Here is a 56,676-nt window from a genome sequence, read left to right as displayed (position 1 = left end):
ATTAAAGGCTGTTGCTGAAAAATATCCACAGCTTTGTTTGGAGGAAGAAAATATGTATAAGCGGTTGTTTTCTGATGAAGATGTGAAAGTGTTATCAAATATGTGCGATGGTGACTGTCACTGTTCGTATCACATACAAGAGAAAAAATGAACGTTATGGGACGCTTTTAGACGAAGCGTTTTTTTCTTTGGCAAAAGCGGTTAATATAAGAAGGTATGAACGCTAGGACAAAAAGGAGAGAGACATAGATGTATAAAGGCTATTTAATCGACTTAGACGGTACAATGTATCGCGGTGAAGAACAAATTGAAGAAGCGAGTGACTTTGTAAAGGCCTTGCAGGAGCGCGGTCTCCCATATTTGTTTGTAACAAATAACTCAACTCGTAAACCAGAACAAGTAGCAGAAAAGCTTGTTCGTTTCGATATCCCAGCTAAACCAGATCAAGTTTTTACAACGAGCATGGCGACAGCAAACTTTATTTATGACCGTAAACAAGATGCGTCTGTTTATATGATTGGTGAAGAAGGATTGCATGACGCACTTGTGGAAAAAGGATTCAAGCTTGTGGATGAAAATCCTGATTTTGTTGTTGTTGGATTAGATCGTGAAATTACATATGAAAAGCTAGCGAAGGCATGTCTTGCAGTACGTAATGGCGCGACATTTATTTCAACAAATGGAGATATTGCCATTCCAACTGAGCGTGGTTTACTACCAGGGAACGGTTCATTAACATCTGTTGTTACAGTATCCACAGGTGTAGATCCAATCTTTATCGGTAAACCAGAATCCATTATTATGGAGCAAGCATTAAAAGTACTTGGCATGGCGAAAGAAGAGGCGCTAATGGTTGGGGATAACTATGATACTGACATTTTAGCGGGGGTAAATGCTGGTATGCATACGCTTCTTGTCCACACTGGAGTCACAACTGTGGAGAAGTTAACGGAATATGATGTGCAACCAACTCATGTTGTGCATAACTTAACGGAGTGGATTGAGAAGATGTAATAGTGAGCAGGCAATCTTATAGGTTGCCTGTTTTTTTTATGCATAATTGCATATTTGATATGTGGATATAAAAGTTAAAATTAATTTATTAGTATATAAAGTGTTTGTGTTATTAATGGATATATGCAATAGAGATAGGAGGAATAGAATTGTATATAATGTCTATTATTATCCTTGTTTTAACGTTGTGTATTTTAGGTTTTGCTATATGGAAAATATATAAAATAAAAAGTGTGCAAGATGATATTGGAGAGCTCATCGCTACTTATCCACGTAAAAAAAGCCGTTGGTTCACATTGCTTGGTCCAGCTTATTTCTTTGTACAACTTATACTCACATACGTTCGGTATATAGATGGAGAAATTGATAGCTTCGAACTATTGTCACTCAAAATAGGAGCTTACATGGTAGCGATTTGTTTTATGATCCTTTTCGTGATTCATCTAATTAAAGACGTCAAGGTGTATGAAAAAGGTGTTATTGATGGGATGAATTACTATTCTTATGCAGAATTAAAGGGTTATAAAACATCCATATGGGAAAATCCGAAAGAAAATATCTTCTTATATCGTGGGCAAGAAAAGTGGCATGATAATGTGAACTTACTCATTAGGCAAGAAGATATGAGTGAGCTAGAAAACATTCTACAAAGATATATTCCTAAGCTTATCATGAAATGAAAAATCCACCTTATGAAGGTGGATTTTTCATTAAAATACGCGATTCACTACTTCTTTCACTTCTTCAAGATATTGTTTTCTCACATCGTTATCCACAGCAGGAACACTTGTATAGAATGTGTGCTCTAACGTTTCAATTCCTGTAAATTCAAAAATACCAGCATCCGTTGTTTTCTTCATTGCGTCAAACATACCGCTTGCTGTATACGCTTCTTTCGTATTCCCCATTGTGGATAATAACAATCCTTTTTTACCACTTAGTAACTTTTCAATTCCATTTTCACCGTAAGCATACGCAAAGCCATGGCTAAACACACGGTCAACATATCCTTTTAAGATTGCTGGAAGACCCGCCCACCAAACTGGATAAATAAATGTGATGTTATCAGCCCAAGTAATATGTTCTTGTTCTTCTTTAATATCAGCTGGCGTACTCCCTTGAGAAAAGGAAACAAAATCAGAAGCGTTTAATACTGGATTGAAGTTTAATTCATATAAGTCGCGAACACGTACTTCATGACCTTTTTCTTCTAGTTCACCTTTTACAGTTTCTAAAATCGCATGATTGAAGCTCTGTGGATTTGGGTGTGCATAAACGATTAAATGTTTCATGTTTGTTCCTCCTATTTGTGGATATGTAGATAGTTTGTTCAAATAATAAAGGGTTATTGTAAATATTTTAGTTATAATTTTGGAGTTACGTCAAATGATGTGACTCTATCAACAGGGATAGGGAAGCATCTCCTAATATTATCCCCAAGTAACATTCCGCCATGACCAACAAAGACCCGCTTTGGTTGATAACTCATTACGTTGTGGATACTGTTGTGGACTTGTTCCATATCGTCAGCAAAGTAATGAATGTTTGGGGAGTGAGGAGATAGAATGCCCCCAAAATGCCCGCCCATCAGTAAGTCGCCAATAATAGCGTCCTGGTTCTCTAAAATAATAGAGAGTGAGCCTGCTGTGTGACCAGGAGTATGTATAACTTTACCAGGAACGCCGTAATCTTTAAGAGTAAATTCATCACGAATAATAATATCAGGCTCAAAACCTTCTATTTTAGAATAAAATTCGTTTCTCCTTTGCCTCTTTTATCCACGTCGGAAGTTCATTCAACAAGTTGTTATACAATGTTTCATCTGTTGTCTTTTCGATATCTCGAATATAGAAAAAGTTTGCGTTATCAATGAAACGACCTTCCATTTCATCTAGCTTTCTAAGAACGTCAAATTTGCCATTTCCAATCCCAACAAACTGCCAAAAAATCGGTTGGTTAGAAGAGAATACAACTGGTTTTTGAATGCCTTTTTTACAACCACCATCGTTAATAAAAATAACAAAGGCAGGCTCTTCACTTTTCTCCTCAATCGTGTATTTTCTAATGATATCTTCCATCACTTGTGGCTCGTCATTTCGGCCAAATTTATGAATGGAGTTATTATTTAAAATGTGATTTTCTACGTAATTAGCAAAGTCTTTCTCGGTAACAGATGGTAATCTTGAAAATTCATTATCGTATACCCAAATATCTAGCGAACCATCATCATCGAATTGACTTGCAACTGCAAGAACACGTTCAACTACTTCTTGGACAGTGCCGTTTTTATATAGTGTTCGCATTGACCCCGAAATATCTAATACGAGCGCAACTTTTGCGACAACTCCTGTTAATTTCTTTTTTTCTAATACAACGCGTACCGCTTCTTTTCTTAATGTAATAGTTCCCATTTTAATCGCTCCTTTTATCAATTTAGGCAGTAGGAAGAGAGGTGTGAATAAGTTTAAGGGCTGTACTGACAATTTCCTCCGCTGCATATATACCAATTTCATTTGTTCTTACAATGTGAGGTAATAAACTTCTTTGTTTTGTTTCAAGTTCACCGTGAAGAGGGGCAATTGCATGATTAGCCCTTTCTAACATGCATAGATCAAGTAAGGAATCTCCAGCAGTAATTACGGTTTTTGCCTGGAGTTTTTCTTGTACATACTGGACAGCATCCCATTTGTTCACAGGCTTTGGCACAAAATATAATTTTCTGCCTTGCAGTGAGTGATTCCATCCTTGTTTATCGAGCCAAGTGGTGAATGAATGTAATTCGTCGTATGGAATATTGTCACGCTTAATGATGCAGTAGTGAAATAAATCATCCGCAGTTTTTTGTGAAGTGACCCATTCTTCATGAGAGATATTTTGAAATTCTGTTAGAATGTCTTCTTTCTCCATGCATGCTGCTAAGCGCTTTGTTTGTATATTCTTCCAAGTGCTATCTTGTTTGCCATTGTGAAGAATATTGCCGCCATTGCTCGTAATTGCATATTCCGGAATGACTTCTGTTTGAAATAGTGTGATGCGTTGAAACTGTTCTATTGTTCGTGTTGTAACTGGGATGAATTGTGCTTGTAATTGTAGTTCTTTTAATAAAGAGATGGTTTTGTGTGTAATAAAAGAGATCTCTTTACCGTCTAACGTCTCGATAAGTTGAATGTGTTCATCTTCTATAGAAGTACGAAATGCTTTACGTGAATATATAAGCGTTTGATCAAGGTCACTTGCAAAAATCATGAAGGTTTCCTCCCAAGAGGTTTGATTAGGCCACAGCACGAGTATGTCATATCTTTATAGAGTTCTACTGGTACGTTTTTTTCTTTTGCAAGAAGTAAAATGTGTTTTAGGTCTGGATTGTTTTCGTCACGGATTAAAATTTTCCATGGTACTCGTCTTAGTAAAACCCGCGTTGTTTCTCCAACTCCTGGTTTAATTAAATTTATATTTTCTATTCCAAAATGCTTTTGAATAGACGTGATGTCTTGCAGCCCTTGCCAAGATGGTTCTGTATAGGTAGCGATAACGTGCTCTAGTTGCTTTGTTACGTCAGTGCTAATGGAAGGGAATAGTGCTGTGATTTCTTCGATAAAGAGGTTAGATAAATCTTCTGTTTCTAGTTCTCTATAATATTTGGCGCCGTGAAAATCATTTGGACCAATATAAGTTTCATTTAAAACTGTGCGACTGATTAATCCTGATACGGTCGCGTTTAAACATGCGCTTGGAATGAGGTAATCCTCTCGTGTTCCATATATAGAAGTACAATAGCCAGGATCAGCAAGTACGGCCATGCAGTCTGAGATATATTCATGATTCTTTTCGTTAAATGTATGCACAGATTGGCGTAGTTCTTTTTTTATCGCACCTTTTCCAGTCCAGCCATCAATGAACTGAATGGTTTGATTTGGATGGTGCTGCAAAATATAATGAAGTGCATTTTCATCAATGCCACGCCCCCGAATAATAGAAACACAATAATGTGGCAAGTCAAGATTATATTGATAACGAATATATCGTTTTATTAAAACGCCAATTGGTGTACCGGCTCTTGCTAGCGAAACGAGAACAAGATTCTTTCCTTTCGTCTTTATAATTTGCTCGGCTACTACACCGGCTGCAATGGCTAGCTTACGTTTGTATTGCTCGAGTGAAGCAAAAAATAAATCCATATAAGGTTTAGATGGCTTATATTCAATTGGAAGCATTTCAGAGTAATGTGTGCCCGATTGAATTGCTTGTTCTCTTTCTTCTGTTGCCCTTTCTTCTATGACATCACTAATATCTTTTAATAGAAAAATAACATCCTCTTTCGCATAACTACCGATAAGCTGTAATGTTTTGGCCCTGGTCATATTTCTTCACCCTCGCTTTCTACTAAGCTTTTAACTTATTTCTGAAAGAAGTCTCCTTCCTCAAAAAACGAGAAGGGGCATAAGCCCCAGTTTTTAGATGGGAGATGAATTTCAGTCGGCGTAAGCCGAAAGTTCTTGGTATTGCCAATTATTGTTTCGACAAATTCGTTCAAGTTTTGAAAGACTTACCTGTTTGTATGTTTTTCTGGGGATGGTTACATAGTTTCCGTTAATATCCTTGACATAAGCACTTTTTCCGCTGAATCCGCTTATCCAACCCACTTTTCCAAATAGACGTACTTGGTCATTCAAACACCAATCCCCTACTTGTTTCGTGTTTTTCTCATTTCTTTTAGAAGTGATATTCTTTTGCTTTCTGCCTTTTCTTGCGGTTGCTTCGTGTAAGCTTCGTTTTTTCTTCCGAAACTGAACAATCTTAAACATGGTAGACGGGTTGGAACGAACGGCAGAAATTCCACTAATGGCGATGGCATCATTATAATGCGACTTTTCCAATCCAAGTTCTTTTCTGTGGGGTGTTGTTACGCTACCATACGTAACATGATAATCAGGATATTGGTTATATACTTTTCTTCTTATCACGTTCATGAATACTGTTTCCTTATACTGTGGAAGTTTCTTTCCCTCTTGCATCCATTTCCAAAGAACGTTACCCTCTTGGTGATTTTCATGCGTATGACAATCCGCACAAACAGTTATTAGGTTATCTGCTCGGTCAGAACCTCCATGACTTCTGTATATGATGTGATGAGTGTTTAGTATTTTATTCTTTTTCTTACACACTTGACATGTATAATTGTCTCTCGCAAAAACGAAATATCGTACATCGTGATAAGAAAAGGTTTGCCCTTGTTGATAGTCCTTTCCTTCGATTGAAGGATTCATCATCTTCTGCACATCAAACTTCCCAACTTCTATGTGCAAAGCGGGATTAGGCAAAACAGTTCTAAACACATCTACCCAACGAAATGTATTATTTATTCGGTTTTGAATACTTGGAGGAAGCCAACCCTCTTTTTTACTTGAAGTACGATTTTGAAAACGAGCCTTACGGTATCTAGTTTTCCGATTCCGTCTACTTCTACGATAGATTTTCTTTGATTCCAAGTTGCCTTTCACATCGTCACGCAAAGCGATTTCGCCTTTAGCTAACACCTTGTCCTCACTAACAATGGCAACCCCAATATGTTTAGAGCCAAGATCGATTCCTAGTTTGATAGGTTGTTTGTAGCCATAGCTACCATATAATAACTGAATCACGAAAGGCTTGTAGTTAATGATTTTTGCCTTTTTGCTTTTGAGTAATATCCTAGCTTTTCTTTGTGAACATGGCATCAATGCTTCACCATGCTTATTGATAACGAACACAATCATAATGTGTTCCCTCCTTGTGGAGTTTATTTCCCTTCGCCAATGTTATAATCGCTTGTAAGTCCGACTTACACGTTAGGTTGACCGTTCCTTCCCAATCAGAACTATTACAGAGCCTACATAGAGCCAAGAACTAGGGAATCATTCTTGGGTATGATAACGATAATAACGTAGTCCATGAAGACTTAGGCTAGACAATAAGGGCTTTTACAAGCCTCCACTTCAATGAACCTCGCAAGAGGTCATAAGTGGTGGGTTATTGACATGAAACGATATGGATGAGCGGAATAACGGTTTGTAATTGTGTAAGAAGGGGATGGAAAGTATCTTCTTGTAAATCACGTTCTATAAAAAGAAAGACTTCATCGTAGTCCCCAGGCTGGATATTATAAAAATAATTTGTAACGGCTTTATCTTCAGGGCTTTCATAGGAAAAACGACTATGAATAGCGTATTGTACATCACCCGTGTAAGGATGAATCGGACTGCGTGTTGTTGATTGATAGGAAATGTTTTCTCCCATTTCAGCTGCGATTCGCATTGGAAGATACATAAACTCGCCAGTTCCTAAGCAGAGTGTCTGTTGACCTTTTCGCTTTTTCTTTAAATCATGACCAATCTTTCTAGCAAAAGAGTGGATATACTTTTGATCATCGGATGAAATGCCAAAGCGCCCTGTGTAGTTTATGTAGCTGACATTATGCCAGGGAGATGTATACGGTAAAGTAGGGCATGGAATGATATGTTTTTCTATCTTGGATCCTATTAATTTATAAACCGTTTCATCATGTGAATAGGAAGTAGCAACTGGACTACCAATTACATCAATTGAACCGCTTAATAGAGAAATCACATGAATCGTAATATCAAGTTCTTGCTCAAGCTCTGTAAATTGCTTTTGATGCGCATCTGAGCGCCAATCTAATAAAGAAGCAACAATATATTCTTTTCTTGGAAACTTTTCTTGAATGGACCTGATGATATTAAGTACGGTTTTTCCTGTTGTCATTTCGTCATCCACAAGGACGATAGGCTGTTCATTTTGGAAATAGCTTTTGTCCACATAGCAACGATGAGACGTCGCATGAGAATGTTCTTCTTCAAATGTAATGACGGAATCGATTTGTGAGATTGTCTCCCTTGTTGTATGAACATATTGTGCATTTTGAAAACATTGAAACATAGCGTGTCCTAATGCGGTAGCTGTTTCAGCAAATCCAATAAATAAAACTTCTTTTTCTAGAGGGAATTGATACTGGAGAATTGCCTCTAGTTCATTATTGGTACTGTCTTTAGAAGAAATCAGGTTAAGAATTTCTTTTTGATATGGATGATTTGTATGCTGCAATACCTCCATATATCTTGCAGCAAGAGCGCATCCTCCAGCTAAAGAGGTTGCAGGTAGAACGGGAAGGTGTTTCCCTAAAATGGTACTCACAAATAAAAAAACGCGTTTCTTATTCATTCTTGCGGCCATTTGAAATAGCTGATCTGGCGATAATAAATATGGATTATCTCGTACATCTATATGAACTGTTATTTTATTTAAAATGTGGTACGTGTACGTTTTGTTTTGATTTTTCGGTAAGGAGATCGATGAAAGTTTGTTGTTCATGTAGCACCCCGTAAATATTAGATTTCAGAAGTGTTTTACGCGCCCAATTATAATGCGGCTTCACTTCATTCATTTTGTTAGAAAAGCTGCTTTTCATCACGCCGTTATATGTCTGAGCAGCTTCAAAAATTGCTTTTGCATCTAAATAATCCTCTAACGTTACAACATGCAAGGCTTGTACAAGTTTAATGTGGGAAGGGTGAATAACCGTTTTTCCAATCAATCCATTTGATTGATCGAGCAAGACTTCATGAATTAATCCATCCTCATAGCGATGAAGCATATCCTCACGCATTGTAAGCCCAGCGCTTCCGAATGATTCACGAAACGGTGTTTGCCGGAGCTGTGGTTTTAGTACGCGCTGCGTGTTTCCGAAGTACTCCCACACCGGTCCAGATATAACATATTCATCTGCCTTTCTAGAAAAAATATTGATAATATCAGAAATACAATCGCGAATAATAGAAATGTCATAGATCGTCGTATCCTTGTTACGGCGAATGCCGAATAGACCTGAAAAATCCGTCGCACCAATTCGGACATTTAAAATAAAATCACGGTAAGAATCTAAGATTTCTTTAATTGCTAGTAACGCATCAATACGAGTTTCTTTATAAATAATTTCAGGAGACTCTAAAATAGGCATCCCATAAAGTGAAAGAGAATATGTTTCGTTTATATCCGATAGTTCATGAATGTAAGACATTCCGTTAGCTGGAGTGAACTTAGGAAAAACAAAACCGCTTATACAATGAATGGCGTTGCCTAGTTCGTGAACGAGTGAGCGCATTTGTTTTGGTTCACGAATCCGAATAAAGAGAAGTGGTATATCTGATGGAAGAAATTTATTTACATCAATCATATGAGCCAGTAGTTGCATTTGTATGACGACGTTTTGCTCGGCAAGTTTCACTTCTCCATCACTAATGGAATCTTCTAAACAAAGTACAATCGATGTTGTACCTTCGTGCTTTTTTCTAACGATGTCATCTGCAATAGTTCTCTTTGTTCCAGGTGTATATAGAGTAGCTCCTAATGCATAAGCTAATTGTTCTTTTGGCATGTCTTTTGAAAACTCAATAGGCTCCTGATAGAAAAGTTTTTGCTTTTCTTCAACAGGGAGGTAGGAAAAATACTTCAAGTTGTCACCACCTCATTTAAAATAGTTAATCCAATCGTAACACGCTAACAAAAGTTTTCCAATTTAGTATTTTAAAAATTTACAAAGTTTTCAAAAATAGAAGGTTAATTTCAGGATTCATGTAGAACTTTGTTAGTAATTCGTTTTTAGAAAGGGAGAAGAAAGATGAATATACATAAACTAACAAGGACAGAAGCAAAAGAAATCAATACATGGCAGTATGAGGAACCGTATTCGTTATACAGCTTTTCAGGAAGTGATGAAACAATAGAAGAACTGCTAGATGGTACATATTATGGTTGCAGTAATGAACATGGAGAATTCATTGGATATTTTTGTTTTGGAGAAAACGCACAAGTTCCAGGAGGAAGGGATGCGAAGTTATATACAGGCGGAGATACCGTAGATATTGGGCTTGGTATGAAGCCAGATCTAACGGGACAGGGAATGGGGAAATCTTTCTTTCAAGTTGGCCTCCAATTTGCTTTAAAAGAGTTTCGGCCTCAAAGAATCCGTTTAAGCGTTGCTGTTTTTAATAAAAGGGCAATTACATTGTATGAGAATATTGGGTTTCAAAAGAATGTTTTGTTTATGAGCAGGGGGAGAAAGTTCCTGCTCATGGAGTATGATTTAGGTGAATGTCGTTGTTAACAAATGTGTTATGGACCGGTCCAAATTAAGCGTATAACATAACCGAAAAAAATAATGTAAGAGAGTATGGCGATAGAGCATGTTCCACTTATTGCACGAACCAACCCTTTTTCTCCAATGAGTGCTAAAATGATAGATAAAATACTACTTGTAATAATAGTGGCTTCTAGTGAAGCTGTAAGGCGCCATGTCCATGAGAGACATAGAAAGAATGTGACGAAGGCAACCAGTGCGAAAAGGAGAGAAAGCCAAGAAAAGATTTGCTTTTTAGACATCAGAACACACTCCTTTTTTAAATATCCAAAAATATTTTACATAAATTGTATATCGGTTTCCGATTTATGTAAACAAAAGAACCCGCCTCTTTGTGTAAAGAGGTGGGTTCTTATTTTTAGGGTTCTACCTTATTCCGCATGTTCAGCCCGATGCGCCAAGCGACTAGACGCAGCGGCAGCAATTGCTCCGACAATATCATCAAGGAATGTATGAACCTTTCCAGATGATTTATCATTTAAATATTCTAAAATACCCGGTTTTAATTTATCGATATATCCAAAGTTTGTGAAACCGATAGAGCCGTACACGTTTACGATTGAAAGTGCGATTACTTCATCGACTCCATATAAGCCTTCATCACGTTTTACGATATCTTGTAATGGTTCGCTTAACATTCCTTTTTCGGTAAGGACGTCTAATTCGATTCCTGTAATGAGTGCATTTTGTACTTCGCGTTTGGATAATACACGTTCTACGTTGTAACGACATTCTGACATCTCTAATTTTGGATGGTATTTCTTTTGAAGAAAATGAACAAGCTCCGCAATATCATCGATTGTTACACCACGTTCTTGTAGTAGTTGTAATGCTCTTTCTTGTAGTTGATTGGATTCTTTCATGTTATCACCTTTTTTTCTTTTTATTATTTGTATACGTTTCGCTGCTGTATCATGTGCATAGATAGGAATGAAAGTCGAGCACAAGCTCATATATATAAAGAAAAACCATAGGTGGCGACTATGATGATTCAGCATATTTATGAGCATTATCAAATGCATGTCAAAGAATTAATCCCCCTTGGCCCCTATAAAAGCTTTTGGATTCGCAATAAAATTTATGTACTCCTTCCGATTGGGAATATGGAGGAAGATGTACTTGTTGAAATGAAAAAGTTAAGCGATTATATGAACCAGCAAGGGGATATTACTGTTGCGACTTTCGTTCCGACGGTGCACGGTTACTATGTAAGTGAGATAGAAGAAAAAAACTACTGCTTATTAAAAGGTATGCGTTTGCTTGATCGACATGCTACTTCGTTAGGAAGCGAGCTTTCCTTATTCCATAAACGAGGCGCCTTTTTTCCTGAAGAAATAGAACAATTAAGTCGCATCGGTGAATGGAAGTCATTATGGGAAAAAAGGCTTGATCAATTAGAGAAATTTTGGCAATCACAACTTATGAATCAGCCGTCAGATGTATTCGATCAACTATTTATTGAGTCTTTCCCATACTATTTAGGCATTGCTGAAAATGCAATTCAATATGTTGTTGATACAGAAATAGATGATACACCTCAGCTCGCTGATGCAGCAACGATCTGTCAAGAACGCTTTACACCTTTATTATGGCAGCAAACGAATAAATTAAAAATCCCTATCGACTGGGTATATGATCATCCAAGCAGGGATTTAGCGGAATGGATTCGCTATATATCGATGGAAAAGAAGCAAGATTGGGAACAAACAATTTTTCAGTTTGTAACTGATTATGAGAAAAATTATACACTTTCTTCTTTCGGCTGGCGTTTACTATTTGCGCGTCTTCTCTTTCCACTTCGCTACTTTGAAACGGTAGAACAGTACTATCTGACGGGAAATGAAGAACAAAAGAGTATGTACCGAGATCACTTAGAAGACATTTTACACGATGTGAACCGTTCAGAGCAATTTATGAAACACTTCTATGAATTTCTTCGTTTGCCTGTTGATAAGTTCGGGATTCGAAAGTTGGATTGGTTATCTTAATAGGAATTTATAAAAAAGAGACCAATTATGGTCTCTTTTTTATAAATTATCCAGTTTCAGCGATTCTAAACAAGCCGCTTCCGCTTTTAAATTAAAATACTTGTTCTACTTCGATAACGCCTGGTACTTCTTCAAGTAGTGCGCGTTCGATACCAGCTTTTAATGTGATTGTAGAACTTGGGCAGCTACCGCATGCACCCATAAGACGCAGTTTTACAATACCCTCTTCAATATCTACTAACTCAACGTCACCGCCATCACGAAGTAAGAACGGGCGTAATTTATCTAATACTTCTAGTACTTGTTCTTGCATATTTGGGTTTTCCATTTTTATCGACTCCTTTCATCCATTTTATTATAATCAAGATACAGGGGAAAATCTATTTTTTCTGTTCTTGTTTTATTGTCGAAATATTGTATCATGTTTACAACGTGTTTTTTCAGTATAGGGACAAGAAATGAACTTGTAAAGGGATGTGCTTATAAGATAAGGCGTCTAGATGTACTGTTAGAACAGGGAAATGGGGGAAAAGTAATGGTAAATGTTCAAGTATATGGGGCGAAAGTAATTTGTGCGAGCTGCGTTGGAATGCCGTCTTCGACTGAAACATTTGAATGGCTACAAGCGGCGATTGGCCGCAAATATGAAGGACAAGATGATAAATTCAAGTTTGAATACATTGATATTCAGGAAGAGCAAGAAGATGCTGAGAAGCAAGCTTTTGCAGAGCGTGTAATTGAGGAGGATTTATTTTATCCAGTTGTTCTTGTAAACGGAGAGATTGTTGGAGAAGGAAATCCTCGTTTGAAGGACGTATACGAAGAAATCGAGAAATATTTATAATATAAAAGCCTTTGTGATGAGTGAAACATTCCAAAGGCTTTTCTTATATGTGGATTGTTTCATTTAGGAGGGAATATGTAGTGAAACATGAGTTGCCAGAAGAAATACAGAGTTTGATGGAGCAATATGTGAATGGATTGCAAGCCGTTTTTTCGAATGAAAAGTTAATTGGTGTATATGTATACGGTTCAATTGCTTTAGGTGCGTTTCATTTAGATACAAGCGATGTTGATTTTGTAACGGTAACGAGAGAAGAGATTAGTGCAGCTGAGAAAATACAAATAATGAATCTACATAAGAGACTTAACAATCATACTTTAGGAAGACGAATGGATGGTATGTATATTCCGCTTGCTAATTTAGGAAAACAAAATCAGGAGATGCCGCAATATGTATATTGTGCTGATGGGAAGATTAACGTAGGTCACTGGGATGTGAATGCTGTGACATGGTGGACACTGAAGAACCGTGGAATTACTGTGATCGGAGAAGAAGTAAGTGAGCTTCCCTTTGAGGCTCCATGGAGTAAAGTTGTAGAGACAATGAAATATAACGTGGAACAATACTGGAGTAAAAAAGCAGCGAGGCCATACTTATTTCTTATTGAAGAGTGGGTGGAATCGGCTGTTGTAACGATGGGACGTATTTTGTATACGTTAGAGCATGAAACGGTTGTCTCGAAGGATGAAGGATTACAATATATGATGGAATCGTCCTCTGGAAAATGGGAGCCTTTGTTACAAGAGGTAGAGCGGATACGCCATAATAAGGGAGCAAAACGAACGATGTCCATTTGGAATCGGGCAGGTATGACGAAGAGGTATTTGCTTAGTGGGATTGAGGAGTGCCGGAAGAAGTGGGAAGGATAAAAAAGCAGAAGAGTATCAAATTTATATTGAGGAAAATGCGTGGTATTAATCGTAAAAACTCTAAATGAAACTCCATGAAGTGAAAAGTTAATCAGTGGGGGCTTCATCCTTCACTGATTATTAGCCTTCACCAATCGGGGGCTTACTGCCCTCGAATAGCGGGATAAAATATTATGACCTCTGTAGTAGCACTATAGAGGTCGGTTTGTAGATAAAGGGATTTGTTAGTTCTTAACGTACACGCTACTTAGCTACTCATTATTATGCTGTGGAACTATTCTCATCTTTACGTACTTCAAAAAATTCATTTTTGCACAAGTATTTAAAAATCCTTTGTGTGACTTGTTCTTCTTGATCTAATAAGAAGCGATGATCAAAAGCATAGAAGGATTGTCCCTGAATTAATTTAACATAATACATCACATACACCTCCGTTATAGAACGATACAAATCTAAAGATTCATTACTATGTTATCCATAAATTGGATTGAGATACCAAAAAGGAGATATTTAATATAAAAAGAGTTCACAATAGGATGTGAACTCTTTTTATATTAAATATTTTTCCAGCGCTCTAGTTTATGTATACTTCTTGTAAAGAATTTAGATAAAAATCTAGGGAAACCAAATGAAACAATTTTATTTTCAACAAGCTGTTTCATCTCATCTACTGTGATATGTGGGAGAGTGAATTCTCCATTTTTATAACAATGACTGCAATAAGTCGTACTTTTTTCTCCATTTTTTTCTGTTCCGCCACCTTTTTCATCTTTTGAAAATGGCATGCCACAGCTTTGGCAGTTTTTATGTTTTTTCATGAAATTCGCCTCTATGTTATATGTATAGTCTTAATGATTATAGTATGGTTCCTTAAGTAGCACAATTAGCATTTAAGACTCCATCTGTTTCAACTGACATCGCTTATTAAAAAATGTCTTATACCCAAGCTGTAAAAAGATGATGACAGAAAACGCTGTACTTCCGGAAATACCAAGTATAATAGCAATTTGATATTGAATAGCGGTAAACGGTGAAATCCCTGATAAAATTTGTCCTGTCATCATACCTGGGAGGCTAATAATTCCCATGCCTACCATGGAATTAATGGTTGGCAGAATAGCTGAATCAAAAGCGTCTCTAACAAGCGGAGCGGCTGCTTGCTTTGGATTTGCCCCAAGCATAAGTGCGCCTTCAATTTGCTCACGCCTTGATTTCATGTTGTTTAAGAAGGTATTTGCACCGAGAGATATACCAGTCATAGCGTTTCCGATAAGCATTCCGGCGATTGGAACGATATACTGCGGAGCATACCAAGGGTCGTGTCCAATAATGACAAAGATAAATAATAAGAGCGGCCCGATTGATCCCGCAATCATCGAGAGTGCAGCCACACGTTTTAACTCTTTTGACATAGGTATATTTACTCGTTTATAAATGTTAAAAATAGCGAATGTGGTAATAGAAGTAATAATAGCGATTGTATAAAATGGATTACTATTTTCAAATATGTATGTAAGTACGTATGCAACAAGTACAAGCTGGATTGTCATACGGAATGTAGCAATCGCAATTTGTTTTTCGCGCGGTATTCCTTTTAATTTTACAAGTCCGATTAAAACGATAATGAAAATATATGCTGCAGCAAGTTGCCAAATTTGTAGTTCAATAACGCCCTTCAAGTGCGTGCACTTCCCTTCTAATAGCACCTTTGGTTTTACTAATTTCAATAATGTCGTCTGCGATTTCTTCTGGGAGCCTTTGTGAATGGGTAATAAAGATAACTGTTTTCTTTTTTTGTTTCGCAATGGCAGTAAACTGTTTCATGACGCGCCTTTCTGTATCAGCATCTAATGCAGAAGTTGGCTCATCTAATAAATAAACGGGCGGGTCCATTAATAATACGCGTGCTAAGGAAAGTCTTTGTTTTTCGCCGCCAGATAATGAAGAGGCGACACTTGTTAAATCTTTTTCTAAGTTTACAATTGCTAGGGCTTCTTGTAATGATTCATCAGTTGGAAAAGGTTTCTCTGAAAAGCGAAGTCCCATTAGCAGATTATCTTTTACCGTTCCCTCAAATATGGGAGGCGTTTGTCCTAGCATAACAATTTCACGGCGTAATGGAATAGGTGGATAAGACGAAATAGGCGCCCCATTATATTCAATTTCGCCAGCTGTTGGTGATTGTAGATCATTGAGCATGCGAAGTAATGTACTTTTTCCGCTGCCGCTTTCACCGATAATGCAGGTGATATTTTCTTTGTGAATCTCTAAGTAAGGAATGTGTAAGATGTCTTTATATGTTACGTCTTTTAATAGAAACATAATTTTCTCCTTTCTGGTTCTATATAAATCCATTTTGATTTTCCAGCATATAAATCGCGGCTATGGAAACAAAAGCGGATTTCCACTCGTTTGCTCACTTTGTTTTAACATGGTATGGAGCAGGGAAAGGCCATGACCGCTTCTATGCAGGGCCGGATGAAAAGGAAAGGCTTTATGTCGGTTTTTCAATTTGTCTTTATATATTCATATCGTATCAAAAAAGGAGAGAAATAGAAAAAAACAAGAGCAATCCGCTCTTGTTCTTCTGCTTAGCCATTATGATATTTATACATCCAAAGAATACCGGACTTTAAAAGTCTAGGTACACGTCCCATTAATGGTTGATTTGCTAATAATCCAAATCCGTGTTTCTTACCAAGAGAACCGAGAACACCTTTTAATTTAATAACAGGTAGTTCATCAGGAAGTGTTTCATTATTCCAGCGTTTCAATAATATTTGGACAATTTGCTCGCCTTGTCCTTCGGCAAGTTGGGCAGATGGTGCATGTGGTAAGGATGCGCAATCACCTACGACATAAACATGCTCATTATTCGGAATATTATGATATTTTGTTAATATAACCCGTCCGCTACTATCTTGCTCGACTGGAAGGTTTCGTACAACTTCGTTTGCTTGAATACCAGCTGTCCATACGATTGCATCACATTCAAGCGGTTCGTCATGGTTGTACACAATATTTGGTTCTACCTTCGTAATGTTAGAGTTTCGTATAATTGTAACATTATGTTTTACGAACCACTCTTCTACATATCTACTTAATTTTTCTGGAAACGGGAATAGAATCCGATCTTTTCGATCAAATAAGTAGATCTTTAAATCAGAACGGCTTTCCCGAAGTTCACTTGCTACTTCAACGCCGCTTAAACCAGCACCGACAACTGCAACCGTTGCGTTTGGTTCTAAACTGTTTAATTGTTCATATGTTTTACGAGTTTGTTCAATGGATTGTAGGCTATGTGTATTTTCCTTTGCACCTGGAACGTTATGATACTTGTCTTCACAGCCAAGTCCAATAATTAAATCATCATACTGGATTTCTTCACCACTATCGAGATGAACGGCTTTGTTTTCGAGGTCAACATTCGTCACAGTGCCATATTGAATGTTGAGGCGCGGATGTTCTGGAAACGGAATGCGAATATGCGTTTCTGAAATTGTACCCGCTACTAATGCATAATATTCTGTTTTAAAACAGTGGTATGGTACTTTGTCGATTAATGTCACTTGGACATCATCTGGAAGTTGATTGTTTGGAAGAAGCCGCTGTAGAATTCTCATCCCGCCGTAGCCTCCACCTAGTAGTACGAGGTGTTTCATGATGGATTACCCCTTTTCTGTTGAAATATCCCCTAATCATATAATTATATATTGAAAAAATATTTTGACTTTACTCACTCAAATTATATCGAATTTGTGAACAAATAACAATGCATGAATGTGTACTCTGTTGTACAATAAGAAGAAAAGTGAAGCAAACTGTTTCATTTTGTCAATTTGTTTGAAAAAAACATATTTATATAGAAATGGATTTTTGAATAAAAAAGGTCTTTTGCTTTGAAATGAAATAGTGAAGCAACTAAATATTTTAGCAAGTGTAATGAAAACAACAAGAAACAGCTTAGTTTTCTTATTATAGATTTATTTTTTAGAGATACAGGGGGGATAGTTTTGATTAAGCCATTAATTGAATTTTGTGTAGGTAACCTTGCAAGTGGTTCACAAGCAGCGCTAGAAAAATTAGAAAAAGATCCGAATTTAGATGTTATGGAGTATGGTTGTCTAGGATATTGTGGTATTTGTTTTGAAGGGCCTTTTGCACTTGTAAACGGAGAAGTCGTACAAGGTGCAACGGTAGAAGAGCTTGTGAAAAACGTATATGATTACTTAGATGAAAATCCAATGTTTTAAGGTGTCTGCAAATAAGCAGCACCTTTTTCATTTGTCATCTGTTCCAACAGAGTAAAAATTCTTTCGGAGGAAATCCTAACAAAGAATTGGAATCTTTGAGGTGACAGAATGGATATTATTTGGGGACTAGCTGGAATTATCGTTATTATTCTTATTGGATATTTACTTTCAAATAATAGAAGAGTGATTTCACCGCTTGCTTTTGTTATTGGTGTACCGTGGACAGAAGCTATTACAGCTGGAAGTTTTATTGGAGAAAAGTTAATTTTAAATGAGTTTGTAGCATTTACTGAATTTGCTCCTCATATGAGAAAACTTTCAGAGAAAACAACAGCGATGATTATATTTGCACTTTGCGGATTTTCCAATTTATCTTCAGTTGCCATTTTACTTGGAGGATTAGGTGGAATGGCGCCGACGCGTCGCAGTGATATTGCAAAGTTTGGAGTGAAATCGATTATTGCCGAGACACTTGCTAACTTGTTAAGTGCCGCAATTGCTGGGATGTTTGTATGAAATAAAAAAAAGGCCCTTTGTTAGAAGGGCTTTTTTCTTACACAACTTGTGTAAGAACGACTTCTATAGGGAAGCCGCCAAAATGTTGTCAAATATGAGAAACGGGGGACGTTCTTATTGTGTTCCAAAAGCATGCATTTTATACTTAAAACAACAAATTTTTTTTGGAGTGAATGAGGATGAACCAATTTTCTTTTACAAAAATGCATGGTCTTGGAAATAGTTATATATATGTAAATATGTTTGAAGAACAAATTCCAGAGGAAGAACTAGCTCTTGTGGCGGAAAAAGTTTCGAATATTAACACTGGAATTGGGGCAGATGGGATGATTTTAATTTGTCCATCTGAAGTAGCACCGGTTAAAATGCGCATGTTTAATAATGATGGTTCAGAAGGAAAGAGTTGCGGGAATGGACTGCGCTGCGTAGCGAAATATGCGTATGAGCATAAACTAGTAGAAGAAACTGTTTTTACTATTGAAACATTAGCTGGAATTGTAACAGCTGAGGTAACGGTAGAAGACGATATCGTTACATTGGTGAAAGTTGATATGGGAGCACCTCGTTTAACGCGTGCAGAGTTACCAATGCTTGGTGAAGGAGAAACACCATTTATTCGTGAAGACTTCCTATATAATAATCATCGTTATATATTTACAGGTGTGTCAATGGGAAATCCGCATGCGGTCATTTTTGTTGATGATGTGGAAGAAGCACCGCTTACAACACTAGGACCGGTACTTGAGACTCATGAAATGTTCCCAGAACGAGTGAATGTGGAATTCATTGAAATTGTGAATGACAATGAAATGAATTTCCGCGTTTGGGAACGTGGATCAGGTGTAACGCAGGCTTGTGGAACAGGAGCATGTGCAGCAGTTGTGGCAGCAGTATTAAATGAAAAAATGAAGCGCGGTGAAGAAATTACGGTTCATTTAGCAGGCGGCGATTTAATGATTGCTTGGACAGAAGAAGGGAACGTTATGATGAAAGGTCCAGCGGAAGTAATTTGCCGCGGAGTGTATGAGTACAAGATAGAAGCGTAAAGATGTATAATAGAACGAGAGAAGAAAGGAAGGTGGATTTCATGATTGATGTAACAGAACAAGCAGCATATCAAATTAAAGATATGTTAAAAGATGCTGAAGATGGAGAGAAATACGTTCGCCTTGCTGTACATGGCGGTGGATGTAGCGGTCTTTCTTACGGCTTAGGATTTGAAAGAGAACCAAATGAAGACGACACAGTTCTTGAGTTTTTCGGTGTTGAATTTGTTATTGATAAAGAAAGTGCTCCCATTGTAAAAGGAGTAAAAATTGATTACAAGCAATCTATGCTTGGCGGCGGGTTCACAATCGATAACCCGAATGCAATCGCATCGTGCGGATGTGGATCATCTTTCCGTACAGCGACGAATGCTGGTAAGCCGGAAGAGTGCTAAAAATAACCTTCTCACGAATAAGTGAGAAGGTTATTTTTTATTATCTTACAAAAGTGTAATGTTCATGTCACGTTTTTGAATTTCTCCTCAAATGAAAAAGGACTATGATAATAACATAATAAAAAACATATGAGGTGAATGATGTGAAACGATATATTGCACTTTTTAGTATTTTAGTTGTATTTGCTACGATGTTAGTTGGTTGTAACTTGAACCGTCTCGGAACAGATAAATATTATGTCCAAATTAAAGCTGATGGAAAAGAAACAATTTCAAAATCAGATTCTGGCGAGAAATTTAAAATATTTGAGTATAAATTACCAGGATTCGATGAAGACGGTGAAGAAAAAACAATGGAATTTACAGCGAACAAAAATCTTCGTAAAGACGCATTCTTACGCGTATATTATTCTGAGGAAAAAGGCGTGAAATCCTGGGAAGAAGTGAAGAAAGACGAGCTTCCTGCAAAAGTGAAAGAAAAATTAGGTATGAAATAAAGGAGTTGACCTTGTAGGTCAACTCCTTTATTTGTTTTCAAAATCCTCTTCTGAAATTACCGTAAAACCGTGTCTTCGAAATAAAGCTGTTGTTACGCCATAACCATCTTGTTTGTTTCCGTTAAATTCTCCCGTATAAATCGTAGAACTTCCGCAAGACGGACTTCGTTCTTTCAAAATGATGTATTCCGGATTCAAATTTTTTATTTCTTCCAAGGCTTTATAAGCTCCTTGTACAAAAGCTTCTGTTACATCGTTTCCGTCTTTATCCATTACCTTTGCTTTGCCATCTAGTACATCGTCTCCATTACCGCCGATGATTTCCGCTGATGGGCGCGGGGTTGGTAATCCACCTAATACTTCTGGGCAGATTAACACAGCTTCTTCGTTTTGTAATAACGCTTCTATCTTTGAGATTAGATTGTCATTTCCATCGTAACGACAGGCAATACCGCCTAAACAAGCACTAATTACAATCATATTTTTCTACCTCAGTTCATTAAAAATTGATGAAATCAACGCCAATTTTGCTTTTAAGTTTCTATTTATATACGAGGTGATAAAAATGGGAACTTTCTATAATTTAATGAAAACATACAGCGAATTTCAAAGTAAAGAAGAATTTAATACGTATCAACAGCAAATTTTTGTACGTTATCAAGCTGATATAAATAAAACGGATTTTTTAGTGATTCGTTTGTTAGGAAGATATGCGATTAATGAAAAGCAAAAAACAGTTGGAGTTGCTTGTCCGTTAATGGCAACGATCGCAGCTAAGATAGGAAAAAGCATTCGTACGGTGCGGCGCTCTGTTGCGAAACTGGAGGAACTTGGGATTATTGAGCGGATTCCTACGAAAGAAAGACATAAGCGCGGAGGATATAGTGCAAACTTGTATGTGTTTCGTAAAACTGCTATTGACCGCATGGATGACCGTATGGAAATGACCGCATGTGAAAAGAGAGCAAGTGTAGATGGATGTAAGAAGGAAGATATGCGGGAAGAAAGGGAAACAGTTCTTTTTAAAAACTATTCTCAAATACAAAAGAATAGAATAACGTATGAGCTTGATGAAACATATTGTCGTCATGATATTCCAGCTGAATTCATACATGCGATTGTACCGATGTCACGAAATCCACAAATGATTAATGTGCTTTGGAGTAAGGTGGAACTTGCTTATAAAAAGAGTGGATTATTAGAACAAGGTGTATTTTTGGAACAGTTAATGAATGATGAAGACATGCAGGCAAAGCTCATTTGGCGTGTGAAAAGTGTCGTCAGGGCGTATAAGTTAGGAGAAATTCGTAAAGATGTTAAGGCTCTTTTATATAGTACGATGCGAGATCTATTTCTAGATATTGAGTTAGAGTGGGGAGCAGCAATAAGAAGAAGCACCAAGGTGAATTTATTTGATCCATTTAAAAAAGAGTCATGCGTATAATACATGACTCTTCCTGATCAATCGAATTTTCGAACAACAGGAACGCGAATCGCAATAAATAATACAAAGACAATAACTGCGATGGCTCCGCTTTTCATAATTGTCACAATCGGAATGCCAGCAGCAAGTGCGAGTGATGTGAATGCATAGGAAAGCGGGATGAAGCCCATGGATGACAGCATCAGTAAGCTCATGACGCGTCCCATCATTTCTTCTTTGACAGTAGATTGAATCATTGCCATTAATGGAACGATAGCCATGGCAATGGTAATGCCGTAAAATGCGCCTGCTAATAATGCTTGCCAAAGTGCTGTACTGAAGTTAATCGATAAGAAGAAAATACCAGATAATAGCATCATAATGATGCAGAATAAACCGCGTCGTCGACTGATGTTTTTCAGGCCAACGATGACAGCTCCGATTCCCATACCGGCTCCAACAGCTGCTTCTAAATAACTAAATTGAAGCGAGTCACCATGAAGAACGTTTTTGATAAATAATGGGAAACCAACTTGCATCGGACCGATTAAAAATAAATTTAAAAAGGCGCTGCAAATAAGGAATGTTGAAAGAAAAGGTGATTCTTTTACGTACAAAATACCTTCTTTAATAGAGGTAAACATCCCTTTGTTTTTATCGTGTTCGATTTGCAATGTAGACTGGATTTTTTGGACGAGTATGGCGGCGACAATTAGTAAAAGAATTGTAATCGTAAAGATTGTCTCATAGTTACTAAATTTAATAAGGATTCCCCCAAGTACAGGTCCTAAAATTACGGATGCTTGGTTTGTCATTTGTGTAAGTGAATTTGCTTGTGTTAAACGGTCTTTTTCTACGAGCTCAGGTAAAATGGAACCATCTGCTGACCAGAAGAAGGCGTCCGCTAATCCGAAAAATAAAGCAAACAAAGCAAATGTATATAATGTTACATGACCGACGATAAACCAAACAAGAATCGTTGCGACAAGAAGTGCACGAATGATATTTGAGTAAAACATAATATTTTTTTTCGGAAATTTATCTGCGACGGCCCCGCCGACAATCATAAAGATAAGCCTTGGGACGCTAAGTGCAACAAAAACAACGCCTAGTGAAGCTTCGAGATTTAATGTTTTCGCTATGTACCATGTTTGGGAAAAAGTAAAAAAAGCTAAAGCAAAGCTTGAAAACAGTGTAGCTGCCCAGAGAAATAGGAAGTTTGTGTTTTTTAACAAAGGTGTTCTGCTTTCTGCTGGAGCAGATTTGTTTTGTTGTAGTTCCTCCATATTGCTTCCTTTCTATATAACAATTTTGAATGGATATAAAATCCTGTTAACACTCGTTCTATACAGTTTCTAATATTTCTATACTGCACTTTTTCATTGTAGACAATAATATTACATTTGCCCAGTGTATTTTTTAAGGAAAAAAAGAGGGGAGTCATCTTACAGTAGAAAACATAAAAAAAACCATCAGACGTTCTCTTCGCTTGGAGTGTTTGATGGTTGTTCATGTTAGGATTTCATGACTTGAATTCCTTTTACGATATTCCAAATAAAGAAGTATAGGCTAATAATACCACAAATGCATAAAGTAATAATCGCACCGATGCCAAGTGTCACATCAGGTTGATTGGAACCAAGTCCCATAATTCCTACTACAATCATTCCTACAAAGGCTGCGATACTTGGAATAATATGTGTCCATAGCGCTCGCTTTGCATGGGATTTCGTTTCATCTTCACCTATAATCCAAACAATAATTGGGAATAAAATAGGAGCAAAGAAAACACTCCAGTATGAAAAAGCAGATAATAATTTATTTCCGTTCATATATATCACCTCATGAAATAGTGTTTGTTGTTATACCTTTAGTATGGGGTAGAATGCAGTAAAGTACTATCGATTCATCTTACAAAAACCTCACAGTTTTGTAAGGTTTGGAGAAATTGAATGTAATGAAATGATAAATATGGATTGCATTATAAAATGTAGTATAGTAAAAAAACAGCGAAGATTCGCTGTTTCTTTTGAGGTAAAGAGTGTAATACATGAAATGGATTAAGCGAGTGCGATATAAATATCAACCTGCGCATCATTTGGATCAATAGCTCGTTCATCGTATAGTTCAAAGTCTATTGTGAAAGCGCGTTTGTTTTCTCTTGACCAGTTCCAAATGTCTTGCCATGCTTCTACGACAACTTCTGATACGGGGCCTTTGCGAGTTGTAAAGACCGCATATGTTTGAGCAGGTATGGTGAGAGATGTCATATTTTCAGGGATTGTGTCTAGTGAAGAGACTGACATACCAATTGTATATGTATAAGCTCCAGTTTCATCGGACTCATAATTTGAATACAATGCTAGTGTTGTTTGTGTATGTTTGTTAGGAATTTGGTTCATGATTTGATTTTGATAGTAGTGGTTCCATAGCCCTGGAATCTTTCCCTCATTGGACATTTCAATTTCATTTTTCGTTGTAGCGGAGATGCCAATTGCTTGGAAAGCTTCTTTTTTAATAATCTTTGGTTGAATCATGTTTTATACTCCCCTTCCTGAATAAGAACAAATGTTCTTATTAAATTGTACCATAATTATACAAATAAAGGGAAGAGGGAGTTTTGCTGGTGATACCCATTAGAAGTTTGTTTGCTCTATACTGGTTACCCAAACTTTATAAACGAATGAATCTTTTATTAAACATGTTTTTGTGTGAACTATAAAACGACTTAATCATCCTTACGATCTCTAGAGATTTAGATAATCTTGGGGAGGAGTTATTGTATTAAAAAAGACCCCTTCATATGAAAGGAGCCTGCTTCATTTATGATTTAAAACATACTAGAACTATGCATTGGTTGCAGTTTTGCATTTGGATCGAAGTAAGCTTTTGCATTGTTTACTGCTGTTGGTGCTTCACCGAAGCCGCATGCAATCAGTTTTACTTTTCCTTCATATGTACAAATGTCACCAGCTGCGTAAATACCAGGGATGTTTGTTTCCATTTTAGAGTTTACAACGATGCTGTTCTTTTGAATGTCTAAGCCCCAGTTTTTAATTGGACCAAGAGAAGAAACAAAGCCGTAGTTTACGATGACATCATCAACGTCGATGACAACTTTTTCTTCTGTTTTTACATGTTGCAATACAACTTGTTCAATTTTATCTTCGCCAATTAATTCAACCGGAACGTAAGGTGTTTTTACGTCTGCACGGGAGTTCATTAAGTTTTCTACGCTGTGCTCATGAGCGCGGAATTTATCACGGCGATGAATGATTGTTACTTGTTCAGCAATTGGTTCCAACATCATTGTCCAGTCCACTGCAGAGTCGCCGCCGCCAAATACAACGACGCGTTTTCCAGCGAATTTGTTCATATCATCAACGAAATAGTGTAAATTTTTCTTCTCGAATTTTTCTACACCCTCTAATTCCAAACGGCGTGGTTGGAAAGCGCCATTACCAGCTGTAATAATGACAGACTTAGAATAGTGCGTTTCTTTATTTGTTACAAGCTTAAATACGCCATCAGCTTGCTTTTCAAGTGTATCAACTGCTTCTTCTAAGCAAACAGTCGGTTCAAACTTTTTCATTTGTTCTTTTAAATTATCAACAAGTTCTTGCGCGCGTACTTTCGGGAATCCGGCTACGTCGTAAATATATTTTTCAGGGTATAGTGCGGATAATTGTCCTCCAAGCTGCGGTAAGCTTTCAATAATTTTTACACTGGCCTGTCTCATTCCGCCATAAAACGCTGTGAATAACCCTGTTGGACCTCCACCGATAATCGTTATGTCGTAAACTTTTTGATTTTCTGTCACTATTTATTCCCCCTATAGATGGAATTTTGATATTGATTCCATATATTGTTCATATGTATACGGAAATCCTGCAAACAAGATTGCACTTTACAATAAAAATGATAACATATTTCAGTTTATAATACTGCAAGAAATGACTGAATTATATGCAAGCTTTTGCATAGATAGGATGAAAATGTATAAAATATACCAAATAGGAAAATCGATGAAAAAAAGGCTAAAAAACCCTTGAAAACGCTATGTTATTTTAAAATATTGATAATTCCCTAGGCGCTTGAATTATGACATAAAACCGACTAATATAGGAAAGTATTATGTTAATTTTTTATGACAAATTTCGTAAGATTTTTTGAATACGTTTTGTTATGCTTGAGAATGTGAGGAATTCCACATTCTTGACAAAGTAAGTGTTTAGTACTTTGGTCTTGTTTTTTATTACTATTATATAAAGAAAAGGGTTGTGATTGAGTGAAAACTCCAAAAATCGTAGTTTTAGGTGCAGGTTATGGCGGGATGATTACGACTGTTCGTCTGCAAAAAACATTATCTGTAAGTGAAGCTGAAATTACGTTAGTAAACAACAACAGCTATCACTACCAAGCAACTTGGTTACATGAAAGTGCAGCTGGTACATTACATCATGATAAAATCCGTCTGGACATTCAAGACGTTATTGATACAAATAAAGTAAACTTTGTACAAGATACAGTTGTAGAAATTAAAGCAGCTGAAAAACGCGTTATCTTAAAAAATGCTGAGTTAGAGTATGATTACTTAGTAATCGGTCTTGGTTTTGAGTCAGAAACATTTGGTATTAAAGGATTGAAAGAGCATGCATTCTCTATTACTAACATTAATGCAACTCGCCAAATTCGTGAGCATATGGAATACAAGTTCTCTCAATATGCGACTGAAAAACGTGATGAGTTAGTAACAATTGTTGTTGGTGGCGCAGGATTTACAGGTATCGAGTATGTAGGTGAGCTTGCAAATCGTATTCCTGAACTTTGCAAAGAGTATGATGTTCCACGTGAAAAAGCACGTATCATCTGTGTAGAAGCTGCTCCATCGGCACTTCCTGGTTTCGATCCAGAATTAGTTGAGTACGCTGTAAAACAGTTAGAGAAAAAAGGTGTAGAATTCCGCATCGGTACAGCAATCAAAGAAGCAACTGAAGAAGGTATTCTAGTTGCGAACGGTGACGATGTAGAATTACTTAAGTCTGAAACTGTTGTTTGGGCTGCTGGTGTTCGCGGTAACGGTATTGTGGAAGAGTCTGGCTTTGAAGCAATGCGCGGACGTGTAAAAGTTGATGAGTATATGCATGCTCCAGGTCATGAAGATGTATTCATGGTTGGTGACGCAGCGTTAATCATCAATGAAGAGATTAATCGTCCATACCCACCAACAGCACAAATTGCAATTCAACAAGGTTACAACATTGCACACAACTTATCTGTATTAGTTCGTGGTAAAGGCGAAATGAAAAAGTTCGTATTTGATAATAAAGGATCTGTATGTTCATTAGGACATGACGATGCAATGGGCGTTGTTATGGGTAAAAAGTTAACAGGTTGGAAAGCTTCCTTCATGAAGAAAGTAATCGATAACCGTTACCTATTCCTACTTGGTGGACCTTTATTAGTTCTTAAAAAAGGTAAATTAAAGTTCTTTTAATATATAGTAGAAAAAAGCAGAAACGGCTATGAGTCGTTTCTGCTTTTTGTGTAATACAAGCTTTTCTTACACTTCTATTTCATCGTACATTCAGTGTATAAGTAGAAGTTCTTTTTGGGCGAAAAGCAACAAAAAACCAAATTACATTTGTGATGGATACTGCTGCGCAAAGAATGATGACTCCTAAGAAAGAGGAGGCGTTATAGTCACCTGTACGTATTATAATAGATACGACTACAAGTATCACAAGATGTACGAATATCCCCATACTGCAAAGAAAAGCCATGATGAATCGTATTGCCTTCACCCCTACGATATAAAGAAGTAGAGGTATGATATAAAATAGTAAAATCATGCCGATTGATTTCCACATGCCTAAAGAGTTAAAATTATTTGAATTAGGTCCTAAATCAGCAAGTGGTGAAAGTGAAATGGCAACTAAGACAGAGCAGAAGAGTAATGCGGAAACTAATGTTGCGAATACAATACTGGACTTTTGTGATTGATTTCTCATTTTACTTTTTACTCCTTTCGCAATAAATAGGTGTGATGTAGTATTCAAGGAAGAAATTTGCAGGAATTCGAGACCTTTCTACAGGAAAATAATACTCTATATTAACATTAAATCAAATATATGGAAATTTCAAATGAGATAAAAGAGTAGAAAGAAACGTAGTAACTGAGGAACAAGGAAGACTATATTATTCTCAATGAAAAATATAGTATAATACAAAGAAAAGAATGAATATTCTGTTCGTTTAGTTGGAAGGGGTTTTACATCATGGGGAAGCGTGGGAATGTTTGGTTAGCTGTAAGTGGACTTGTGGTTACAAAAGATGGCAGGTGGCTCTTTGTGAAGAAGAAATACAGCGGATTAAAAGGGAAATGGTCATTGCCAGCTGGTTTCGTAAATGAGGGAGAAACGATTGATCAAGCTGTTAAGCGTGAAATTTTAGAAGAGACAGGCATTGTTGCACATGTAAAAGGAGTGATTGGCATTCGTTCTGGTGTTATTCGTGATGAGATTAGCGATAATATGGTTATTTTTCTATTGGAACCAGAAGGGGAAGAGGTTATCGTTCAAGAGGATGAACTGTTTGAAGTAGCGTTTTTACATCCTAACGATATTGCGTACGATCAAAATACTTCTATATTAGTTCGATATTTACTAGAAGGTAATGTGGCACCGCTTCTTGAGATGGATACAACATTAAATCCAGGAGATCAATTTGGATATACATCGTATCATGTGTTTACGGCAAGGGATAAGAAATAGAAGGGGTGAGGAAAAGTGAGTATTCCAGTACTACTTATTTCAATGATGCTGTTTTTTATACTGTTCTTTGGAATTGGATTTTTACTTAACATGATTTTGCGTGCTACTTGGGTGATGGTTATCATTTATCCGATTGTTTGTATGCTTATCATTAATAAGGCAAGTGTTTGGGAATATTTTTCAAAACCGAAAGAAACGTTTTCCTCATTTGGAACAAGTGTCTCACATCTTGGACAAGCAGATCTCTTTATTTTATCAACTGGATTAATCGGGGCAATTTTATCCGGTGTTGTGATAAAGAAACTACGTCAAAGCGGGTATCAAATGTTTTAATCTCCAGCTTCCTGGGGATTATTTTTTTTGCATATTTCTACATCGTATGGGGAATGACTAACGATGAAGGAGTGTGGAATATTAAAATGTTAAAACGATATGGTATTCGCATTATGATGACTTGTTTACTTGTAGCAGCTTTATGTGTGACGTGGCAAGCATTCACGGGAGTCTCTTTAGTAGAGATTATAAAAACATATCAGGGAAGCGATGTAAAAGAAGTACATGCGGCAGAAGTAGAGCAACGAGTTGTTCCGAGTAAAGAAGTGATAAATGCTTTAGAACAGGGAAGAGACTGGTCTAAATACCGTGTAATGGAAATGACAGCAACTGGTTATACGTCAGGGATAGAATCAACTGGTAAAAGACCCGGACACCCAGAGTATGGCATTACATATTCAGGTGTAAAGGCAAAAAGGGATATATATTCTACAATCGCAGCGGATTTACGTGTGTTTCCGATTGGAACCATTCTTTTTGTACCAGGCTATGGGTATGGTGTGGTAGCGGATAAAGGTGGAGCCATAAAAGGAAATAGACTCGATTTATATTATGAAACTGTTGAAGATGTATATAGTGAGTGGGGCAAGAAAAAGGTAAATGTATATGTAGTGAAACTGGGTAACGGTAAGTTAACAGAAGAGCAGTTAACGCTGCTGAACCAAGATGAAACGCTGCAGGTATTTCGCAGCCAATATTTGAAACAGAGATAGTCTAGTGGGGTTAACGCTAGACTTTTTAATTTGTCCTGGTTCACAATATAAGAAAAATGGGGTGGGGAAGTGGAAGACTATCCGTTGGCATACTATGAGTTTTTTGTGAAATATAATGAAGAAGATTATTATACGTGTCACGACTTATTAGAAGAAATGTGGCTGGAAGAGCGGAGCAACTTATTTTTAAAAGGTTTATTACAAATGGTAGTTGCTCAGTATCATTATAGTTATGGAAATATAAAAGGGGCGCGAATGATGATGGAAGTGGCGGAGCAATATTTGACACCGTATTGCCCCTTGTATTGGAGCTTAGATGTAAACGAGGTCGTGGCATTTATTCAAAAGTGCCGGAAAGTAATACCTGAACAGATAGAGAAAGTCCCATATGAACAAGTGCATAATTTGCCGTCATTACCGGAGCTTATTCTATATATGAAGTGACATAAAAAAGTGAAGTGCAAGAGAAGTTGGAATTATCGCATTTTCAAGAAAATACAGTTATAATAAAAATAGCGAAATTTAGGGGGTTTGAACATGTTTCAAGTACAAAAAGAATTAGCAAGCCATGAAGCAGTCATCGTTGCTTTATTTGAAGAAGAAAAAGCGAGTAGTTTTGTACAGGAATTAGACAAAGCATTTGAAGGACAATTACAAGTTTTATTAGAAGAAAAAGAGCTTTCTACAAAGAAAAAAGCCATTTCCAAAGTACATAGCTTAGGAAAAACAAATGTAAAACGTTATTATTTTGTCGGTCTTGGCAAAAAAGAATCATACTCAACAGAAACGTTACGTGCTTCACTTAGTAAAGCATTTAAAACATTAAAAGCTAATAAAGTGAAAGAAGCTGCAATTTTACTTGATTCTTTCGTAACAGATAAGTTAGACGCAATTGATGTTGCACATATTGCCAATGAAGTATCTTGCCTAGGTACATATGATTTACAAACATATAAAACGGACAAAAAAGAAAGTGTAGAGCTAGAAAACTTTGTGGTTATTACAGCAGAGGATGCAAAAGAAATCGAAGCTGCATTAACAGTAGGATATGTGCATGGACGTGCTACAAACTCAGCTCGTACACTTGTAAATATGCCGCCGAACGTATTAACAGCAACAAAACTTGCAGAGCATGCTGTTGAATTAGCTGAGAAATATGACATGGATTATAAGGTGCTTGAGAAAGAAGAAATGGAAGAGCTTGGTATGGGGGCATTACTTGCTGTAAACCAAGGTTCGACAGAGCCACCAAAAATGATTGCTCTTATTTATAAAGGAAAAGAAGAATGGACGGATGTTATCGGATTCGTTGGAAAAGGAATCACATATGATACAGGCGGTTATTCTTTAAAACCACGCGAAGGCATGGTAGGAATGAAAGGTGATATGGGCGGTGCTGCAGCAGTTCTTGGCGCAATGGAAATTATCGGTGAACTTCGCCCAGAGCAAAACGTAGTCGCTGTTATCCCATCAACAGATAATGTTGTGAGCGGTACAGCCTTTAAACCAGATGATGTAATTACATCTATGAGCGGTAAAACAATTGAAGTATTAAATACAGATGCAGAAGGTCGCCTTGCATTAGCTGATGGTATTACGTATGCGAAGAAACTCGGTGCAAACTATCTTGTTGATATTGCAACATTAACAGGTGGTGTTATCGTTGCGCTTGGAAATCATACAACAGGTGCAATGACAAATAATGAAGTACTATATGAACAAGTGTTAGAAGCATCAATGGAAACAGATGAGCCAATTTGGCAATTACCGATTTTTGAGCGTGATAAAGAACGCGTTCGCAACAGTAAATTTGCTGATTTAAATAACTCACCAGGCCGTGAAGGTCATGCGGTAATGGCCGGAACATTCCTTGGCGAGTTTGCAGAAGAAACACCATGGGTACATTTAGATATTGCAGGGACATCTGATACAACGAGTGCGCATGATTTAGGTCCAGCTGGAGCAACGGGTGCAATGGTTCGTACGCTTGCGACACTTGTTGAACGCTTTGGAGAAGAATAAAATAGGTGTAGAAAAGGCAGCGAATTACGCTGCCTTTTTTATAAAGAAATGGTATATAAGGTTCCGTTTAAAGCAAAGGATGTGCGACCCGTTTCTTCAGAGACAACTAATATGAGTGCATCACTTTTTTCTGATAAACCAATTGCAGCTCGGTGACGTGTTCCAAACCTTGAATCAATTTCTGTATTCTTTGTTAGTGGGAGGATGTTTGCTGCTGAAACAATATGATTATTTTTAATGAGAATAGCTCCATCATGAAGCGGATTTCCTGGATAAAAGATGGATTCCAGTAGTGGAACGGTTAAATACGCTTCAAGTCTTGTTCCGGTTTGAATAAGGGAATCAAGTGGATTATTTCTCTCTACAACAATTAACGCACCATGTTTCCTATCGCCTAAATGTTGAATTGCTGTTGTAATGGAAGCATAGCCTGATGTGAAGGGTGATAAATAGGCCTTTAAATAATAAGAAGCTGCTAGTGTTTGAACATTGCTTAGTAGATGATGAATTTCTTCCATTTTACATAAAATGCACTCACCGTCTTGTTCAACGGTTTGCTTCATGTCCCGTAATTCGGTCTCTACAACTTCAATCATTTGTTTCGTTTTTATTTTTAACTCTTCTGATAATCCCCATTCTTCCATTTTTCTCACCTTTTTGTTAAAAGTATATAGCGTTAGTGTATACAAATTCTAACAGTAAAATCCTGCTAGATTGCAAAATGTATTGAGATACTTACCGTTTTTTTCATATAATGAGGTTATGACACGCGAGAGGAGATAAGATAATGGATTGGAAAAAAGAATATAGTCGCTGGCTTTCATATGCAAACTTAGATGCAGAACTAAAAGAACAGCTAGAAAATATGCAGCAAGATGAAAAGAAAATAGAAGATAGCTTCTATAAAAACTTAGAATTCGGTACAGGTGGTATGCGCGGAGAGCTTGGTGCTGGTACGAACCGTTTGAACGTATATACAGTTCGAAAGGCAACAAAAGGATTGGCACACTTTATTGAAAAATTAGGTGAAGAAGCGAAGAAGCGCGGTGTTGTTGTAGCGTATGATTCTCGTCATAAATCACCTGAATTTGCAATGGAAGTAGCGGCAACACTTGGTGCACATGGTATTACAACATATGTATTTGAAAGCTTACGCCCAACACCGGTACTCTCTTTCGCAGTTCGTTATTTACATACAGTAAGTGGAATCGTTCTTACGGCAAGTCATAACCCACCTGAATATAACGGGTATAAAGTGTATGGAGAAGATGGTGGACAATTGCCTCCAAAAGAAGCCGACGAGTTAATTAGCTACGTAAACGAAGTAGAAGATGAATTAACAGTAGAAGTTGCCGATGTGGAACAACTGAAAGCGGACGGCTTATTACATATGATTGGACAAGAAGTAGATGATGCATACTTAGCAGAGTTAAAAACAGTTATCATCAATAAAGAAATGGTACAAGAAGTTGGAAAAGATTTAAAAATTGTTTTTACACCATTACATGGAACATCCAATATTCCTGCGCGTCGTGGTTTAGAAGAAGTTGGATTTAAAGACGTAACAGTTGTAAAAGAACAAGAGTTACCAGATCCAAACTTCTCAACAGTAAAATCACCAAATCCAGAAGAGCATGCAGCGTTTGAACTTGCAATTCGTGATGGAGAAAAAGTAGGCGCAGATGTATTAATCGCAACAGATCCAGACGCAGATCGTCTTGGTGTAGCTGTTCGTAATCACGCTGGTGAGTTCCAAGTACTAACAGGGAACCAAACAGGTGCGTTAATGCTTGACTATTTATTATCACAAAAGAAACAAAATGGCACACTTCCAGAAAATGGTGTTGTATTAAAAACAATTGTAACTTCTGAAATTGGTCGTACAATTGCAAAAGCATACGGTTTAGATACAGTGGATACATTAACTGGATTTAAATTTATCGGTGAGAAGATTAAGCAGTATGAAGAAAGTGGACAATATGACTTCCAATTTGGTTATGAAGAAAGCTATGGTTATTTAATTCGTCCATTCTGCCGCGATAAAGATGCAGTACAATCTGTACTGTTTGCATGTGAAGTTGCAGCGTACTATAAATCACAAGGTAAAACGTTATACGATGGTTTATTAGAAGTGTTTGCGAAATATGGATTCTTCCGTGAAGACCTTGTATCGTTAACATTAAAAGGAAAAGATGGTGCAGAGAAAATTCAAGAGATGATGGCATCATTCCGTGAAAATCCGCCAAAAGCAGTGGCTGGCTTAACAGTGACTTCTGTAGAAGATTATAAAGCAAGCATCATTACATCACTAAAAGATGGAAATAAGGAAGAGATTCACTTACCGAAATCAAATGTGTTAAAATATCAATTAGCGGATGGTTCTTGGTTCTGCTTACGTCCATCTGGAACGGAGCCAAAAATCAAGTTTTATTTTGGTGTAAAAGATGATTCCTTACAAAATAGTGAACAAAAGTTACTTGCTATTAAAGAAGATGTTATGAATCGTTTATAATAAAATAGATAGTCATTTCCAGCCAGTAGTGGAAGAGAAAAGGGGAGAATGAAGAACGACCTCCTCTTTTCTTATGTATAGAAGAAATCCGCAAGAAAAAAATGATGTGGTATACTGTCTGTAACATTTCAATTACTGAGGGCGGAGTAATAAAGTGAAACTTCCATCAGTGGGGGGCTTCATCTCCCACTGATGGTTAGTTGAACCAATCGGGCTTTTACTGCCCGTTAATGCGGAATAAATTTCGTATATGAGTAAGGAAATATAATGTAAGAATTAAGAAAGAAGAGAGGGTATTTGTTATGAAAAAAGTGAGAAAAGCGATTATCCCTGCTGCGGGATTGGGAACGCGTTTTTTACCAGCAACAAAGGCAATGCCGAAAGAAATGCTTCCAATTGTAGATAAGCCAACTATTCAATACATTGTAGAAGAAGCAGTTGCATCTGGAATTGAAGATATTATTATTGTTACTGGTAAAGGAAAGCGCTCTATTGAAGATCACTTCGATAATGCGTTTGAATTAGAACAAAATTTATTAGAGAAGAAAAAATATGAGTTGCTTGAAAAAGTACAAGCTTCTTCTAAAATGGTTGATATTCATTATATCCGCCAAAAAGAGCCAAAAGGACTAGGGCATGCAGTTTGGTGCGCGCGTAAATTCATTGGTGATGAACCATTCGCTGTTTTATTAGGTGATGATATTGTTCAAGCTGAAAAACCATGTTTACGCCAACTAATAGATGAATATGATAAAACACTTTCATCTGTTATCGGTGTACAAACTGTTCCAGAAGAAGAGACACATCGTTATGGAATTATTGACCCACTAGAGCAAGAAGGTCGTCGTTATCAAGTTCGTAACTTTGTTGAGAAGCCAGCGCAAGGTACAGCGCCTTCAAACTTAGCGATTATGGGACGTTATATCTTAACACCTGAAATCTTTATGTTCTTAGAAAACCAGAATGTTGGTGCAGGTGGCGAAATTCAATTAACAGATGCGATTCAAAGCTTAAATGAAATTCAACGTGTATTTGCTTATGACTTTGAAGGAAAGCGTTACGATGTTGGAGAAAAATTAGGCTTCGTTCAAACGACAATTGAAATGGCACTTCAGCATGAAGAGTTAAGAGATGACATGCTTGTTATGATGAAGAAAATTTTAGAAGAGCAAATGAAACAAGAATCTTAAGATAAAAAAGAGTTACTCTACGTATGGAGTAACTCTTTTTCATTGTTATAGTGTTGAATGAGAATGTTGATAAGCAGAACGACGAACTGCATAATATATGCGAGGTGCAATGACAGCACCGATAATTGTAAAGATAATATCTTTAACAGCGAACCACATCATAATTGCCCAAGCTGCTTTGTAGCTCATATTTCCGCTCATCCAGAAGTTTACAGCTGCATACATATAAGTAGTACCAATGATATACGTTAAAATAATTCCGGTACAAGATGCAATTGCAAATGTACCGAACTGTGGTTTTTCTCTTTGTTCTACTAGTTTTCCTGATATGTAAGCAACAATAATAAATGCGATAATAAAACCACCGGTAGGATCTAACAGTGCACCAAACCCAGCTTTGAAATTGGCGAAAATCGGTGCTCCTGCAATACCAACAAGCATATAAACAGTCATAGATAAGGCACCAAGTCTACTTCCGAGAAGAAGGCCTGCTAAAATAGCGAAAAATGGTTGCATAGAAAGTGGGATACCAGCTACTTGTAAAAAAGGTGCCCAAGATACGATATTTGCACCAATCGCCATGAGTGCAACGAACATGGCAGCTAATGCTAAATCTAAAGCGCGTAATTGTTTCATAATGTTAACCTCCGGTTGTTAAATGGTTAACATTATCGTAGCGAATTCATTTATCTGTTGTCAATTAAAATGTTTTGATAGTTAGGCTTTAGTGAATCTCTAAGTAATGTGTATGGAATCCGAAATTGCGGAATGCCACTTGAGTAAGGAGCAATCTCATATAAAGAGAAATAGACGACAAGGTTATCTGGTTCTAAAAAGTAGTTGAATTTCTTTGTGCTCATCACTTTTTCAGCTGCATCTGGAAAGTAAATACTTTCATTTTGTTTAATTTGTCTAACGATTTCTGTACGAATGATATCTTTATAGTTGCTGTCTTTTTGAAATAAATCAGCTAAACGTAGTACTTTTTTTTGTTTTAAATCAAATGTATGTGCTTTCCATGTATATATGCCGTGTGCTCCGCCCGTATATTGATAATAATTTACATATAAGCTAAGCAAGGGAGACTGTTGTAATGTGACTTTATAATCAACATTTGCAATATGCGGATGAAAAGGAGCGCCTGATTCCTGAGCTTCTTTATAGTATTTTTTTGCTTCTTTCGCTAATGTTGTTTTAAAACGATCTGTAGTTGTTTTATAGTATGTATTCAACTTCTTTTGAAATTCTGGATCGTAAAAGTTGCTAAAGTAAGGCCTGTTAATTTGATATTCTAAATAAGGTTTCTTACCTTTTTGCGTAACAGTCTTAATATCGATTGTTAGGTTAGAAGGGTGGGCTGCATTCGTACAATTTGGTACAATAATGAGCAAGGAGACTAAGAGTAATAGAGTACAAAATTTATTTTTCATGTAGATGGAACCTCCTTAGATAAGTGCTATGGATAGTTTGAAAATAAATAGGGAAAATTATACATTTTTAAATGAGGAAAAGGGGGAAGTAACATGCCAAAAACATTAATGGATGCACTTGGGATTGAGCTGTTAGAAATGACAGAAGAGAAAGTGGTAGCAACTATGCCAGTAGATGGACGTACACACCAACCGTTTGGTTTTTTACATGGCGGGGCATCAGTTGCATTGGCAGAAACAGTAGCGAGCGTAGGTTCCTATAATTTAATTGATCAGGAAAAGTGTATTTGTTTTGGACTTGAAATTAATGCGAACCATATCCGTTCGAAACGTGATGGAATTGTAACAGCAATCGGCACACCAATCCATAAAGGACAAACAACAATGGTTTGGGATATACGCATCATTGATGAAAATGATGATTTATTGTGCATTTCAAGATGTACAGTAGCAATTAAAGAGAAACGTGAAAAATAGGATCGTCAATATATCAGCGAGTTTTCGAATATATCGACCGCCCGACAATATGCGACATAAGAAAAGGCTGCCCAGAGGCAGCCTTTTCTTAATTAGAACTGAATTTTCTTCTCTAAGAAGCCTTTTAGCTCACTAATTGGCATACGAACTTGTTCCATTGTGTCACGGTCACGTACTGTAACAGCTTTGTCTTCAACTGAGTCGAAGTCATATGTGATACAGAATGGTGTACCGATTTCGTCTTGACGACGGTAACGTTTACCGATAGAACCAGTTTCATCAAAGTCTACCACGAAGTCTTTTGCTAGTTCTGCGAACACTTCCCCAGCGCCTTCAGATAGCTTTTTAGATAGTGGTAAGATAGCTGCTTTGTATGGTGCTAAAGCAGGGTGGAAACGAAGAACTGTACGAGAATCATTTTCTAATTGCTCCTCTTCGTATGCATCACATAAGAATGCTAATGTTACGCGGTCTGCGCCAAGAGATGGCTCGATGCAGTATGGTACGTAACGTTCGTTCGTTTGTGGATCGATATAGTTAAAGTCTTCGTTAGAATGTTCCATATGACGTTTTAAGTCGAAGTCTGTACGAGACGCAACGCCCCAAAGTTCGCCCCAGCCAAATGGGAATTTAAATTCAATATCAGTAGTTGCGTTACTGTAGTGAGATAATTCTTCTTCACCGTGATCACGAAGGCGCATGCTTTCTTCGTGCATACCAAGTGATAGTAACCAGTTTTTACAAGTGTTACGCCAGAATGTGAACCACTCTAGTTCTTCACCAGGCTTACAGAAGAATTCAAGTTCCATTTGTTCGAATTCACGTGTACGGAATGTGAAGTTACCAGGAGTAATCTCGTTACGGAAACTTTTACCGATTTGGCCAATACCAAATGGAAGTTTCTTACGCATAGAGCGTTGCACGTTTTTGAAGTTTACGAAAATACCTTGTGCTGTTTCAGGACGAAGGAAGATTTCGTTTGTGCTAGATTCAGTAACACCTTGGAATGTTTTAAACATTAAGTTGAACTGACGAATTTCAGTGAAGTCTTCGCTACCGCAGTCTGGGCATTTTACTTCGTGTTCTTTCATCAAGTCAGCCATTTGATCGAAAGTAAGACCGTCAACGATCATTTCGATACCTTTTGCATCTAATGCGTCTTCGATTAATTTATCAGCACGGTGGCGCGCTTTACATTTTTTACAGTCGATCATTGGATCGTTAAAGTTACCAACATGGCCAGAAGCTACCCAAGTTTTAGGGTTCATTAAAATCGCCGCGTCTAAACCAACGTTGTATGGAGATTCTTGAATGAATTTTTTCCACCAAGCTTTTTTAACGTTATTTTTTAACTCGATACCAAGTGGACCGTAGTCCCAAGTGTTTGCAAGACCACCATAAATTTCAGAACCAGGGAAAACAAAACCACGATGCTTCGCTAAGTTTACAACTTGTTCCATTGAATACATAATAAAAAATCCTCCTTTTAAAAGTTAACGTATTGGCGACGACAGGGTGTACTTGTGAAGCGGCGATTTTCTTGAGCGAGCCAAATACAAAAAAGCTCGTCTCTAGGCATTTATGCCTAGGGACGAGCTTGTATATACCCGCGGTTCCACCCTAGTTGATGAGTGTGTAAACACGCATCCACTTTATCACGTATTGCTCGAGACTGCCGTTTCCTCGCTTTTTCAGGCTTTCACTGTCCCTGAATCGCTTTTTGTGCAAGTACTTATAAGTCCGTCATCGCTACTATATTTAATAATAATGACCATATTCTATCACGTTCCTTTTTAAATCACAATAGAGGAACGCTTGTATCTGCATACATACAAATAGAAAAACTGATAGAAAACCTTTCTTTTTGGGGTGGGAGAGAGGATCCGGCCGTGGATAGAAGCGGTCAGATCCTTCTTTCGCCCCATGCCATGTGAAAACAAAGAGAGAAAATAAGTGCAGGTCCCTTTTTTCTTCATAGCCGCGAGTTGTATGTTGGAAAATCAAAATGTATATATGATAGAGTTTCGCCTATTTTACTACTCTCTATTCTGAGGAGACGCTCATTGTTGCACGAATATGCTTAATTGCTTCTCGTTTACTTAAGGGAGCGAGTTCGTTGTTTTGAACGTATTCCCATACGACATTTGGGCTCGTTTTTGCATATTCACGAAGTACCCAGCCAATTGCTTTTTGGATAAAAAATTCTTTTGAAGATTTGAGTTGTCCAATGATTGAGAAGAGAAGTTTTTCATCCATTTGTTTTTTGTATTTCAGCTGAAATAAAATTGCGGAACGCTGTAACCATATATTTTCTGAAGCAATCCATTTCGGAATATAGGTAGGAATGGCCTCTGGATGTTTCAAGAAGATGTCCCCTAAGAATGTAGGGACGATACCATCAACGGAATCCCACCATGACTTTGTTGTAATGAGCTCTTCTAAGAAAGGGATGTGGGTTTTAGTGAGATGTTTTTTATATTTCTGTAATAAATCAAGAGCGGCGGCTTGAAATTCACGTTCAGGTAAAGACCAGAGTTCACGGATGATGATTTGAAAATCCTCTTTGTCTGGAACTTTATGTACTTGTATTACTTCACGTAATAGCTTTCTTCTTTCCGGTGTTTGAATACCGAGAAAGGGAAAGTGATTTTTCATATAACGAGCCATTGGTTCGGCTTTTTCAGGGTTTTGATGTGCGATAAACTGTTGCTGTAAGGCTTTGACAAATAGGTGCATAAAATCGTTCTCCTTTCAGGCTTCTTGTTCATATTATATAAAGAAGTAATACGAAATGGATATAAAAATATGATGAGAGTAGAAAGGAGAGGGAGCAATGGAAGATCAAGGTATATTTGCTGGTTTTTTAGCGCTAAGTTTTACTTTTATTTTAATTATCGTAATTTGGGGTATCCTTGCGTATGTATTAACGGCATTTGCACTTTATACGATGGCGAAAAATGATGGTGCTAATGATGGTGTTCTTGCTTTTATTCCGTTTTTAAATAGTAAAGTGTGGGGGGATTTGGCAAGGGAGAAGTTGCCTGGCTTTTTGAAAGAAGAGGCAGGGTGGAAAGTATTTGGGATATATGTTCTATGTTTTATTTTGAATTTTGTTCCGATTATAAGTGTGCTAGCAACAGGAGTCTCGCTTGTTCTGTCAATTTATTTGGTATATGCCATTTTGGACCGGTATGGTACGAATTCAGTATTATTTACGATTATTCATGTGATAACATGTTCCATTTTTCTTCCGATTCACCTGTTTTTAATTCGAAATGAATCAACGAAATATTAGAATTTATTGTATATAATTATGTTGCATATTGTCGATCGGTCGATAGGTTGTGTCGAATCGCCGATATATGATGAGAAGCGGTCGATATTATTATATAAAAAAGGCTATCGCGTGTGACGATAGCTTTTTTTATAGTGACTTTTAAGCGAGCTACTGCCGCTTTTTATAACTACATTAAGTAACGTAGATAAATATAAATGTGAGAGATAATTATTGAAACGATCATAATTGGGAAACCGAATTTTAAGAAGTCCATGTAGCTAAATTTATGTCCTTCACGACTTGCGATTCCTGCTACGATTACGTTAGCAGAAGCACCGATTAATGTTCCGTTTCCACCTAGACAAGCTCCGAGTGCCAATGACCACCATAGTACATCGATTTGTGCATCAGAAGGTGATAGACCAAGACCGACTGCCATATCGTTAATAAGTGGAATCATCGTTGCAACGAATGGAATGTTATCAATTGTTGCTGAGGCAATACCAGATACCCATAAAATAAGGATAGATGCGTAAGAAATATCTCCACCTGTTAAATTAATTACTTTTTGAGCTAGCATTTTAATAAGTCCGATATCGATAAGTCCACCAACGAGTACGAATAGACCAGCAAAGAAGAAAATTGTAATCCACTCTACGTGAGCAAATACTTCTTCAATTTCATGCTCTTTTACACCGATTAGCATAAGTACAGTAGCACCTGTTAATGCGATTATCGCTGCATCAATGTGGAAAATAGAATGAGTCATGAAACCTAGAATTGTAAGACCAAGTACCGTTAAAGATTTTTTCATTAATACAGCATCTTTAATGTATTGCTTTTCATCTAAGCTCATTAATTTTTTAACTTGTACAGGATCAGCGATGAGCTGCTTGCGGTACATAAAGTAAATCATTGTTGCTGTTACAGCAATAATGATAATTACGATTGGAGCTAAGTTGAATAAGAAAGCATTAAAATCTAAATGCTTGTTCGCAGAACCAATCATAATGTTTGGTGGGTCACCAATTAATGTTGCAGTTCCCCCAATATTTGAGAAAATAATCTCAGAAAGTAAATATGGAACAGGATTTACTTGTAAAATGCGCGTAATAGATAAAGTAACAGGAACAACGAGAAGTACAGTTGTTACGTTATCTAGAAATGCAGAACCGAGTGCGGTAAGCAAGGAAAGAGAAATTAAAATTTTAATTGGATTTCCTTGTGCTTGTTTAGCGGCTTTAATTGCAACATATTGGAATACGCCTGATTTACTTGTAATGTTTACTAAAATCATCATACCGATGAGTAGTGTGATGGTTCCCCACTCAATATGTTTTGTAAAAGCAGTGTGCAGGTCAACGACGCCAAAGATTACCATAAGTGCGGCGCCAAGAAGGGCGATAACAGCACGATTAATTTTTTCTGAAATGATAATGGCATATGTAATTAGAAAGACTGCGATTGCAAAGTAATATTGCCAGTTTGCAATTTCTTGCGTTGTTTCGTGCAAAAATTCCATCTCCTTTCGAATAACTTTTCTTAGTGTGTCATAAATTTCTGGAAGAAACACACTTAAAGCCATTATAAAGTAGAAAAATGTCGGGTGTAAATGAAAGGGTTTGTTTTGTCATATTTTCTATGGAAATGAATTTTTCTCCTTTTTGAAAATATTTGCGGTTATTTGACATATACATAAGATACATCCAATCTGAATGATTAGCATTCGAGCCTGTTCGTGTAGGAGGACAAAGTAGACGAAATGATAAGGAAGGGATCGTATGGATGAAAAACAATTTTTATTTTTAGATTTCGAGTTCACGATGCCTCAAAATAGGAAAAAACCAAATGGTTTTTTCCCAGAGATTATTGAGGTGGGACTTGTATCAGTTATTGATTGTGTAGTGGAAGATACGTATTCATCTTATGTAAGGCCGGAAACTTTTTCATGCTTAACAGAGCGGTGCAAAAAATTTTTAGGTATTAAACAGGAATCAGTAGATGAAGGGATTTCTTTTTTGGAACTTGTTGAGAAACTTGTCCAATATGAAAAACGTTGTCAAACAACGATTGTAACGTGGGGCAATATGGATATGAAAGTATTAAAGCGTAATTGTGAGGCTGTAGGTGTAGCATTTCCTTTTTCGGGACAATGCCGAGATTTATCACTCGAGTATAAACGCTTCTTTGGCGAACGGAATCAAACTGGATTATGGAAAGCGATTGAAGCCTACGGGAAAGTAGGAACGGGGAAGCATCATTGTGCGCTTGATGATGCGATGACGACATATAATATTTTTAAGCTGGTCGAAAAGGACAAAGAATATTTAGTAAAGCCATCTCCGCCGACTTTAGGTGAGCTCATTGACTTTTCGAAAGTATTAAAGAAAGTGAGTACACAATAGCGACCAAATTACAAACTATGTAATTTGGTCGTTTTGTTTTTACAGCTTGTAATCTTGTTTTAATTGCTGTAGCGTTTGCAAACTACGCCTCGCAAACGGAGAATCATCTTCTGAGAAGGCATTCATTTGTGCTTCTAATGCGATTTGCAGAGATTCTTTATAATCCGGTATGTCACCTTCATATTTTTTAACCATTGTTTGCGGGATATTTGTTTGTTCGCGAAAAGCTAAAGCACGTCTTTCGTGGAAAAATGGAACATCCGCTTGTTTTACATTATGTAAATCACCTTGCGTAGGATGCTTTAAAACAGCTACTACTTTGACAACATAGCTCCCAGGACGGCTGTTTGTAATTTCACCAATATACTTTCCTGTTTTATAGATACCAGTAACAATATCACCAATTTGGAATGTTTCGCTCATATTTTTCACCTCAATTTTATAGTAAGGAAAGTGGGGAATAGAGTCAAAGAAATCATTTGTTGGATAATGATTTTGAAAAGTTAAGTGCGCCTGTGATGAGAGAAATGTTATACTTTAAAATGATATAACAGAAAATTCTGATGAGTTGAAAGGATGAAGGTATGCATCGTTTGCTTCGATGAATTCACAGATATAGATGTATTTTTGCCGTGGGATTTACTAAATAGAGTAAGATTGGTTGGAAAAATAAAGGATTGGGAAGTTAAGATTGTAGGAACGAAAGCAGTACATACATCGGTGGCGGGGCTTACTATTCCTATGTCAGGGACAATTGAGGATATGAAAGATGCGGATGCAGTTATATTTGCTAGTGGCCCAGGAGTACGGCTTCTTATTCATGACCCGGATTATTTAAATCAGCTTAAACAAAATCTTGAAAAACAACTGATCGGTTCCATGTGTTCGGGTGCTTTAATACTTGGGGTACTGAGATTATTAACTGGAAAAAGAGCGACTACTTATCTTACAGTTGCGAGGCAGTTATTGAAATATGGTGTTCAGTTGTAGAAGAGAGTTTCGTGAATGTTAATAACATATCGACTGCTGCTGGATGTTTAGCCGCACAAGACTTAGTATCTTGGGTTATTAAGTCGCTTGCCGGAGAAGACATGGTTCATAAAGAATTGGAAAGTGTGAAACCAGTAGGAGAAACATTACAGATACCAAAACTGTAGAAAAAACAAAGGAGTGATCTTTATGATGCCTTTATATTTTCCAGAAGATAAAACAGAATATATTATTCCAGGGATTGTTTGTATTTTATTTATAATCGGTGCAATTGCAACGTGGCGCATGTTTATTCGCGTATCAAAGAAAGAGGCAGAGCGTTTGCAGAAAGTGGAACAAAAGTTGTTAGCGGAAAAGAAACACTAATTCGTTTTTGTATGTTTCCCTCTATGCTCGGACAATCTAAGGGCAGAATGTATTTTGGAGGGAATTGTGATGAAAAAGCAGCTTTTATTCGGGTGTTGTTTGCTGTTTCTTATGGCAGGCTGTGATAAAGGAAATCCAAAAGAAATTGATGTGAAATTATATAATGCTTCTGGTGATAAAGTTGGAACAGCAAAGGTCACTCAGCAAACAAGTGGTGTGAAAATATCCATTAATGCAGAAGGATTCAAACCGGGAGCTCATGGATTGCACATTCATGAAATTGGAGAGTGTAAAGCACCTCGTTTCATATCAGCTGGTAATCACTTTAATCTAGATAAGGAAAAAAAACATGGACTTATGAATCCAAAGGGAGCAGAGAACGGTGATTTGCCAAATGTAATTGCTGATGATACAGGGAAGATTAAGGCAGATATCGAGGCACCCCAAATAACACTTGAAGAAGGAAAAACGACGATTCATCGAAAAGATGGTGCATCTATCATTATTACGGAAAAGCCTGATGATGGTATGACACAGCCTGCTGGAAATTCAGGGAATCGAATAGCTTGTGGTGTCATTGTAAAAAAGGCATCAGCTAATAATAAAAAATAGAAGCTACCTTCGAAAGGGTAGCTTTTTTAGTTGACTATGAAAATGTATACCTAAGTCTGTTCAGTATTTCTTCAAGTTGTTTTCTTGGACAACCGATGTTAATACGAATATGCTGCTCTCCGCCTGCTCCGTATTTTTCACCTGGTTCAACGATAATTTTTCCCTTGTCTTCAAGTTGTTTTGTGCGTTCATTTTGAGACAGTCCAAGGCGAGAACAGTCAACCCATAGTAAAAAAGTACCTTCTGATTGAATGACAGAAAGTGCAGGAATATGCGTTTCAATAAATTCACGAGCAAACCGAGCATTTTCTTCCATATATAAACGGATTTCTGTTAACCATTCGTTACATTCTGTATAGGCACTTTGCATTGCGGTATAAGCAAATATATTCAATCCGTGGAATCCTTGGCGTTGTTGTACGGATGTAAAGGCGTGGCGAAGTTTTTTGTCAGGAATAATAATAATAGATGCTTGTAAGCCTGCAATGTTAAATGTTTTACTTGGCGCCATGCAAGTGATGGTGCGCATTGCTAATTGTTCGGACAATGAAGCAAATGGTGTATGTGTATGACCTGAGAAAATCATGTCTGCATGAATTTCATCTGAGACGATGGTTACATTGTACTTTTCACATAGTGTTCCAAGTTTTGTGAGCTCCTCTTTTGTCCAAACGCGGCCAACAGGATTGTGTGGACTGCAAAGAAGCATGAGTTTTACACCTTGTTTAAACTGTGTTTCTAAATGTTCAAAGTTCATTGTGTAAAAACCATTTTGCAAATGTAATGGGTTTTCACACAGGCGGCGCTGATTTTTTATGACCATATCAAAGAATGGAGGATAAATAGGTGGTTGCACCAGTACAGTATCATTTTCATTCGTTAAAGCCTGCACACTAGTGCTGAGAGCAGGAACGATGCCCGCACTAAATACAATCCACTCTTTTTTGATCTCCCAATTGTATTGGCTTCTCGTCCACTGACAAATCGTATCCGTGATTTCTTCTGGCGGTATTGTATACCCGAAGATAGGATGCTCAAGTCGTTTTTTTAGTGCAGTCTGAATTGGTTCTGGGACCTCAAAATCCATATCTGCAATCCATGCATGAAGAAGCTCTTTGTTTGGATATGTATCCCACTTCACACTATGGGTTCCTCGGCGGTTTACAGTTTTGTGAAATTGCTGCATATATGTTCTCCTCTCTTTTGATGAATTATTTTGTGAAAGTTCTCTCACTTCTTCTAGAATAGCTGATATGATACGATAAAGAAAAGAATTAAAGTGAAACTTTTATTATTGTGAAATTTCTTCATTCTCAATGATAAAAAGTGGAAAAGGCGGGAAGTAGATGGGTGCATATGAAAAGATGGTAGAGTTGGTGAAGAATTGGGATCCTTTTCAAATGGGACCGGAATTTTATGAAACAGAAGCAAGCGATGTTGTGTACGTGGTAAGCGCGTTTGACGATCCGAAATATATTGCAAAAAAAATCCAGCATATTTATTTCATGTCGTTTGAAGAAGTACCAGCTATTGAAAAATGCGAGAAGCTAGCAGCGGAATTACTCATATTAAAAGAAGGCGGAAGTTGTTCATTGTAGGCTGTCGGGTGTTCCGACAGCCTTTGTTTTTTGATAGGAAGTTCATGTCGCATTTTGTAGAATGGTCGATATGTCGCATCGCCGATATATGGATACTACTGTGCTGAAAATGCCATGATTTCTTCATATACATGCTCTGGTTTTTCCTCCGGTAGTAAGTGCCCTGTATTTTCGTATGAAATAAACTTAGAGTTTGGCAAGTCTTCGTGTAATCGGTGCCCAACATGAACAGGAACAACGCGGTCTTTTTCACCCCAAATGAGTAAAGTTGGCGTTTCAATTTTTCGTAATTCAGCTGACGATAAATCTCCTTCGCGGTCTCTGATCATTCGCGTTAAAGCAGGGAAAATGCGGTTATCGTAAAAGGGAGCGGCGTAGCCTTCCATCATTTCATCATCAATTAAAGAGTGGTCATGAACGACATTCATTAAATTATGAACAATGCCTCTTCTTATAATCCAGTTTTTTACGTATAAATGAAAGAACGGTAAATAGGAAGAGTAGATGAGCGGGAATTTAGCCCTTGTTAAGTAGCTTGAGCTACATAGTAAGATTGTTTTTGCAATTAAATCAGGACGTATGCGATTGACATAGAGTGAGATTTGTCCGCCCATTGAATGACCGACTAGCACAATATTTTGCAATGCTAAATGTTCCATTAAATCGATAATTACAGTCGCTAAATTATGATAGGAATATGTAAATTGATTTGACTTATCACTTTTTCCAAACGGTGGTAAATCAAGTGCGACAACAGTTCCTTCTTTTGCAAGCAGTGGGATGAGTCGCCGGTAACTAAATGAGGATGATAGAAAACCGTGAACGAGTACAAAAGTTGGTCTTTCCTCTTTACTCTGGTGCTCATATAACTCGTAATGAACAGTAGTGCCGCGAGTGGAAAAAGTGAAGTAAGGATGCGCTATCTCATGTTTCATTTTTTTTCACTCCATTGATTTTTTTCATATCATCTCCTAATAGAAAAAGATTTATGTTAACAAAAAAAGGCAAGATGGAGATCCATCTTGCCTTTGGTATTTTTTAGTTTTATCCCGCTATTTGCGGGCAGTAATACTTCCGCCTCAAAATTCAGCGAAAGCAAAGAAGTTAACTGCCCGTAAAAGCCCGATTGGTGCGGGCTAATTAAAGTTTCACTTTATCCACACACAATATTAGGCGGCGTATTCCCTTGTAATCCAGCTACTAGATTTTTCGCAGCTGTCATCGCCATTTCGTGTCTTGTCTTTAATGTCGCAGAACCAATGTGTGGCAAAGTAACAACATTGGTTAAGGATAATAACGGATTATCTTTTTCGACCGGTTCCTGTGTAAATGTATCGATGCCTGCTGCAAAGATTTTCTTTTGTTTCAGCGCATTAATTAATGCAGGTTCATCGACTGTTTTCCCGCGAGAAGCGTTAATGAAAATCGCTGTTTCTTTCATTAATGAAAATTCCTTCTCTCCGATGAGATGGTATGTTTCTTCTGTTAAAGGAGTCAGAAGAACGATGAAATCCGATTGCGCTAGTAGTGTGTTTAAATCACAGTACGTCGCTTCGAATTTTTGTTCAGCTTCTTCTTTACGGCGACGATTATAGTACAGAACATTCATATCGAATCCGAATTTTGCTCGCTTGGCAACAGCCTCTCCAATTCGGCCCATTCCAATAATTCCAATTGTACTATGATGTACATCCAGCCCGAAGTGCTCTTTTTTAATTTCAGCATTCCAATTCCCTTGTTTTACATAAGAATCAAGTTCGCATACCCGGCGTCCAGCTGATAGCATCAGGGCGAAAACAAGATCAGCAACGGTATCATCTAATACATATGGAGTATTTGTTCCAATCACATTTTTGTCCCGCATCGCTTCTAAATCAAAATTATCATAACCAACAGAAATGTTGCTTACAACTTTTAAGTGAGGAGCTGCTTGTAACAACTCTTCGTCAATTTTGGAACCAAAGTTAAGCAAACCATGTTTATCTTTTACTTTTTCTAATAGAACTTCACGAGGTATCTTTTCACTGCTATCCCATTTTTCATATTCACAATGCTCAGAGATATATGTTTCTACAAATTTTGGAACGCGTTCAGCAATATATACTTTTGGTTTCACGGTTTCAACCCCTTTCTTTTTTACCCCACTTTAACGGGCAGTAAAATCCTCACCTAAATAGTTAGAGAGAAGCGAAGAAGATAGGTGAGGATCAACTGCCTGTAAAAGCCCGATTGGTGAGGGCTAATAATCAGCGGGGATGAAGAAGACCTCCACTGATTAAAGTTTCACTTTATTTTTACATAATTCTCTAAAAAAATCTTCTTTTCAAACATAAAAGGGTGTCTGTATAATTTAGAAACAAAGAAAAGGAAGGATGAAGAATATGGTGACTGAAAAAGAATTAGAATTATTAGCTTGTCTTGAAAAAAGTAGTCGTTTATCCGTAGAAACTTTAGCGAAAATGTTAAATATAGAAGTAGAAGCAGTAAAAGAAATGGTTGAGAAATTAGAAAGAGAAAAAATCATTGTTGATTATGTTACACATATAGATTGGACAAAAGTAAAAGAACATAGCGGTTTAACAGCTATGATTGATGTGAAGGTTACGCCGAAGCATGGCGTTGGCTTTGATTCTGTTGCAGAGCAAATTTACCGTTATTCAGAAGTGAAATCTGTTTATTTAATGTCAGGGACATACGATCTTTCTATTACGTTAGAAGGAAAAAGTATGAGTGAAGTGGCAAGCTTTGTTTCTGAAAAGTTAGCAACAATTGAATCGGTTGTGTCAACAACAACACATTTTATTTTGAAAAAATATAAACATGAGGGACTTATTTATGACAAAACTGATGATGATAAACGAATTGTGGTGGCACCATGAAGCAGTTTGAACTATCAAGAGCAGCAGAATCTTTACAACCATCCGGCATCCGTAAGTTTTTTGACTTAGCGGCAGGTATGAAAGGTGTTATTTCACTTGGAGTGGGAGAGCCGGATTTTGTTACACCATGGAATGTAAGGCAGGCATGTATTCGTTCGTTAGAAGAAGGATATACAGCATATACTGCGAATGCAGGATTATTGGAGTTACGTCAAGAAATAGCAAAGTATCTTCAAAAGCAATTTCATGTTTCATATGATGCAAATGAAGAAATTATTGTTACAGTTGGGGCGAGCCAAGCATTAGATGTTGCGATGCGCGCTATTATAAATCCTGGTGACGAAGTGATCATTATTGAACCGAGCTTTGTATCATATGCGCCACTTGTTACATTAGCTGGCGGAGTGCCAGTTCCAGTAGCAACTTCTTTAGAATCGGCATTTAAAGTACAACCGGAGCAAATTGAAGCAGCCATTACAACAAAAACAAAAGCAATTTTACTTTGCTCTCCAAATAATCCAACCGGAGCACTTTTAAACAAGTCTGAATTGGGAGAGCTCGCAAAAATCGTTGAAAAGTATAATCTCATTGTATTATCTGATGAAATTTATGCAGAGCTTGTATATGACGAAGCTTATACGAGTTTTGCGAGCATTAAAAATATGCGCGATCATACGATTTTAATTTCAGGATTTTCAAAAGGATTCGCGATGACTGGATGGCGCCTCGGAATGATTGCGGCTCCTGTACATTTCTCAGAATTGATGCTGAAAATTCATCAATATTCAATGATGTGCGCACCAACGATGTCACAGTTTGCAGCATTGGAAGCGCTTCGCTTTGGGAATGATGAAGTCATTCGAATGAGAGACAGTTATAAAAAGCGTCGTAATTTTATGACGACATCGTTTAATGAAATGGGCTTAACATGTCATGTGCCAGGCGGAGCTTTTTATGTGTTTCCTTCCATTTCTTCAACAGGATTATCCTCAGCAGAATTTGCAGAACAATTATTGTTAGAAGAAAAAGTAGCAGTTGTACCTGGAAGTGTATTTGGTGAGAGCGGTGAAGGGTTTATTCGTTGTTCATATGCAACTTCGCTTGAACAATTGATGGAAGCGATGAAGCGAATGAAACGATTTATAGAGAATAAAAAAAGGACAAAACAGAATACGTTTTGTCCATAAAAGGGGGGGAATACTAGAAAGCCATGTGTTAGTATTCTATCCCAATATTTGAAAATTATACTTACTAAAGGAAACTTTTTCATGGATTTTGAATGAAACGGGAGCTGGTGGTATAATTTACTAATATAGAGTGAAGTTTTTCTCAAGTGGTATATTTCTTTCTGCTTAGAATGAGCCTTCACCAATCGGGTATTTATAAGCAGTTACTCACTTTGCGTAGCGACATTCGTTTACATGTTGAGGTGAGTACTTTTACTGCAACCTGTAAATAGCAGGGAAACTGGTAAACGTATGGGAGTGTTTCATATGTCAGAACAATACACAACAGGAGTGATTGTAAAAGGGAAAGTAACTGGAATTCAAGATTACGGTGCATTTGTAGCATTGGATCAAGAAACGCAAGGACTTGTGCATATATCTGAAATTACAAATGGATATGTAAAAGATATTCATGAATTTTTAAAGGTCGGAGATATGGTAGAAGTAAAGGTACTTTCAATTGATGAAGAACACAGAAAAATGAGTTTATCGTTAAAAGCAGCAAAGCGTAAGCAAGGAAGAATCATGGTACCCAAGCCGTCTGATAAAGGGTTCAATACGCTTCGCGAAAAGTTAACAGAGTGGATTGAAGAATCACAGTTAACAAAGTAAAAGAGGATCGCTAAACCAGCGATCCTCTTTTACTTTGTTATGATATATATTAGCAAATATGATTGCATGCAATCATATTCGTATGTCGGATGAGAAACGCGAATTATACTTGTCTATTATCGAACTTCGCGTGTTTCCGGGTGTGTTCCAAGATTTTCAGATGGCTTAAATAATAAACCAAGGTTAATAAGCCCGGAAATACCAACAATACCGTAGATGATTCGTGCAAGTGCTGAACCTTGCCCACCGAAGATAGCTGCTACTAAATCAAATTGAAAGAATCCAATCAGTCCCCAGTTGACGGCACCGATTACAGTGAATACTAATGCAATACGTTGTAAAGTACTCATCTCGAATAAGTCCTCCTTAAATTTGAAGCATAAGCAAGCTTTTAGTGTACGTGAGTAGTAAGAATCCACCTTAGTGGATATAAAGCGAAATCCGAAAATGGAAGTACGCTTTATACAACTTAACTCCTTTATAGAATGGTTGTCTTTTGTAGTTTTTATACACAAAAAATATCTATTATAGGATGTATATACATCTATACCGAAAAGTGCGAATTTTTATGCAAAAAATGAACTTTTTTTAAAAAATATATATTGGTTGCGTTTACAATTCTCCAATTGCTTGATTTACACCTTCAGTTTCGCTAAAGTGAATACAGAAATACATATACATAATTGGAGGGAAAAAGATGAGCACACATGTAACGTTCGATTATTCTAAAGCGTTATCGTTCATCAGTGAACACGAACTAACTTATTTACGTGATGCAGTAAAAGTATCACATCATGCAATCCATGAAAAAACTGGAGCTGGGAACGATTTCCTTGGGTGGGTAGAGCTTCCGCTTCAATATGACAAAGAAGAATTTGCTCGCATTCAAAAGAGTGCAGAGAAAATTAAAAATGACTCTGACATTTTACTTGTTGTAGGTATTGGTGGTTCTTACTTAGGAGCACGTGCAGCAATTGAAATGTTAAATCATTCTTTCTACAACACGCTTTCTAAAGAACAACGCAAAACTCCACAAGTGCTATTTGTTGGACAAAACATTAGCTCCACTTACATGAAAGATTTAATGGATGTATTAGAAGGTAAAGATTTCTCCATTAACGTTATTTCCAAATCAGGTACAACAACAGAACCTGCAATTGCATTCCGCCTGTTCCGTAAATTATTAGAAGAGAAATATGGAAAAGAAGAAGCACGTAAACGTATTTATGCAACAACTGATAAAGCGCGTGGTGCTTTAAAAACATTAGCTGACGAAGAAGGATACGAAACATTCGTAATTCCAGATGATGTTGGCGGTCGCTTCTCTGTATTAACACCAGTTGGTTTATTACCAATTGCAGTGAGCGGTTTAAATATTGAAGAGATGATGCAAGGGGCAGCTGCCGGACGTGACGACTTTGCAAAATCTGAGCTAGAAGAAAACCCTGCTTACCAATATGCAGTTGTGCGTAATGCTCTATACAACAAAGGGAAAACAATTGAAATGCTTGTTAACTATGAGCCAGCACTTCAATACTTTGCTGAGTGGTGGAAACAACTATTTGGCGAAAGCGAAGGAAAAGATCAAAAAGGTATTTTCCCATCTTCAGCAAACTTCTCTACTGATTTACATTCATTAGGTCAATACATTCAAGAAGGACGTCGTGACTTATTTGAAACAGTTCTTAAAGTAGGAAAATCTACACATGAACTAAAAATCGAATTAGATGAGAACGATTTAGATGGTTTAAACTATCTTGCTGGTGAAACCGTAGACTTCGTTAACACAAAAGCATACGAAGGTACATTACTTGCACATAGTGATGGCGGAGTACCAAACTTAATCGTAAACATTCCAGAATTAAACGAGTACACATTCGGTTACCTTGTATACTTCTTCGAAAAAGCATGTGCGATGAGCGGCTACTTACTAGGCGTAAATCCATTTGACCAACCAGGTGTAGAAGCATACAAGAAAAATATGTTCGCTCTACTTGGAAAACCAGGATTCGAAGAACTAAAAGCAGAATTAGAAGAGCGTTTGAAATAAAAAAAGCGGAGCCGACTGTTTAGCCCCGTCGGCTAAGGTTCTTCTGTACAGAAAGTGCTTTTTACTTTCTTGTGCGGAAGGTTCTTAGACGGAAGGGACTAGGAGGCGTAGCTGGACAGAAGAAGAGCGGAAGCGGCTTGCTCAGAACCGCAGGACATTGGAGCTCTCGACGAAGAAGTGTTTTTTACTTCGACCGAGAGAGCGAAATGACCGGAGGTTCTAGCCGCTGTAGCTGGACAGAAGAAAAGCGGAAATGGCTCGTTCAGAATGGGAGGGGGATGGAGCTTCTGGCATAGAGGCGATCTTTGCCTCGTCGGAAGAAGCGAAGCCACCGATCATTCTAGCCATTGTAGCTGGACAAAAGAAAAGCGGAAGCTGTCGGGATTATCCCGACAGCTTTTTTTGTTGGCAAAATCGGGACGAGGCCTCTCGAATATTGCTTAATGGTCGATGAGTTATGTCGAATCGCCGATATATTGATATTAGAACGAATAGGAATCGGACATGCTAAGAAAAAAATCTAGGAAGGATGAATAGCTTGATTCCAATTCAATCAAATTTAGAAGGGCATACATATGCGCTTTTTAAATTAGAAGAAACATTAAAACCACTCGGCTATAGTATTGGCGGTAACTGGGATTATGACAAAGGATGCTTCGATTATAAAATAGATGAAGAAGATGGTTATCAGTTTTTACGAGTGCCATTTACAGCAGTGGAAGGAGAGCTTGATGTACCAGGTGTAATGGTTCGTCTTGAAACACCGTATCTTCTTTCGCATGTATATCAAGACGAACTTGATGATCAAGTAAATACGCTGGCAGCTGGGGCGAGTGGATTAGATCAATTTGCAGAACCGAAAGATGCAGATGGTAATATAAAACGAAAATATATTGATATTGGAAAGGTATTAGTACAAGAGCTAGAACAGCATCTAATCAATGCTTAATTACGATAAATATGTCGCTTTCAATAATAATAAAAGAATGGACGGGATTGATGTGGTATTGTTCATCGCGCTGTATACCTAATAACAAAGTATCTTGCTTTAAAAGCAGGTTACTGCAAGCTTCAAAAGTTTTTCCGATATATGATGAAGAAACAGTCATTAGTTGTAATTTGCTTTCTGAAATTTCATTATAAAGCGTAAATAACACACCTGAAATGGAAGGAAATAAAAGAGATGCAGTAAAGACATAGCTTGTTAATTTATTTCCTTCAATAATTTCTGTTGCGCCAGCTCTAGTTGCGTTTTGAACTTGATCGGAAGTAAGGAGTTCGGCAATACAATGGATAGTCGGATTTAATCCTTTCGCAGTTAAAATATTTAAAATAGATTGTGTATCAGCCAAGCTTTCGTTTTTTTCTTTGTCTGCCGTTATTAAAATGGTGTGGGCAGTTTTAATATTCGCTTTTAATAAAGTTTGATCGTGATGTGGACACCCTTTAATAAACGCTAAGTGATGAAATGGTCTCGGAAGCAGGGAAAGTGTTTCATCGATGAGCACGATATCAAGGTTTGGTTGTAAAATATGCATTTGACTTACTACGTGTTTGGCGCGTTCATTCCAACCAACGATAATCATATGACCATGACAAGAAGCGGCTTCTTCTCCTTTAATTTTCATATATTGTTTACTGATCATTTCAGTAGCAAATAGCACCATATAATAAGAGCAAAATCCTGTTCCTAATAAAATAAGGAGCATGCCGACGAGTTTCCCTACAGGTGTGTGGGGGACGTAATCGCCGTAACCGATAGTAAATGTGGTGACAATTGCCCACCATATACCGTCAAACCATGTAGAAAAGTATTTTGGTTCTAATTTATATATGAGGAAACCAAAGGTAGCGATAAGTATGATGATGAAGCTGACTAAACGAAAAATAATGGAGTTACGAAATACATCCACTAGGTTAGCTCGTGATTTCAAAATTTTATTCCTCCTTATGTTGTGTAGCTATATCCATTGTTACCATTATGAAAAAAAGAAAAACTCTCTATATTTATTTAGAGAGTTGTTTAACGTTGTATAGCGTTACATACTTTCAACTTCTGTTTGCTGAACGCTTTCGAAATGCTGCAAGGCATAATAAACATCAGCGGTATGCTTTTTTTGATCAACAGATAATTTAAGGTGTAGAAAGTGGGAGCCATTTTCTAGTGTTTTCAGTTTCATGTTCTTTACTTTTATGTCCATTTCTTTTATTTCTTCAATAACGATGGGGATGTTATCCATATTGCGTACGACTAGTTTGACGGCAATATCTCGTTGTCTGAATGACCTAGGACCTAAAAACTTCATCGTTAATGGAATAAGCTCAACGCTAATCATAAGAAAACACATGCCGAAAATTGCTTCAAGATAAAAACCAGCCCCAACAGCAATTCCAATACCAGAAGCACCCCAAATCATAGCAGCGGTAGTTAGTCCTGCAATGCTGTCATTACCTCTTCGTAAAATAACGCCAGCACCTAAAAAACCGATTCCTGAAACAATTTGAGCTGCAAGGCGAAGTGGATCCATGTTGATATGGTCTGTATGAGGTAAAGTATAAGCTGCTTTAATAGAAACAATGGTAAGGAGGCAACTAATAATGGAAATGACTAAGCAAGTTTTTAAACCGAGTGGTTTTCTCTTTAACTCACGTTCTAAACCGATAGCGAATCCTAAAATAGCAGAGAGACCTAGCTTGATTAGTAAATCGGTATAGTCCATATGTATATTCCTCCTTGATAAGTTTGTTCAATGGAATGTAGTGATAATAAATGAGTAAAATATTCATTCGTAACTTAAGGTTTTTAACAACGGGGTTATGATTTCCTGCCAAATGAGGTATTAGCTTTTGGAATATATGTAGTAATTGGATAGAGGTGAAAATGGCTATTTTATTTAAGTATATGAGGTTAATAAAGAAACTTGGCTATTTTTATAAAAAAGTTTTAAAAGGGTGTTGCATTTCATTTTTCTACATGCTATATTAATAACCGTCGCTGATGCGAAACAGCAGAAAGCGAAAAAAGAAATTAAAAACTTAGTTGACATCGAAAAATGAAGATGTTAACATAAGGAAGTCGCAAATGAGCGGCAAACGAGTTCTTTGAAAACTGAACGAAACAAACAACGTGAAACGTCAATTTTTATTTTAGATGCTAGACAAACTAACTTTAT

Annotated in this window: 65 protein-coding genes and 2 pseudogenes (1 of these 67 only partly in view); 33 read left to right on the top strand and 34 right to left on the bottom strand. The window is 37.2% G+C overall.

The annotated features are described in order from the left end of the window. The 3 genes from J4P91_RS20600 to J4P91_RS20590 all read left to right on the top strand — a co-directional run. On the top strand, nt 1–151 hold the final stretch of the coding sequence (locus J4P91_RS20600) for a helix-turn-helix transcriptional regulator (protein WP_207995640.1). 482 nt of this gene lie to the left of the window's left edge; only the last 151 of its 633 coding nucleotides appear in the window; the start codon falls outside the window, past its left edge; it ends in the stop codon at nt 149–151. A 98-nt stretch (nt 152–249) separates the two neighbouring features. Further along, nucleotides 250–1,014, top strand: a complete 765-nt coding sequence (locus J4P91_RS20595; protein ID WP_207995639.1) for a TIGR01457 family HAD-type hydrolase — start codon at nt 250–252, stop codon at nt 1,012–1,014. Nucleotides 1,015–1,163: 149 nt separating this feature from the next. Beyond that, the gene (locus J4P91_RS20590; RefSeq protein ID WP_207995638.1) at nt 1,164–1,694 is read left to right on the top strand and encodes an iron ABC transporter substrate-binding protein; all 531 of its coding nucleotides are present in this window, start codon (nt 1,164–1,166) and stop codon (nt 1,692–1,694) included. 30 nt (nt 1,695–1,724) lie between these two features. On the opposite strand, the gene J4P91_RS20585 is transcribed toward J4P91_RS20590, so the two are convergent. The 7 genes from J4P91_RS20585 to J4P91_RS20555 form a co-directional block, all read right to left on the bottom strand. Next, on the bottom strand, nt 1,725–2,306 hold the full coding sequence (locus tag J4P91_RS20585; protein ID WP_207995637.1) for an NAD(P)H-dependent oxidoreductase: 582 nt from the start codon (nt 2,304–2,306) through the stop codon (nt 1,725–1,727). A 450-nt stretch (nt 2,307–2,756) separates the two neighbouring features. Beyond that, nucleotides 2,757–3,425 (bottom strand): vWA domain-containing protein, encoded by a 669-nt coding sequence (locus tag J4P91_RS20580; RefSeq protein ID WP_207995636.1) that lies wholly within the window; start codon nt 3,423–3,425, stop codon nt 2,757–2,759. Between the two features lie 22 nt (nt 3,426–3,447). Further along, nucleotides 3,448–4,260 (bottom strand): HAD family hydrolase, encoded by an 813-nt coding sequence (locus tag J4P91_RS20575; RefSeq protein WP_207995635.1) that lies wholly within the window; start codon nt 4,258–4,260, stop codon nt 3,448–3,450. Beyond that, a complete protein-coding gene (locus J4P91_RS20570) occupies nt 4,257–5,375 on the bottom strand; it encodes a cysteine protease StiP family protein (protein ID WP_207995634.1) in 1,119 nt (372 codons plus the stop codon). The genes J4P91_RS20575 and J4P91_RS20570 overlap by 4 nt, the downstream gene beginning before the upstream one ends. Before the next feature lie 111 nt (nt 5,376–5,486). Further along, on the bottom strand, nt 5,487–6,770 hold the full coding sequence (iscB, locus tag J4P91_RS20565; RefSeq protein WP_207995633.1) for an RNA-guided endonuclease IscB: 1,284 nt from the start codon (nt 6,768–6,770) through the stop codon (nt 5,487–5,489). Between the two features lie 253 nt (nt 6,771–7,023). After that, nucleotides 7,024–8,382 (bottom strand): phosphoribosyltransferase family protein, encoded by a 1,359-nt coding sequence (locus J4P91_RS20560; RefSeq protein WP_207995632.1) that lies wholly within the window; start codon nt 8,380–8,382, stop codon nt 7,024–7,026. Next, a complete protein-coding gene (locus J4P91_RS20555; protein ID WP_207995631.1) occupies nt 8,309–9,523 on the bottom strand; it encodes an HpcH/HpaI aldolase/citrate lyase family protein in 1,215 nt (404 codons plus the stop codon). Before J4P91_RS20555 ends, J4P91_RS20560 begins: the two co-directional genes overlap by 74 nt. Nucleotides 9,524–9,688: 165 nt before the next feature. Between J4P91_RS20555 and J4P91_RS20550 the strand changes: the two genes are divergently transcribed. Next, on the top strand, nt 9,689–10,174 hold the full coding sequence (locus J4P91_RS20550; protein WP_207995630.1) for a GNAT family N-acetyltransferase: 486 nt from the start codon (nt 9,689–9,691) through the stop codon (nt 10,172–10,174). Between the two features lie 8 nt (nt 10,175–10,182). Here the strand turns inward: J4P91_RS20550 and J4P91_RS20545 are convergent, their stop codons facing one another. Next, nucleotides 10,183–10,449, bottom strand: coding sequence for a hypothetical protein (locus J4P91_RS20545; protein ID WP_207995629.1), 267 nt, complete (start codon nt 10,447–10,449; stop codon nt 10,183–10,185). 129 nt (nt 10,450–10,578) lie between these two features. After that, nucleotides 10,579–11,070 carry a phosphatidylglycerophosphatase A family protein gene (locus tag J4P91_RS20540; RefSeq protein ID WP_017150166.1) on the bottom strand — a complete coding sequence of 164 codons (492 nt, stop codon included), beginning with the start codon at nt 11,068–11,070 and terminating at the stop codon, nt 10,579–10,581. Nucleotides 11,071–11,193: 123 nt separating this feature from the next. Here J4P91_RS20540 and yutH point away from each other — a divergent pair, with 123 nt between their 5' ends. Next, on the top strand, nt 11,194–12,195 hold the full coding sequence (gene yutH, locus J4P91_RS20535) for a spore coat putative kinase YutH (protein ID WP_207995628.1): 1,002 nt from the start codon (nt 11,194–11,196) through the stop codon (nt 12,193–12,195). Between the two features lie 91 nt (nt 12,196–12,286). Here yutH and J4P91_RS20530 read toward each other — a convergent pair whose 3' ends face one another. Then, nucleotides 12,287–12,523 carry a NifU family protein gene (locus J4P91_RS20530; protein ID WP_000431179.1) on the bottom strand — a complete coding sequence of 79 codons (237 nt, stop codon included), beginning with the start codon at nt 12,521–12,523 and terminating at the stop codon, nt 12,287–12,289. Between the two features lie 207 nt (nt 12,524–12,730). Here J4P91_RS20530 and J4P91_RS20525 point away from each other — a divergent pair, with 207 nt between their 5' ends. Together J4P91_RS20525 and J4P91_RS20520 are read left to right on the top strand one after the other, a co-directional pair. Next, complete coding sequence (locus J4P91_RS20525; RefSeq protein ID WP_017150168.1) at nt 12,731–13,039, top strand: YuzD family protein; 309 nt, start codon at nt 12,731–12,733, stop codon at nt 13,037–13,039. Nucleotides 13,040–13,086: 47 nt separating this feature from the next. After that, entirely contained in the window at nt 13,087–13,908 is an 822-nt protein-coding gene (locus J4P91_RS20520; protein WP_207995627.1) for a nucleotidyltransferase domain-containing protein, read from the top strand. Between the two features lie 261 nt (nt 13,909–14,169). Here the strand turns inward: J4P91_RS20520 and J4P91_RS20515 are convergent, their stop codons facing one another. The 5 genes from J4P91_RS20515 to J4P91_RS20495 form a co-directional block, all read right to left on the bottom strand. Beyond that, the gene (locus tag J4P91_RS20515; protein ID WP_017150170.1) at nt 14,170–14,328 is read right to left on the bottom strand and encodes a YqbF domain-containing protein; all 159 of its coding nucleotides are present in this window, start codon (nt 14,326–14,328) and stop codon (nt 14,170–14,172) included. A 134-nt stretch (nt 14,329–14,462) separates the two neighbouring features. After that, nucleotides 14,463–14,726 (bottom strand): zinc ribbon domain-containing protein, encoded by a 264-nt coding sequence (locus J4P91_RS20510; protein WP_207995626.1) that lies wholly within the window; start codon nt 14,724–14,726, stop codon nt 14,463–14,465. A gap of 72 nt (nt 14,727–14,798) precedes the next feature. After that, nucleotides 14,799–15,587, bottom strand: coding sequence for an ABC transporter permease (locus J4P91_RS20505; RefSeq protein WP_207995625.1), 789 nt, complete (start codon nt 15,585–15,587; stop codon nt 14,799–14,801). After that, complete coding sequence (locus tag J4P91_RS20500; protein ID WP_017150173.1) at nt 15,571–16,230, bottom strand: ABC transporter ATP-binding protein; 660 nt, start codon at nt 16,228–16,230, stop codon at nt 15,571–15,573. The genes J4P91_RS20505 and J4P91_RS20500 overlap by 17 nt, the downstream gene beginning before the upstream one ends. Before the next feature lie 269 nt (nt 16,231–16,499). After that, nucleotides 16,500–17,570, bottom strand: coding sequence for an NAD(P)/FAD-dependent oxidoreductase (locus tag J4P91_RS20495; protein ID WP_207995624.1), 1,071 nt, complete (start codon nt 17,568–17,570; stop codon nt 16,500–16,502). A 351-nt stretch (nt 17,571–17,921) separates the two neighbouring features. Between J4P91_RS20495 and J4P91_RS20490 the strand changes: the two genes are divergently transcribed. The 5 genes and pseudogenes from J4P91_RS20490 (at nt 17,922) to J4P91_RS20470 (ending at nt 20,615) form a co-directional block, all read left to right on the top strand. Further along, nucleotides 17,922–18,161, top strand: a complete 240-nt coding sequence (locus J4P91_RS20490; protein ID WP_017150175.1) for a YuzB family protein — start codon at nt 17,922–17,924, stop codon at nt 18,159–18,161. A 117-nt stretch (nt 18,162–18,278) separates the two neighbouring features. Continuing rightward, nucleotides 18,279–18,677, top strand: a pseudogene (locus tag J4P91_RS20485) (nucleoside transporter C-terminal domain-containing protein); the annotation flags it as partial. Between the two features lie 179 nt (nt 18,678–18,856). Further along, nucleotides 18,857–19,723: a diaminopimelate epimerase gene (dapF, locus tag J4P91_RS20480; protein ID WP_207995623.1), complete on the top strand. Its 867-nt coding sequence runs from the start codon at nt 18,857–18,859 to the stop codon at nt 19,721–19,723. Between the two features lie 41 nt (nt 19,724–19,764). After that, nucleotides 19,765–20,118, top strand: coding sequence for a HesB/IscA family protein (locus J4P91_RS20475; protein WP_017150178.1), 354 nt, complete (start codon nt 19,765–19,767; stop codon nt 20,116–20,118). Between the two features lie 143 nt (nt 20,119–20,261). Beyond that, nucleotides 20,262–20,615, top strand: a complete 354-nt coding sequence (locus J4P91_RS20470) for a YxeA family protein (protein WP_207995622.1) — start codon at nt 20,262–20,264, stop codon at nt 20,613–20,615. A gap of 27 nt (nt 20,616–20,642) precedes the next feature. Here J4P91_RS20470 and J4P91_RS20465 read toward each other — a convergent pair whose 3' ends face one another. Continuing rightward, nucleotides 20,643–21,095 carry a 2-thiouracil desulfurase family protein gene (locus tag J4P91_RS20465; RefSeq protein ID WP_207995621.1) on the bottom strand — a complete coding sequence of 151 codons (453 nt, stop codon included), beginning with the start codon at nt 21,093–21,095 and terminating at the stop codon, nt 20,643–20,645. Between the two features lie 85 nt (nt 21,096–21,180). On the opposite strand from J4P91_RS20465, the gene J4P91_RS20460 reads away from it, so the two are divergent. Continuing rightward, nucleotides 21,181–22,059, top strand: coding sequence for a helix-turn-helix domain-containing protein (locus J4P91_RS20460; RefSeq protein WP_207995620.1), 879 nt, complete (start codon nt 21,181–21,183; stop codon nt 22,057–22,059). Between the two features lie 17 nt (nt 22,060–22,076). On the opposite strand, the gene J4P91_RS20455 is transcribed toward J4P91_RS20460, so the two are convergent. The 4 genes from J4P91_RS20455 to J4P91_RS20440 form a co-directional block, all read right to left on the bottom strand. Next, nucleotides 22,077–23,324, bottom strand: a complete 1,248-nt coding sequence (locus tag J4P91_RS20455; RefSeq protein ID WP_207995619.1) for an MFS transporter — start codon at nt 23,322–23,324, stop codon at nt 22,077–22,079. 228 nt (nt 23,325–23,552) lie between these two features. Further along, a complete protein-coding gene (locus J4P91_RS20450; protein WP_207995618.1) occupies nt 23,553–23,870 on the bottom strand; it encodes a magnetosome magnetite crystal formation protein family in 318 nt (105 codons plus the stop codon). Between the two features lie 228 nt (nt 23,871–24,098). After that, nucleotides 24,099–24,575 (bottom strand): GyrI-like domain-containing protein, encoded by a 477-nt coding sequence (locus J4P91_RS20445; protein WP_207995617.1) that lies wholly within the window; start codon nt 24,573–24,575, stop codon nt 24,099–24,101. 293 nt (nt 24,576–24,868) lie between these two features. Beyond that, on the bottom strand, nt 24,869–25,858 hold the full coding sequence (locus tag J4P91_RS20440) for an NAD(P)/FAD-dependent oxidoreductase (RefSeq protein WP_207995616.1): 990 nt from the start codon (nt 25,856–25,858) through the stop codon (nt 24,869–24,871). Nucleotides 25,859–26,326: 468 nt separating this feature from the next. Here J4P91_RS20440 and J4P91_RS20435 point away from each other — a divergent pair, with 468 nt between their 5' ends. After that, nucleotides 26,327–27,535, top strand: coding sequence for an NAD(P)/FAD-dependent oxidoreductase (locus J4P91_RS20435; RefSeq protein WP_207995615.1), 1,209 nt, complete (start codon nt 26,327–26,329; stop codon nt 27,533–27,535). Between the two features lie 79 nt (nt 27,536–27,614). Here the strand turns inward: J4P91_RS20435 and J4P91_RS20430 are convergent, their stop codons facing one another. Continuing rightward, nucleotides 27,615–28,049 carry a DUF5391 family protein gene (locus J4P91_RS20430; protein ID WP_207995614.1) on the bottom strand — a complete coding sequence of 145 codons (435 nt, stop codon included), beginning with the start codon at nt 28,047–28,049 and terminating at the stop codon, nt 27,615–27,617. 267 nt (nt 28,050–28,316) lie between these two features. Here J4P91_RS20430 and J4P91_RS20425 point away from each other — a divergent pair, with 267 nt between their 5' ends. The 5 genes from J4P91_RS20425 to J4P91_RS20405 all read left to right on the top strand — a co-directional run bounded on the left by J4P91_RS20425 (nt 28,317) and on the right by J4P91_RS20405 (nt 31,879). After that, on the top strand, nt 28,317–28,811 hold the full coding sequence (locus J4P91_RS20425; RefSeq protein ID WP_207995613.1) for an NUDIX hydrolase: 495 nt from the start codon (nt 28,317–28,319) through the stop codon (nt 28,809–28,811). Nucleotides 28,812–28,826: 15 nt separating this feature from the next. After that, the gene (locus tag J4P91_RS20420) at nt 28,827–29,144 is read left to right on the top strand and encodes a YuiB family protein (RefSeq protein WP_207995612.1); all 318 of its coding nucleotides are present in this window, start codon (nt 28,827–28,829) and stop codon (nt 29,142–29,144) included. An 86-nt stretch (nt 29,145–29,230) separates the two neighbouring features. Beyond that, nucleotides 29,231–29,857, top strand: coding sequence for a 3D domain-containing protein (locus J4P91_RS20415; RefSeq protein ID WP_207995664.1), 627 nt, complete (start codon nt 29,231–29,233; stop codon nt 29,855–29,857). A 69-nt stretch (nt 29,858–29,926) separates the two neighbouring features. Further along, complete coding sequence (locus J4P91_RS20410) at nt 29,927–30,301, top strand: DUF309 domain-containing protein (RefSeq protein WP_017150191.1); 375 nt, start codon at nt 29,927–29,929, stop codon at nt 30,299–30,301. A 93-nt stretch (nt 30,302–30,394) separates the two neighbouring features. Next, on the top strand, nt 30,395–31,879 hold the full coding sequence (locus tag J4P91_RS20405; protein WP_207995611.1) for a leucyl aminopeptidase: 1,485 nt from the start codon (nt 30,395–30,397) through the stop codon (nt 31,877–31,879). Between the two features lie 38 nt (nt 31,880–31,917). On the opposite strand, the gene cdaS is transcribed toward J4P91_RS20405, so the two are convergent. Beyond that, nucleotides 31,918–32,523, bottom strand: coding sequence for a sporulation-specific diadenylate cyclase CdaS (gene cdaS, locus J4P91_RS20400; protein ID WP_017150193.1), 606 nt, complete (start codon nt 32,521–32,523; stop codon nt 31,918–31,920). 143 nt (nt 32,524–32,666) lie between these two features. On the opposite strand from cdaS, the gene J4P91_RS20395 reads away from it, so the two are divergent. After that, nucleotides 32,667–34,391: a phospho-sugar mutase gene (locus J4P91_RS20395; protein ID WP_207995610.1), complete on the top strand. Its 1,725-nt coding sequence runs from the start codon at nt 32,667–32,669 to the stop codon at nt 34,389–34,391. A 302-nt stretch (nt 34,392–34,693) separates the two neighbouring features. Then, complete coding sequence (gene galU, locus J4P91_RS20390) at nt 34,694–35,581, top strand: UTP--glucose-1-phosphate uridylyltransferase GalU (protein ID WP_207995609.1); 888 nt, start codon at nt 34,694–34,696, stop codon at nt 35,579–35,581. A gap of 45 nt (nt 35,582–35,626) precedes the next feature. Here the strand turns inward: galU and J4P91_RS20385 are convergent, their stop codons facing one another. Beyond that, a complete protein-coding gene (locus J4P91_RS20385) occupies nt 35,627–36,217 on the bottom strand; it encodes a biotin transporter BioY (protein WP_207995608.1) in 591 nt (196 codons plus the stop codon). Between the two features lie 50 nt (nt 36,218–36,267). Then, entirely contained in the window at nt 36,268–37,011 is a 744-nt protein-coding gene (locus J4P91_RS20380) for a DUF3298 and DUF4163 domain-containing protein (RefSeq protein WP_207995607.1), read from the bottom strand. Nucleotides 37,012–37,104: 93 nt separating this feature from the next. Here J4P91_RS20380 and J4P91_RS20375 point away from each other — a divergent pair, with 93 nt between their 5' ends. Beyond that, nucleotides 37,105–37,488 carry a hotdog fold thioesterase gene (locus tag J4P91_RS20375; RefSeq protein WP_207995606.1) on the top strand — a complete coding sequence of 128 codons (384 nt, stop codon included), beginning with the start codon at nt 37,105–37,107 and terminating at the stop codon, nt 37,486–37,488. Nucleotides 37,489–37,580: 92 nt separating this feature from the next. Here the strand turns inward: J4P91_RS20375 and J4P91_RS20370 are convergent, their stop codons facing one another. After that, entirely contained in the window at nt 37,581–38,957 is a 1,377-nt protein-coding gene (locus tag J4P91_RS20370) for a glycine--tRNA ligase (RefSeq protein WP_207995605.1), read from the bottom strand. 574 nt (nt 38,958–39,531) lie between these two features. Next, nucleotides 39,532–40,224, bottom strand: coding sequence for a DNA alkylation repair protein (locus tag J4P91_RS20365; RefSeq protein WP_207995604.1), 693 nt, complete (start codon nt 40,222–40,224; stop codon nt 39,532–39,534). Nucleotides 40,225–40,321: 97 nt separating this feature from the next. On the opposite strand from J4P91_RS20365, the gene J4P91_RS20360 reads away from it, so the two are divergent. Continuing rightward, nucleotides 40,322–40,783, top strand: coding sequence for a hypothetical protein (locus tag J4P91_RS20360; protein WP_207995603.1), 462 nt, complete (start codon nt 40,322–40,324; stop codon nt 40,781–40,783). 169 nt (nt 40,784–40,952) lie between these two features. On the opposite strand, the gene J4P91_RS20355 is transcribed toward J4P91_RS20360, so the two are convergent. Further along, nucleotides 40,953–42,350: an ArsB/NhaD family transporter gene (locus tag J4P91_RS20355; RefSeq protein WP_207995602.1), complete on the bottom strand. Its 1,398-nt coding sequence runs from the start codon at nt 42,348–42,350 to the stop codon at nt 40,953–40,955. Between the two features lie 196 nt (nt 42,351–42,546). Here J4P91_RS20355 and kapD point away from each other — a divergent pair, with 196 nt between their 5' ends. Beyond that, nucleotides 42,547–43,170: a 3'-5' exonuclease KapD gene (gene kapD, locus J4P91_RS20350; protein WP_207995601.1), complete on the top strand. Its 624-nt coding sequence runs from the start codon at nt 42,547–42,549 to the stop codon at nt 43,168–43,170. A gap of 39 nt (nt 43,171–43,209) precedes the next feature. Here the strand turns inward: kapD and kapB are convergent, their stop codons facing one another. Continuing rightward, nucleotides 43,210–43,593, bottom strand: coding sequence for a kinase-associated lipoprotein KapB (kapB, locus tag J4P91_RS20345; RefSeq protein WP_207995600.1), 384 nt, complete (start codon nt 43,591–43,593; stop codon nt 43,210–43,212). 153 nt (nt 43,594–43,746) lie between these two features. Between kapB and J4P91_RS20340 the strand changes: the two are divergent. The 3 genes and pseudogenes from J4P91_RS20340 (at nt 43,747) to J4P91_RS20325 (ending at nt 45,138) form a co-directional block, all read left to right on the top strand. Further along, nucleotides 43,747–44,327 (top strand): annotated as a pseudogene (locus J4P91_RS20340) (DJ-1/PfpI family protein). A gap of 22 nt (nt 44,328–44,349) precedes the next feature. Then, entirely contained in the window at nt 44,350–44,526 is a 177-nt protein-coding gene (locus J4P91_RS20330; RefSeq protein WP_207995597.1) for a hypothetical protein, read from the top strand. A 69-nt stretch (nt 44,527–44,595) separates the two neighbouring features. Next, complete coding sequence (locus J4P91_RS20325; protein ID WP_207995596.1) at nt 44,596–45,138, top strand: superoxide dismutase family protein; 543 nt, start codon at nt 44,596–44,598, stop codon at nt 45,136–45,138. A 34-nt stretch (nt 45,139–45,172) separates the two neighbouring features. Here J4P91_RS20325 and J4P91_RS20320 read toward each other — a convergent pair whose 3' ends face one another. Continuing rightward, a complete protein-coding gene (locus tag J4P91_RS20320; protein WP_207995595.1) occupies nt 45,173–46,324 on the bottom strand; it encodes a MalY/PatB family protein in 1,152 nt (383 codons plus the stop codon). A gap of 160 nt (nt 46,325–46,484) precedes the next feature. Here J4P91_RS20320 and J4P91_RS20315 point away from each other — a divergent pair, with 160 nt between their 5' ends. Then, nucleotides 46,485–46,736: a DUF1871 family protein gene (locus J4P91_RS20315; RefSeq protein WP_207995594.1), complete on the top strand. Its 252-nt coding sequence runs from the start codon at nt 46,485–46,487 to the stop codon at nt 46,734–46,736. Between the two features lie 95 nt (nt 46,737–46,831). On the opposite strand, the gene J4P91_RS20310 is transcribed toward J4P91_RS20315, so the two are convergent. Continuing rightward, nucleotides 46,832–47,671, bottom strand: a complete 840-nt coding sequence (locus J4P91_RS20310; protein WP_207995593.1) for an alpha/beta fold hydrolase — start codon at nt 47,669–47,671, stop codon at nt 46,832–46,834. A gap of 218 nt (nt 47,672–47,889) precedes the next feature. Next, nucleotides 47,890–48,852, bottom strand: coding sequence for a 2-hydroxyacid dehydrogenase (locus tag J4P91_RS20305; RefSeq protein ID WP_017150212.1), 963 nt, complete (start codon nt 48,850–48,852; stop codon nt 47,890–47,892). Between the two features lie 265 nt (nt 48,853–49,117). On the opposite strand from J4P91_RS20305, the gene J4P91_RS20300 reads away from it, so the two are divergent. The 3 genes from J4P91_RS20300 to yugI all read left to right on the top strand — a co-directional run bounded on the left by J4P91_RS20300 (nt 49,118) and on the right by yugI (nt 51,453). After that, nucleotides 49,118–49,615, top strand: coding sequence for an Lrp/AsnC family transcriptional regulator (locus J4P91_RS20300; RefSeq protein ID WP_017150213.1), 498 nt, complete (start codon nt 49,118–49,120; stop codon nt 49,613–49,615). Continuing rightward, a complete protein-coding gene (locus J4P91_RS20295) occupies nt 49,612–50,802 on the top strand; it encodes an aminotransferase (RefSeq protein WP_207995592.1) in 1,191 nt (396 codons plus the stop codon). Before J4P91_RS20300 ends, J4P91_RS20295 begins: the two co-directional genes overlap by 4 nt. A 306-nt stretch (nt 50,803–51,108) precedes the next feature. Beyond that, nucleotides 51,109–51,453, top strand: coding sequence for a S1 domain-containing post-transcriptional regulator GSP13 (gene yugI, locus J4P91_RS20290; protein ID WP_017150215.1), 345 nt, complete (start codon nt 51,109–51,111; stop codon nt 51,451–51,453). A 116-nt stretch (nt 51,454–51,569) separates the two neighbouring features. Here the strand turns inward: yugI and J4P91_RS20285 are convergent, their stop codons facing one another. Continuing rightward, on the bottom strand, nt 51,570–51,803 hold the full coding sequence (locus J4P91_RS20285) for a DUF378 domain-containing protein (RefSeq protein WP_017150216.1): 234 nt from the start codon (nt 51,801–51,803) through the stop codon (nt 51,570–51,572). A 347-nt stretch (nt 51,804–52,150) separates the two neighbouring features. On the opposite strand from J4P91_RS20285, the gene J4P91_RS20280 reads away from it, so the two are divergent. Both J4P91_RS20280 and J4P91_RS20275 read left to right on the top strand, forming a co-directional pair. After that, nucleotides 52,151–53,503: a glucose-6-phosphate isomerase gene (locus J4P91_RS20280; protein ID WP_017150217.1), complete on the top strand. Its 1,353-nt coding sequence runs from the start codon at nt 52,151–52,153 to the stop codon at nt 53,501–53,503. A 538-nt stretch (nt 53,504–54,041) separates the two neighbouring features. After that, on the top strand, nt 54,042–54,452 hold the full coding sequence (locus J4P91_RS20275; RefSeq protein ID WP_207995591.1) for a YugN-like family protein: 411 nt from the start codon (nt 54,042–54,044) through the stop codon (nt 54,450–54,452). On the opposite strand, the gene J4P91_RS20270 is transcribed toward J4P91_RS20275, so the two are convergent. Then, a complete protein-coding gene (locus tag J4P91_RS20270) occupies nt 54,442–55,437 on the bottom strand; it encodes an ion channel (RefSeq protein ID WP_017150219.1) in 996 nt (331 codons plus the stop codon). The two genes, J4P91_RS20275 and J4P91_RS20270, sit on opposite strands and share 11 nt — an antisense overlap. Nucleotides 55,438–55,542: 105 nt before the next feature. Beyond that, nucleotides 55,543–56,223, bottom strand: a complete 681-nt coding sequence (locus J4P91_RS20265; RefSeq protein WP_017150220.1) for an MgtC/SapB family protein — start codon at nt 56,221–56,223, stop codon at nt 55,543–55,545. Between the last annotated feature and the right edge of the window lie 453 nt (nt 56,224–56,676).

Source organism: Bacillus sp. XF8, from assembly GCF_017498755.1.
Taxonomy (GTDB): Bacteria; Bacillota; Bacilli; order Bacillales; family Bacillaceae_G; genus Bacillus_A; species Bacillus_A bingmayongensis.
The sequence above is the reverse complement of the archived record's forward strand: the minus strand, read 5'-3'. Positions and strand labels throughout refer to the sequence as shown.

Bases quoted from the DNA above. Each gene is read 5' to 3' on its own strand.
- J4P91_RS20595 (WP_207995639.1), top strand. From the start codon at position 250: ATGTATAAAGGCTATTTAATCGACTTAGACGGTACAATGTATCGCGGT.
- J4P91_RS20585 (WP_207995637.1), bottom strand. From the start codon at position 2,306: ATGAAACATTTAATCGTTTATGCACACCCAAATCCACAGAGCTTCAAT.
- J4P91_RS20580 (WP_207995636.1), bottom strand. From the start codon at position 3,425: ATGGGAACTATTACATTAAGAAAAGAAGCGGTACGCGTTGTATTAGAA.
- J4P91_RS20575 (WP_207995635.1), bottom strand. From the start codon at position 4,260: ATGATTTTTGCAAGTGACCTTGATCAAACGCTTATATATTCACGTAAA.
- J4P91_RS20570 (WP_207995634.1), bottom strand. From the start codon at position 5,375: ATGACCAGGGCCAAAACATTACAGCTTATCGGTAGTTATGCGAAAGAG.
- iscB (WP_207995633.1), bottom strand. From the start codon at position 6,770: ATGATTGTGTTCGTTATCAATAAGCATGGTGAAGCATTGATGCCATGT.
- J4P91_RS20560 (WP_207995632.1), bottom strand. From the start codon at position 8,382: ATGAACAACAAACTTTCATCGATCTCCTTACCGAAAAATCAAAACAAA.
- J4P91_RS20550 (WP_207995630.1), top strand. From the start codon at position 9,689: ATGAATATACATAAACTAACAAGGACAGAAGCAAAAGAAATCAATACA.
- J4P91_RS20545 (WP_207995629.1), bottom strand. From the start codon at position 10,449: ATGTCTAAAAAGCAAATCTTTTCTTGGCTTTCTCTCCTTTTCGCACTG.
- J4P91_RS20540 (WP_017150166.1), bottom strand. From the start codon at position 11,070: ATGAAAGAATCCAATCAACTACAAGAAAGAGCATTACAACTACTACAA.
- yutH (WP_207995628.1), top strand. From the start codon at position 11,194: ATGATTCAGCATATTTATGAGCATTATCAAATGCATGTCAAAGAATTA.
- J4P91_RS20530 (WP_000431179.1), bottom strand. From the start codon at position 12,523: ATGGAAAACCCAAATATGCAAGAACAAGTACTAGAAGTATTAGATAAA.
- J4P91_RS20525 (WP_017150168.1), top strand. From the start codon at position 12,731: ATGGTAAATGTTCAAGTATATGGGGCGAAAGTAATTTGTGCGAGCTGC.
- J4P91_RS20520 (WP_207995627.1), top strand. From the start codon at position 13,087: ATGTGGATTGTTTCATTTAGGAGGGAATATGTAGTGAAACATGAGTTG.
- J4P91_RS20515 (WP_017150170.1), bottom strand. From the start codon at position 14,328: ATGTATTATGTTAAATTAATTCAGGGACAATCCTTCTATGCTTTTGAT.
- J4P91_RS20510 (WP_207995626.1), bottom strand. From the start codon at position 14,726: ATGAAAAAACATAAAAACTGCCAAAGCTGTGGCATGCCATTTTCAAAA.
- J4P91_RS20500 (WP_017150173.1), bottom strand. From the start codon at position 16,230: ATGTTTCTATTAAAAGACGTAACATATAAAGACATCTTACACATTCCT.
- J4P91_RS20495 (WP_207995624.1), bottom strand. From the start codon at position 17,570: ATGAAACACCTCGTACTACTAGGTGGAGGCTACGGCGGGATGAGAATT.
- dapF (WP_207995623.1), top strand. From the start codon at position 18,857: ATGAACCAATTTTCTTTTACAAAAATGCATGGTCTTGGAAATAGTTAT.
- J4P91_RS20475 (WP_017150178.1), top strand. From the start codon at position 19,765: ATGATTGATGTAACAGAACAAGCAGCATATCAAATTAAAGATATGTTA.
- J4P91_RS20465 (WP_207995621.1), bottom strand. From the start codon at position 21,095: ATGATTGTAATTAGTGCTTGTTTAGGCGGTATTGCCTGTCGTTACGAT.
- J4P91_RS20460 (WP_207995620.1), top strand. From the start codon at position 21,181: ATGGGAACTTTCTATAATTTAATGAAAACATACAGCGAATTTCAAAGT.
- J4P91_RS20455 (WP_207995619.1), bottom strand. From the start codon at position 23,324: ATGGAGGAACTACAACAAAACAAATCTGCTCCAGCAGAAAGCAGAACA.
- J4P91_RS20450 (WP_207995618.1), bottom strand. From the start codon at position 23,870: ATGAACGGAAATAAATTATTATCTGCTTTTTCATACTGGAGTGTTTTC.
- J4P91_RS20445 (WP_207995617.1), bottom strand. From the start codon at position 24,575: ATGATTCAACCAAAGATTATTAAAAAAGAAGCTTTCCAAGCAATTGGC.
- J4P91_RS20430 (WP_207995614.1), bottom strand. From the start codon at position 28,049: ATGAGAAATCAATCACAAAAGTCCAGTATTGTATTCGCAACATTAGTT.
- J4P91_RS20425 (WP_207995613.1), top strand. From the start codon at position 28,317: ATGGGGAAGCGTGGGAATGTTTGGTTAGCTGTAAGTGGACTTGTGGTT.
- J4P91_RS20415 (WP_207995664.1), top strand. From the start codon at position 29,231: ATGTTAAAACGATATGGTATTCGCATTATGATGACTTGTTTACTTGTA.
- J4P91_RS20405 (WP_207995611.1), top strand. From the start codon at position 30,395: ATGTTTCAAGTACAAAAAGAATTAGCAAGCCATGAAGCAGTCATCGTT.
- cdaS (WP_017150193.1), bottom strand. From the start codon at position 32,523: ATGGAAGAATGGGGATTATCAGAAGAGTTAAAAATAAAAACGAAACAA.
- J4P91_RS20395 (WP_207995610.1), top strand. From the start codon at position 32,667: ATGGATTGGAAAAAAGAATATAGTCGCTGGCTTTCATATGCAAACTTA.
- galU (WP_207995609.1), top strand. From the start codon at position 34,694: ATGAAAAAAGTGAGAAAAGCGATTATCCCTGCTGCGGGATTGGGAACG.
- J4P91_RS20385 (WP_207995608.1), bottom strand. From the start codon at position 36,217: ATGAAACAATTACGCGCTTTAGATTTAGCATTAGCTGCCATGTTCGTT.
- J4P91_RS20380 (WP_207995607.1), bottom strand. From the start codon at position 37,011: ATGAAAAATAAATTTTGTACTCTATTACTCTTAGTCTCCTTGCTCATT.
- J4P91_RS20375 (WP_207995606.1), top strand. From the start codon at position 37,105: ATGCCAAAAACATTAATGGATGCACTTGGGATTGAGCTGTTAGAAATG.
- J4P91_RS20370 (WP_207995605.1), bottom strand. From the start codon at position 38,957: ATGTATTCAATGGAACAAGTTGTAAACTTAGCGAAGCATCGTGGTTTT.
- J4P91_RS20365 (WP_207995604.1), bottom strand. From the start codon at position 40,224: ATGCACCTATTTGTCAAAGCCTTACAGCAACAGTTTATCGCACATCAA.
- J4P91_RS20360 (WP_207995603.1), top strand. From the start codon at position 40,322: ATGGAAGATCAAGGTATATTTGCTGGTTTTTTAGCGCTAAGTTTTACT.
- J4P91_RS20355 (WP_207995602.1), bottom strand. From the start codon at position 42,350: ATGGCTTTAAGTGTGTTTCTTCCAGAAATTTATGACACACTAAGAAAA.
- kapD (WP_207995601.1), top strand. From the start codon at position 42,547: ATGGATGAAAAACAATTTTTATTTTTAGATTTCGAGTTCACGATGCCT.
- kapB (WP_207995600.1), bottom strand. From the start codon at position 43,593: ATGAGCGAAACATTCCAAATTGGTGATATTGTTACTGGTATCTATAAA.
- J4P91_RS20330 (WP_207995597.1), top strand. From the start codon at position 44,350: ATGATGCCTTTATATTTTCCAGAAGATAAAACAGAATATATTATTCCA.
- J4P91_RS20325 (WP_207995596.1), top strand. From the start codon at position 44,596: ATGAAAAAGCAGCTTTTATTCGGGTGTTGTTTGCTGTTTCTTATGGCA.
- J4P91_RS20320 (WP_207995595.1), bottom strand. From the start codon at position 46,324: ATGCAGCAATTTCACAAAACTGTAAACCGCCGAGGAACCCATAGTGTG.
- J4P91_RS20315 (WP_207995594.1), top strand. From the start codon at position 46,485: ATGGGTGCATATGAAAAGATGGTAGAGTTGGTGAAGAATTGGGATCCT.
- J4P91_RS20310 (WP_207995593.1), bottom strand. From the start codon at position 47,671: ATGAAACATGAGATAGCGCATCCTTACTTCACTTTTTCCACTCGCGGC.
- J4P91_RS20300 (WP_017150213.1), top strand. From the start codon at position 49,118: ATGGTGACTGAAAAAGAATTAGAATTATTAGCTTGTCTTGAAAAAAGT.
- J4P91_RS20295 (WP_207995592.1), top strand. From the start codon at position 49,612: ATGAAGCAGTTTGAACTATCAAGAGCAGCAGAATCTTTACAACCATCC.
- yugI (WP_017150215.1), top strand. From the start codon at position 51,109: ATGTCAGAACAATACACAACAGGAGTGATTGTAAAAGGGAAAGTAACT.
- J4P91_RS20285 (WP_017150216.1), bottom strand. From the start codon at position 51,803: ATGAGTACTTTACAACGTATTGCATTAGTATTCACTGTAATCGGTGCC.
- J4P91_RS20280 (WP_017150217.1), top strand. From the start codon at position 52,151: ATGAGCACACATGTAACGTTCGATTATTCTAAAGCGTTATCGTTCATC.
- J4P91_RS20265 (WP_017150220.1), bottom strand. From the start codon at position 56,223: ATGGACTATACCGATTTACTAATCAAGCTAGGTCTCTCTGCTATTTTA.